Source organism: Cryobacterium tagatosivorans (assembly GCF_004402215.1).
Classification (GTDB): Bacteria; Actinomycetota; Actinomycetes; order Actinomycetales; family Microbacteriaceae; genus Cryobacterium; species Cryobacterium tagatosivorans.
Window position 1 is genome coordinate 1 of the sequence record NZ_SOEZ01000041.1, and the last position, 41,489, is coordinate 41,489.

The following is a 41,489-nucleotide window of genomic DNA, read 5'->3' on the forward strand; positions in this document are numbered from 1 at the left end:
AGCGCGGGGCGGGGCAGCGGGCTCGCGCCGGGTCAGCGGGGTCGGGCGGCCAGGGCGAGGCGGATGCCGCGGCCGGCCAGCCCGACGGCGAGCCAGGCGGCCGCGGCGAGCACGCCCTGCCACGGGAGCGTGACCGCCAGCAGCAGGCATCCGGCCACCCCCGCGTACTGGATCACCCGCGGCAGCCAGCGGTCGGCGGGCCCCTGACGGAGCGCGCTCAGGTGCGCGATCGCGTAGTAGACCAGCACCGCGCAGGCCGAGAAACCGACCAGCCGCGCCGGGTCAAGCAGCAGGATGCCGGCGATCGCGGCGATCCCGACCGTCGCCTCGGCCACGACCGGGGCGTGCGTGCGGGTGGAGATCCGGCTGAGCGGGCCGGGCAGGTCGCGCTCCCTGGCCATCGCCAGCCCGGTGCGGCTGAGCCCGGCGAGGATCCCGACCAGCGAGCCGAGGCAGGCGACCGCGGCCACCATCCGGGCCAGGCCGGTCCAGGGTTCGTCGCCGCCGAGAACATCCGCCAGCGGCGAGGTCGAGGTCGCGAGGACGGCCGGGCCGAGGATGGTCACGCAGAGCACCCCGATCACCGCGTAGATCACCAGCGTGATGCCGAGCGCGGTGATGATCGCGCGCGGCAGGGTGTGCCGGGGGTCCCGCACCTCTTCGCCGAGGGTCGCCATCCGGGCGTATCCGGCGAAGCAGAAGAAGAGCAGGCCGGCCGATTGCAGGATGCCGTACCAGCCGGCATCCGTGATCGTGCCGAGGTCGAGGCGGGCCTCGGCGAGGCTGCCGCCGAGGCCGATCACCGCGAAGACGACGAGCAGGCCGCCGAGCACGGTGAACACGATCGCGGCGCTCACTCCGGCCGTGGTCCGGATGCCCGCCATGTTCACGGCGCCGAGCACGACCACGGCGGCCACCGCGACGGCGCGGGACTGTTCGGGCCAGAGGTAGCCGCCCGCGATCAGCGCGATCGCGCCGGCCGAGGCGGTCTTGCCGGCCAGGAAGAGCCAGCCGGCGGCGAAGCCCCACCACGGGCCGAGGGTGGCGCGGCCGAAGGCGTACGCGCCGCCGGAGACCGGGTATGCCATCGCGAGCTGCGCGGAGCTGAGGGCGTTGAGCGAAGCGATGACCCCGGCGATGACCAGGCCGATCAGCAGGCCCGTTCCGGCGGCCGCCGCGGCCGGCGCCCAGACGTAGAAGACACCCGCGCCGATCATCGCGGCCAGGCCTACGATGATCGCGCGCCCGAGCCCGAGGTGGCGCTCCAGCGTGGTCATGTCACCACCCTAACGAGGGCGGGTGAACGTCACGTGTCGCGCGCGGCGCGGCGGCGTCCGGGATCCGGTCATGCGGCATCGGGCATCCGGGATCAGGCGTCCGACATCGGGCATCCGGCATCGGGCATCCGGCCTCGGGCGTCTGGGATACTGGGACCGGAGCCTATGACCATGAGCAATGAGATCCCCGAACTCGCCGGCTACGAGCCGCACGACGCGTCGCGCCCGCTGCGCAGCCGGCACACCCTGACGATGATGCGGATCGCGGTGCTGCTCGGCCTCGTGGCGCTCGTCGTTCCCGGAATCCTCACCACGCTGCAGGTCGCTGGCTCGACGGCCACAAACGCCTGCCTGGCGTCGGTCGCCCGGTACCACCCGTTCGCCGAATCGTCGGTGGCTCGCTTCGAGTTCTCCGGCGCCGGCGGTTTCGGCTGGCAATGCTACGCCGTCGACGCCAACGAACGCGAGATGTTCGTGGAGCCGCTCGGGATCATCCCGGCAGCCCCTCGCCCGACGCCCTAAAATCACACGCCGAACCCACATCGAACTGTGAGTTTGGCACCTTCCCGGGCCTCGGGAAGGTGCCGAACTCACAGTTCGGCGGAGGAATGTTGCGGGGGAAGGACGGAGCGGTTAGGCGGCGCCCTCGAAGAGGGAGGTCACCGAGCCTTCGTCGAAGACCTCGTGGATGGCGCGGGCCAGCAGCGGCGCGATCGGCAGCACGGTCAACGTCGGGAAGCGCTTCTCCTCCGGGACCGGCAGGGTGTCGGTGACGACGACGGCGGAGATCGCCGAGTTCTGCAGCATCTCGATGGCCGGGTGGCTGAACACCGCGTGGGTGGCGGCGACGACGACGCCGATGGCGCCGGCATCCCGCAGCGCCTCGGCGGCCTGGGCGATGGTGCGGCCGGTGTCGATCATGTCGTCGACGATGAGGCAGACGCGGCCTTCGACCTGGCCGACGATCTCGTGCACGGACACGCGGTTGGGCACGAGCGGGTCGCGGCGCTTGTGGATGATGGCCAGCGGCGCACCGAGCTTGTCGCTCCAGATGTCGGCCACGCGCACGCGGCCCATGTCGGGCGAGACGACGGTGAGTGTGGACGGGTCGAGCTTCTCGCGGAAGTGCTCGAGCAACACCGGCATCGCGAAGAGGTGGTCGACGGGACCGTCGAAGAAGCCCTGGATCTGCGCGGCGTGCAGGTCGACGGACATGATCCGGTCGGCGCCGGCGACCTTGAACAGGTCGGCGACGAGGCGGGCCGAGATCGGCTCGCGACCGCGGCCCTTCTTGTCCTGGCGGGAGTACGGGTAGAACGGCGCGACCACGGTGATCCGCTTGGCCGAGGCCCGCTTGAGCGCGTCGACCATGATCAGCTGTTCCATCAGCCATTCGTTGATCGGCGCGGTGTGCGACTGGATGACGAACGCGTCGCTGCCGCGGACGCTCTCGTCGAACCGCGCGTAGATCTCACCGTTGGCGAAGGTGCGCGCATCAGTGTGGACGAGTTCCGAACCAAGCTCAGTGGCGATGTCGAGCGCGAGTTGAGGGTGCGCGCGCCCCGAAACCAGGACCAGTTTCTTCTCGCCTTTGGCTGTGATTCCGGGCACTTAGTCTCCGCTCGTTTCCGCGGCCTTCGCCGCGTCGGTTCCCGGACGGTTGGCCTGAACCCAGCCGTCCATGTTGCGCTGCGGAGCCACGTTGATGGCCAAGGACCCGGCCGGCACGTCCTTGCGGACGACAGTCCCGGCCCCCGTGTACGCTCCGTCCCCAATCCTAATCGGCGCGACGAACACGTTGTGCGACCCGGTGCGCACGTGCGACCCGATTTCGGAGCGGTGCTTGTTCACTCCGTCGTAGTTGGCGAAGATCGTGCCGGCGCCGATGTTCGAGCCGACGCCGACCGTGGCGTCGCCGACGTAGCTGAGGTGGGGCACCTTGCTGCCGGCCCCGATGGTCGCGTTCTTCGTCTCGACGTACGCGCCGATCTTGCCCTCGGAACCGAGCACGGTCCCCGGTCGCAGGTAGGCGAACGGGCCGACGGATGCCCCGGCGCCGATGACCGCCAGGGTCGCGTCGGTGCGCTTCACGACCGCGTTCTCGCCGACCTCACAGTCGCGCAGGGTGGTGTCCGGGCCGACCACGGCGCCGGTCGCGATGCTCGTCGCGCCCTCGATCTGGGTGCCGGGCAGGAGCGTGACATCCGGCGCGAGCGTGGCCTTCATGTCGATCCAGGTGGTCGCGGGGTCCTGCACGGTCACCCCGGCGAGCTGCCAGCCGCGCACGATCAGGGCGTTGAGCTTCAGGGCAGTCTCGCTGAGCTGGGCGCGGTCGTTGATGCCGGCGACGATCCAGGCCTCGGAGAGGGCGACGGCGCTCACTTCCGAGCCGGCGCCGCGGAGCAGGCCGATGACGTCGGTGAGGTACTTCTCGCCCTGCACGTTCTCCGTGGTGAGGCGCGCGAGCTGGTCGCGCAGGGCGGCGAGCCCGAACAGGTAGACGCCCGCGTTGATCTCGTCGACCGCGAGCTCCTCCGCGCTGGCGTCCTTCTGCTCGACGATGCGGTCGAACCCGCCCTGGGCGGAACGGATGATCCGGCCGTAGCCGGTGGCGTCATCCGGGATCGCCGACAGCACGGTGGCCGCGGCCGCGCTCGCGCGGTGCGCGGCGATGAAGGCGGCGAGGGTGTCGGCGTCGAGCAGCGGCACATCGCCGTTGATGACGAGCACGTCGCCCTCGAAGTCGGCCGGAAGCGCGTCGACGGCCTGTTCGACGGCGCGGCCGGTGCCGGGGACGTCGTCCTGGTCGACGATGATGCTTTCGGGCAGGTCTGCCGCGATGACCTCGGCGAGGCGGTCGCGTTCGTGGCGCACCACGGTGACGAGGTGCGCGGCGTCGAGCGCCCGAGCGGTGGCCAGCACGTGGCTGATCACGGGCATCCCGGCGAGCGGGTGCAGCAGCTTCGGCAGGCTGGATTTCATGCGCGTGCCCTGGCCTGCAGCCAGGACGATGACGGCGAGTCGATTATCGGTCATGTGTTGCCCCTTGGTCGTCTCGAGGATGGGTCTTCGATCGGTGAATCGAACCGCTCCGCCGCCAGGACTCGAACCTGGACCTAACAGCTCCAAAGGCTGTCGTGCTGCCATTACACCACGGCGGAATGCACCGGCCGCGGCCGGGCATCGCAGTCAAGTCTGCCAGATGTGCGCCGCACCCCGCGCCGCGGCCGGATAATGGAGGGATGCCTGCGAATGACGAAGTCGACCGGATCGTGGACGCCTGGCTGCGCGAAAGGCCTGACCTCGATTTCGCCCCCCTCCAGGTGCTCTCCCGGGTCGCCCGGCTCTCCAAGCACCTCGACCGGGCCCGCCGGACGGCGTTCTCCCGCTCCGAGCTGGAGTCGTGGGAATTCGACGTGCTGTCTGCCCTCCGCCGCGCCGGTGCGCCCTACGTCCTGAGCCCGAAATCGCTGCTGCAGCAGACCCTCGTCTCCAGCGGAACGATGACGAACCGGATCGACCGGCTGGTCGACCGCGGCCTGGTCACCCGGCGCACCGACCCGAACGACGGCCGCGGCGTGCTCGTCGGGATGACGCCGGCCGGGCTCATCCGGGTGGATGCCGCGATCACCCGGCTCGTCGACGCCGAGGCGGAGCTGCTCGCCACGCTCTCCGCCGGCGACCAGGATCGCCTCGCCGGCCTGCTCCGCAAGCTCAGCCTCGACTTCGACTGAGCGCCGAGCCTGCCACCCCGCCGAGCCCTTCGAGACTTCGAGACCTTCGAGACTTCGAGACCTTCGCCGAGACCCTCGCCGAACCGTGAGTTTGGCACCTTCGCGGGCCCCGCGAAGGTGCCAAACTCACGGTTCGGCGAAGGAAGTCGGCGGATGGGGGCGGCGGCGTCAGCGGCGGAGGGCCTTGCGGGCGAGGGAGTTGCCGAGGAACTGCACCAGCTGCACGAGCACGATGATCAGCAGCACGGCGGCCCAGGTGACTACGGGGTTGAACTGCCGGTAGCCGTAGAGCAGCGCGAAGTTTCCGAGGCCGCCGCCGCCGACGTAGCCGGCGACCGCGGACATGTCGACGAGGGCCACGAAGATGAAGGTGAAGCCGAGGATCAGCGGGCCGAGCGCCTCGGGCAGCAGCACGGTGAAGATGATCCGGATCGGCCCGGCCCCCACCGAGCGCGCCGCGTCGATCACGCCGGGCGAGACCGTGAGCAGGTTCTGCTCGACAATGCGTCCCATGGCGAAGGATGCCGCGAGCGAGATCGTGAAGATGATCGCGGGGTTGCCGATGCCGGTTCCGACCACCATTCGGGCCAGCGGCTGGGCCGCGGCCAGGAAGATGATGAACGGAATCGGCCGGATGAAGTTCACCAGCACGTTCAGCACCGTGAACACCGTGCGGTTCTCGAGGATGTTGCCGGCGCGGCTCAGGTAGAGCCCGAGCCCGACCAGGAGTCCGCCGAGTCCGCCGAAAAAGAGGGTGAGACCGACGATGTAGAGGGTCTCGCCGGCCGCCGTCCACAGCTCGGGCGTCAGGTCGATCAGGGCATCCATCAGCGCACCTCCGTGACGGTCGTCAGTTCTCGGATGCGGGCGAGCACGTCGTCGATCACCGCGTCGGCCTCCGTCAGGTGATCCGCCGCCAGGCTCAGCGTCAGGTGCCCGAACGGCCGGCCCTGGATCTCGTTGATGCCGCCGTAGATGACCTCGAAGGCCACCCCCGCCCGCGCCAGCTCGCCGAACACGGCCTGCTGGTCGACACCGGCGTCGCGGAAGGACAGGGTGACGATGCGGCCCCGGTGGCGCCCGCGCAGCACGGCCAGCTCGGCGGCGGACGGCACGCCCTTGACGACGGTGCCGACGAAACGGGCGGATGCCGCGTGCTGCGGGTTCGAGAAGACGTCGAACACGTCACCGCGCTCGATGACGCGTCCCTGGTCCATCACGGCGACCTTGGTGGCGATGGTCTGGATGACGTCCATCTCGTGGGTGATCACGATGATGGTGACGCCGAACTCCCGGTTGACGCGCTTGAGGAGCGTGAGCACCTCGTGGGTGGTCTCCGGGTCGAGGGCGCTGGTGGCCTCGTCGGCGAGGAGGATGCTCGGCTGGGTGGCGAGGGCGCGGGCGATCCCGACGCGCTGCTTCTGGCCGCCGGAGAGCTGGTCGGGGTAGGCACGTGCCTTGTCGGCCAGGCCGACGAAGTCGAGCAGCTCGGCGACGCGAGCCTGCCGCTCGGCCTTGGGCCGCCCGGCCACCTCGAGCGGGTAGGCGACGTTGCCGGCCACGGTTCGGGAGTCGAGCAGGTTGAACTGCTGGAAGATCATGCCGATCCCGAGGCGCACCTCGCGCAGCTTCCGCTCAGGGAGCCCGGCGATGTCCTGCCCGTTGATCAGGATTTCGCCGCCGGTGGAACGCTCGAGCGCGTTCACCAGGCGAACGAGCGTGCTCTTGCCGGCCCCGGAGTAGCCGATGATCCCGTACACGTCGCCGGCCTCGACGTCGAGGCTCACGCTGTCGATCGCGACGACGGGGTCGCCGGTCTTCGTGGTGGCCGGGTAGACCTTGGACACGTCACGCAAACTGACGACAGGCATAGCGGGGGTCCTTACTGAAATCATCCGCGAGTGAGCGGTTTCGGCGGCCGACCCTTGTGGGGACGTCCGAACGCTCACTCGCGGACAGGGGTGGTGCTACCCGGGGGTAGCGCTACTTCTGGGCGGCGGTGTCCTTCTCGACCTTGGCGAGCGACTTCTCGAGGTCGCTGACCGGGGTCTTCACCAGCTGGGCGCTGCCCCCGGAGACGGCGAGGACGCCATCCTGGACCTTCTTGCTCTCCTGGAAGATCTCGACGAGCTTCTGGTAGGTCGCGTTGTCCTTGTCCTCGGCGCGGGCCGCGAAGACGTTCACGTACGGCAGCGCGTTGGGGTCGGCGGGGTCGTCCTGGGCAATCGCGTCCGAGAACTTCAGCCCGGCCTTCTCCACGAAGTCGTTGTTGATGATCGCGGCGGCCACGTCCGGCAGCGAGGTCGCCGTCAGGGACGCCTCGAGGGCCTTCACCGAGACCTTCGACTTCTTCGTGTCGATGTCGTCGAGGGTGGAGAAGATGGTCCCGCCGTCCTTGAGCACGATCAGCTTCGCCGACTGCAGCACGAGGAGGGAGCGGGAGAGGTTGCTGGGGTCGTTCGGAACGGCGACGGTGTCGCCCTTCTTGATCCCGTCGACGCTCTTCACCTTCGTGGAGTAGAGGCCGAGCGGGTAGATCGCGGTCGCGCCGATCGGCGCGAGGTCCTGCTTGGTCGACACGTTGTAGTCGGCGAGGTAGACGATGTGCTGGAACTGGTTGAGGTCGATCTCGCCCTCGGTCAGCGCCGGGTTGGGCTGGGGGTAGTCGGCGAAGTCGACGATGTCGACCTCGATGCCCGCGTCGGCCGCGGCCTGCTTGTAGTCGGCCCAGTACGGGTCGCTCGCCCCCACGACGCCGATGGTGACGACGTCGTCGGCGGAGCCCGCGGTGCCGGCCCCTCCGGCGCATCCGGCCAGCAGTGCGGTGAGCGGCAGGACCGCCAGGGCGGCCAGCAATGTCTTCTTCACGTTATGTATCCCCTTCGCTGTGTGTGTGGGAGCCCGGCATGCGGGCACAGCGAAACCACGAGGAAAAAATGGGGGGCTGTGCCGCGACGTCGCCAGGCACACTTCAACGGTAACGAGAGATCCTGCGCGGCGTGGCCGTCTTCGACACACGCCGTCACAGGACCTGCGAACTCAGCTCCCGACGAGCTCGGAAAGTTCGAGCCAGCGCGTTTCCAGGCCGACCACGGTGTCTTCGAGCTGCGAGAGCTCGGCCGACAGCACGCCGAGGCCGGTGTAGTCCGCCTGGTCGTGTGCGGCCAGCGACTCGTGCAGCGAGGTGATCCGGTCCTGCGCCTTGACGACCTTCCGGCCGGTCGAGGCGAGCTCCTTCTGCGCGTTGCGGAGCTCGGCGCCGCCGACGGCGAGCCGGCCCTTCTGCCCGGCGGCGGCTCCGGATGCCTCGGTCGGCGAACCGCTGGAGCCGGAGGTTCCGCCGGAGATCTGCTTCTTGCGCAGCTGGAGGTACTGGTCGACGCCGCCGGGCAGGTGCCGGAACGCGCCATCCGTCACGGCGTACTGGTTGTCGGTGACGCGCTCGATCAGGTACCGGTCGTGCGAGACGACGAGGAGGGTGCCGGGGAAGGAGTCGAGCAGGTCTTCCATGGCGGCGAGCATGTCGGTGTCGAGGTCGTTGGTGGGCTCGTCGAGGATGAGCACATTCGGTTCGTCGAGCACGATCAGCAGCAGCTGCAGGCGGCGCTTCTGGCCACCGGAGAGGTCCTTGACCTTCGTGGTCAGCTGGGCGCTCATGAAGCCCATCCGCTCGAGCATCTGCCCGGGGGTGATCTCCTTGCCGCCGGCGATGTACGACGTCTTCTGGCGGCCGATGACCTCGCTCACCCGGTCGTTCTGGATGTCTTCGAGCTCGAACAGCTGCTGGGTGAGCACGGCGACCTTGATGGTCTTGCCGCGCTTGACCGTGCCGCTGGTGGGCAGCAGGGTGCCGGCGACGAGGTTGAGCAGCGTGGACTTGCCGGCGCCGTTGACGCCCATGATGCCGGTGCGCTCGCCCGGCGCGATGCGCCAGGTGATGTCGTTGAGCACGGTCTTGTCCTCGAACTTGACGGTGACGTCGAGCAGGTCGACGACATCCTTGCCGAGGCGCTGCATGGCCATCGACTGCATCGAGACCGTGTCGCGGGGCGGCGGCTCGTTCTCGATCAGGACGTTGGCCGCGTCGATGCGGAACTTGGGCTTGGCGGTGCGGGCGGGGGCGCCGCGGCGCAGCCAGGCGAGTTCCTTCTTCATCAGGTTCTGGCGCTTCGATTCGGAGGCGGCGGACATCCGGTCGCGTTCGACGCGCTGCAGGATGTAGGCCGCATAGCCGCCCTCGAAGGGCTCGATGATGCGGTCGTGCACCTCCCAGGTCTGGTTGCAGACCTCGTCGAGGAACCACCGGTCGTGAGTGACGACGACGAGGCCGCCGGAGTTCACCGCCCAGCGGTTCTTCAGGTGCCCGGCGAGCCAGGAGATGCCCTCGACGTCGAGGTGGTTGGTGGGCTCGTCGAGGAAGATGACGTCGTGGTCGCCGATGAGCACGGCCGCGAGGGCCACCCGGCGGCGCTGGCCACCGGAGAGGTCGTCGACGAGCGCGTCCCAGGGGATGTCGCGGACGAGGCCGCCGATGACGTCGCGCACCTTGGAGTCGCCGGCCCAGACGTGCTCCTCGATGCCGCCGACGATGGTGTGGCCGACGGTTTGGCCGGAGGCGAGCTCGTCGGCCTGGTCGAGGATGCCGATGGTCACGCCGCGCCGACGCGTCACGCGTCCGGAGTCGGGTTCCATCCGCCCGGCGAGCAGGTTGAGCAGCGTTGACTTGCCGTCGCCGTTGCGGCCGACGACGCCGATCCGGTCGCCTTCGTTGAGGCCGGCGGTGACGCTGTCAAAGATGACGCGGGTGGGGAATTCGAGGTGCAGGGCTTCAGCCCCGAGCAAATGTGCCATAAGTGGTCCAAGCTTACCGGCCGCGCCTGAGAGCCCGCCCTCTCTCCCGCGAAACCGCAGTTGTGCGCGCTAAAACCCCCGAATGACGCGCACAACTGCGGTTTCGCGGGGAGTTGGGCGGGGGTTAGTCGTGGACGAGGCGGGCGCCGTGCACCGGGCCGGTGGCTCGCACGACGTTCAGCCGGGAGGCGCTCAGCGCCACCTGGAGCTCGAGCGCGCTGTCGGAATCCGCGACGAGGAAGGCCACCGTGGGTCCGGAGCCGGAGATGATCCCGGCGAGGGCGCCGTTCGCCTCGCCGAGCTCGAGGACCTTGCCGAGGCCCGGCGCGAGGTGCAGCGCGGGAGCCTGCAGGTCGTTGTGCAGCGACTCGGCGAGCATCCGCGGGTCGCCGGCCCGCAGCGCCTGCAGCACGTTCGGGTCGACGGTGGGCTGGTGCTCGGCGGGAAAGATGTCCTGCGCGTGGCGGTCGCGGTGGCGGTCCAGTTCGCTGTAGACGCCGGGCGTCGACATCCCGAATTCGGCGAGGGCGAGCACCCACTGGAAGTGCCCCTTGGCCAGGGCGGGGCTGAGCTGGTCGCCACGGCCGGTGCCGATGGCGGTGCCGCCGGTGAACGCGAACGGGACGTCGGCGCCGAGCCTGGCGGCGAGGGCGAGCAGCTCTTCCTTCGTCGCCTCCGTGCCCCACAGGGCGTCGCAGGCGAGGAGGGTCGCCGCGGCATCCGCCGAACCGCCGCCCATGCCGCCGGCGATCGGGACGTGCTTCTCGATCTCGAGGTGCACTCCGCCGCGGAAGCCGGTCTTGCGGGCGAGCAGCCGTGCGGCCTTGATCGCGAGGTTGGAGCCGTCGGTGGCCAGGCCGGAGGTGTCGATCGGGCCGGTGAACTCGACCGAGAAGTCGTCGGCCGGATAGGCACGCACGTCCTCGTAGAGCGAGACCGACTGGTAGGCGGTGGCGACGTCGTGGTAGCCGTCTTCCATGACCTTGCCGACCTTGAGGAAGACATTGATCTTGCCCGGCGCTCTCGCGTGCACGACCTGGGATGCCCCCGCGATGCTCATGCTCCTAACCTAGTCCAGCCCGCGCGCGGCTCCGGACGAGGCGGCGGCCAGCCCCCGCTGCATCGCCGCCTTCGCCGGGGCGACGGCCGCGGCATCCGCGAGTCGCTGGTGGGCCAGGGACACGGATGTCCGGCCCGCGTTGGCGGGGTTGGCCGTGGCCAGCAGGGAACCGTTGGCAGGGAGCTTGCACCGGGCGGTCAGGTAGCGCGCGGTGCGGCTCTCGCTCGCCGGTCGGCCGAGGCTCGCGCTCACCGCCCCGATGACGACGTCGAGGGCGGCCTCCTGCTCGAGCGGGAACGTCTTCGACGCGCTCACCTCGAAGGTGCCGTCGGCGCGCTGCCCCGGAAGCCTCCGGCCGCGCGCCTGTTCGAAGCCGACGGTGACCGCCTGGCGCCACCAGCCGGGAACGCCCTGCTCGTCGTGCAGCCAGCGGGCGATCTGCGGATGCGTCCACTCGGCTGCCCCGGCCGCGTCGAGCAGTTCGAACCAGTGCGCCCCGGGCTTGCCGGTCGCTGCCGTCATCGCCGCGTCGCTCCTCCCGGCGGCCGCGATGCGGTCGGGACTGTCGCTGTTGGGGCTGTCGGACATGGCCCCAGACTAGGACGTCGCGCGGGCGATCGCGAGGAAGTCGTGCACGGTGAGCTGCTCGCCGCGCTCGGTGGGGTCGATGCCGGCCTCGGTGATCAGTCTGGAGGCGGTCGTCGAGTCGCCGAGCACGACGGAGAGGGACTGGCGCAGCATCTTCCGGCGCTGCTGGAACGCCGCGTCGACGAGGGCGAAGGTGGCCAGGCGCAGTTCCTCGGACTCCAGCGGTTCGGCCCGGCGGTCGAAGGCGACGAGGATCGAGTCGACGTTCGGGACGGGCCAGAACACCTGCCGGCTCACCTTGCCGGCGGTTCGGAACGCGCCGTACCAGGCCGCCTTCACGCTCGGGCTGCCGTACACCTTGGAGCCGGGCGGCGCGGCGAGGCGCTCGCCGACCTCGGCCTGCACCATGACCAGGCCCGCGCGCAGCGACGGGAAGTGCTCGAGCAGGTGCAGCAGCACCGGCACCGACACGTTGTAGGGCAGGTTCGCGACGAGCCGGGTGGGGTCGCCGGGAATGTCCATGATGCGCATGGCGTCGCCCAGGATGACCGTGAGCGGCGCGCCCGGCTGCATGAGTTCGACCGTGATCGGAAGCTGCTCGGCCAGGCGGGCGTCGATCTCGACGGCGACCACGCGGGCGCCGGTTTCGAGGAGGCCCAGGGTGAGCGAACCGAGCCCCGGGCCGACCTCGACGACCGTGTCCTCGGCCGTGATGCCGGCGACCTTCACGATCCGGCGAACGGTGTTGCCGTCAATGACGAAGTTCTGGCCGAGCTTCTTGGTCGGGTTCACGCCGAGCATCTCGGCGAGGTCGCGGATCTCGGACGGGCCGAGCAGGGTCCGGGCCGGCGTGCCCGCGGGCACTGACGTCGTTGGCTCCGTCGGTTCAGCCGACCGGGGCGACTCCGGCGACTCCGCCGACTCGGGCGACTCGGCCGACTCGTGCGGCTCCTCGGGCGATTCCTCGGGCTCGGGGGCGACGTGACGTCCGCGGCCGCCCTCTCGCCCCGGTTCCGGAGGGGTCTCCGGCTCGGCGCCGGCCGGCAGGCCGTGCCGCGTGCCGTGCGCCGGCTCGTGTGCGAGCTCGGCCTCGGGCCCGGTCATGCCAGTCCGCCCTGCGGGGCGGCGTCGCTGTGCGGGAGGTCGTGCGGCGCGGTCACCGGTTCGGCATCCCAGCGCCCGTAGACCAGTTCCGTGTTGGAGGAGATTTGCGCGGCGAGCAGGGAGAGATCCGTTTCGAGGTGTGCGGCCATCGCGCGCAGCGTGTACGGCAGCAGGTAGGGGGCGTTCGGGCGGCCGCGGTTGGGTTCGGGGGTAAGGAAGGGGGCATCCGTCTCGGCCAGGAGGAGCCGCCGGGGAGCGACCGTGAGCGCCTCGCGCAGGTCGACCGCGCTTTTGAAGGTGACCGTCCCGGAGAAGGACATGTACCAGCCGTTCTCGGTGCAGATGCGTGCCAGTTCGGCGTCGCCGGAGAAGCAGTGGAACACGGTGCGTTCGGGCGCGCCGACCCGTAGCAGGGTAGCGATGACCTCCGCGTGGGCGTCCCGGTCGTGGATCTGCAGCGCCAGGGTGTTCTGCTTCGCGATCTCGATGTGGGCTTCGAACGAGCGGTACTGGGCCGCGCGGCCCTCGGGGCCGGTGCGGAAGAAGTCCAGCCCGGTCTCGCCGACCGCGACCACGCGCGGGCGGGAGGCCAGGTCGGCGATCTCCGCGAACGCGTCGTCGAGCGTGCCGGCCGCATCGTAGGCCGGCGTCTCGTTGGGGTGGATGGCGACGGCCGCGAGCATGCGCGGCTCGTGCAGCGCCGTCTCGGCCGACCAGCGCGAGGTTTCCAGGTCCCCGCCGACCTGCACGACCCCGCGCACGCCCACGCTCGACGCGCGGTCGAGGTGTTCCCGGAAGTCCAGCGCGTTGTCGCCGTCGGCGATTTCGAGGTGCGTGTGGTTGTCGTAGACGCCCACGACGAGCGGCTCCGGCAGGGGCGGGTAGCTCAGGTCGCGCCCCCCGGTCTGCTCACGCCGGCGAACATGCGCGGCGGGGGAACCGTCGCTAGCCAACCGTGGCCTCGATGCGCGGGAACAGGGCCTCGAGCGGGGACACATGGGTGCCGCCGGTCCATTCCCAGGCCTGGTCGATGCGCTGGTCGGCGACGTCGCCGACACCACCGAGGGCGGTCCAGAGCCGGGCGGTGGCCCGCGGCACGACCGGCGAGAGCAGCACGGCCAGCGTGCCGAGGCCGCGGACGGCGGTGAAGAGCACGGCGTCGAGCCGGTCCCGTTGGGCGGGGTCCTTGGCCAGGGCCCAGGGTTCCTGGCTGGTGATGTAGCCGTTGAGCTCGTCGACGAGCTCCCAGACCGCGGCGATGGCCTCATGGATGGCGAGCCGGTCGACGGCGCCCATCGCGGCGGCCGTCGCCCGGCGCTCGGTGCCGCGGATCAGTTCGTCGGCCTGGCTGAACTCGCCGGCGGTGGGGATCTCCCCGTCGCAGTAGCGAACGACCATGGCGATCACCCGGGACGCGAGGTTGCCGAATCCGTTGGCCAGCTCCGACTGGTACCGGGCGGAGAGGTCCTCCCAGGAGAAGGAGCCGTCCTGCCCGAAGCTGATGGCGCGCATGAAGTAGTAGCGGAATGCGTCCGAACCGAAGGTTTCGGTGATCTGGCTCGGCGCGATGCCGGTCAGCTTCGACTTGCTCATCTTCTCGCCGCCGACGAGCAGCCAGCCGTGACCGAAGACCTGCGTGGGCACCGGGAGCCCGGCGGCCAGCAGCATGGCCGGCCAGATCACGGCGTGGAAGCGGAGGATGTCCTTGCCCACGACGTGCGTGGCGGGCCAGCGGCGGGCGAATTCCTCGTCGTCCTGGCCGTAGCCGACGGCGGTGATGTAGTTGAGGAGCGCGTCGAACCAGACGTAGACGACGTGGCTCTCGTCCCACGGCACCTTGATGCCCCAGTCGAAGCTGGAGCGGGAGATCGACAGGTCGGAGAGGCCCTGCTTGACGAAGGAGATGACCTCGTTGCGCGCGGACTCGGGCTGCACGAAGTTCGGGTTGCTCTCGTACAGGTCGAGCAGCTGCTGGGTGAAGGTGCTCATCCGGAAGAAGTAGTTCTTCTCGTGCAGCAGTTCGACCGGCTTCGAGTGGATGGCGCAGACCGGCTGCCCCTCGAATTCGCCGGTGCCGTCGACCAGGTCGCTCGGCTGCTTGTACTCCTCGCAGCCGACGCAGTAGTAGCCCTCGTACTCGCCGGTGTAGATGTGGCCGGCGTCGAAGAGGTGCTGCAGGAACTTCTGCGCATTCACCTCGTGGCGCACGTCCGTGGTGCGGATGAAGTCGTCGTTCTGGATATCGACGGTCTTCAGCAGCGGCTTCCAGGCGGTCTCGACGAGACGGTCGGCCCAGGCCTTGGGGGTGACGCCGTTCGCGGTGGCCGTGCGCAGGATCTTCTGCCCGTGCTCGTCGGTGCCGGTGAGCAGCCATGCGTCATCGCCGGACTGGCGGTGCCAGCGGGCGAGCACATCGGCGGCCACTTCCGTGTACGCGTGTCCGATGTGTGGGACATCATTCACGTAGAAAATGGGCGTGGTGATGTAAAAGGAAGAGCCGTCGGACATGCTGACATCTTATGTCGAGCGGAGCCCGCCCCTTCGCGTGTTACCCGGCGAGGTCCCGATCACCGTCCCGATCCGCGTCCCGATCCCGGTCCGTGGCAGCGGCCGGACCGGGGTGGTGGTGCGGATGCCCGAACACCGGGGGGAGCACCTCGTGGGCCGGCGGCGCCGGTTCCCGGTCGGGCCGGTCCCTGGTGGCCTCGCTCTCCCGCACGTCGATGCCGTGCACCTTCTGGTGCGGGTAGTCCACCGGGTCCAGGCTCAGCACGATCTTGCCGTGGGCGTGCCCGGCCTCGAGTTCCCGGTACGCGTCCTCGACCTCATCGAAGGGGTAGATCGCGGCCACCGGGACGACGATCTGCCGGTCCGCGACCATGTTGGCGATTTTCGCCAGCACGACCATGTCGCTCTCGTCGGCCGAGGGGGCGTTGGCGATCGCGTCGTCGCCGAGGTGGTCGAGTTCCGCGTCGACGCCGTCCGGTGCGATCCGGGCCACGGCCTCGGCCAGGCCCGGGCCGTACTGCACCGGGATGACGCCCAGCTGGCGCAGGTGGTCGAAGCTCTCCGGGCTGGCCGTGCCGATCACCCTCGCGCCGCGGAGCTTTGCCAGTTGGGCGGCGATCCCGCCCACTCCCCCGGCCGCGGCGTGCACGAGCACGGTCCGGCCGGGCTGCGGGTTCGCCTCCTGCACGGCGTTCCAGGCGGTGACCGCCGCGGTATAGAGGCTGCCGGCAACCTCCCAGGAGAGCCGCTCCGGTTTGCGGATGATGTCCGTGACGGGAACCCGGACGAACGTGGCCTGGGCCCCGCGAACCGTGTGCCCGAGCACGGCGTCGCCGACCTGCCAGTCGTGGCCGTGCTTCGGTCGGTCGTGGCCGGTGTCGGGGCGAGGGACGCGCGCGATCAGGCCGGCGAAGTCGCTGCCCTGCCCCGCAGGGAAGCGAGCTGGCCACTTCGTCTGCAAGCGGCCTTCCCGAATGCTGGTCTCCACGGGATTCAGCCCCGCAGCTACAACCCCGACCACCACTTCGCCGGCACCCGGCACGGGGACATCGGTCGTGACAACGTCCAGGACCTCCGGTCCGCCGTACCGGGAAAACCTCACGGATCGAACCCCGCCATCACCTTGTGGAACCCCGCCATCACCTTGTGCGTGCGCCATGGCCCTCACCCCATTAGCTCTTTCTTACGTTAACCGTTCGGGAGGGTCGGGTATTCCGCGTTGCGGGAGCGTGCCGGGCCCTTTCGGGTGAGCGCCGCCTCGTACAGGTCGCGCTTGCCCAGGCCGGATGCCGCGGACACGTCGGCGGCGGCATCCTTGAGCCGGGCGCCCGCCGCGACCAGGGCGTGGACCTCGGCCACGCCGGTCTCCAGGTCGAGGACCCGGGCCTCGGCGCCCGCGACCACGACGCAGATTTCGCCCTTGACGCCCACGGCCGCCCACTCGGCGAGCTCGGCGGCGGTGCCCCGCTTGACCTCTTCGAAGAACTTGGTGAGCTCGCGGCAGACGACGACGCGGCGGTCGGCGCCGAGCGTGGCCGCGAGGTCGGTCAGCGACGCCGCCAGCCGCTTCGCCGACTCAAAGAACACCATGGTGCGCCGCTCGGCGGCGAGGTCGCGCAGTGCCCCCACGCGTTCGCCGTGCTTGCGCGGCAGGAACCCCTCGAAGGTGAACCGGTCCGTCGGCAGACCGGAGACGGCCAGGGCGGTGAGCACCGCGGAGGGACCGGGCAGGGCCGTGACGGTGACGCCGGCGGCCACCGCGGCATCCACCAGGTGGAAGCCGGGGTCGGACACGGTGGGCATCCCCGCGTCGCTAAGCACCAGGATGTCGGTCTCGCGGGCGAGTTCGACGAGCTCGGCCGCCTTGCCGCGCTCGTTGTGGTCGTGCAGGCTGATCAGCTTCGGCCGGTTCTCGATGCCGAGCGCCTTGAGCAGGTGCACGGTGACCCTGGTGTCTTCCGACGCGATGACGGTTGCCGCGCCCAGGGCCTCGACCAGGCGCGTCGTCACATCCCCCAGGTTTCCGATGGGTGTGGCAGCGAGGATGATCATGCTCCCAGTCTCGCAGCCGCCGCGGCTTCGTGCGGCCCAATCACTACGATGGTCAGGTGCTCGCTACTAGCCGCTGGTTCCGCTGGGCCGGGCCTCTCGCCGTCATCGTCCTGGCCGCGATCCTGCGACTCTGGAACCTGGGGCACCCGCACGAGCTCGTCTTCGACGAGACCTTCTACGTGAAGGATGCCTGGTCACTGTTCAACAACGGCTACGAGTCGAGCTGGCCGGACAAGGCCGACGCTCTCTTCGCCGCCGGGCAGACGAACGTGTTCCTCTCGGATCCGTCGTTCGTCGTGCATCCGCCGCTCGGCAAGTGGCTGATCGCCCTCGGCATGGCCTTGTGGGGCGCCGACAGCAGCTGGGGTTGGCGCATCGTGACCGCCCTGATCGGCGTACTCGCGGTCGCGCTGCTGATGCTCATCGCCCGCCGGCTGTTCGGCTCCACCCTGCTCGCGGTGATCGCCGGGTTCCTCCTGGCCATCGACGGGAACGCGATCGTGATGTCGCGGGTCGCCCTTCTCGACAACTCGGTGATGCTCTTCGCGCTGCTCGGCTTCGGCGCGGTGTTGCTCGACCGGGACTGGCACTCGGCCCGGCTGGCCGCCCGGCTGGCCCGGCGCCGGGAGGCCGGCCGGGAGCCGGCCTGGGGACCGACGCTCTGGTGGCGGCCCTGGCTGCTCGCGGCCGGCCTCGCGTTCGGGCTGGCCAGCTCGGTCAAGTGGTCGGGCTTCTACTTCCTCGCCGCATTCGGCGTCTACGTCGTGGTCGTCGACGCCCTCGCCCGACGCCGGGCCGGCGTGCCGTTCTGGCTGAGCGCGGCCCTGCTCAAGCAGGCCCCGGCGAACTTCCTGCTGATGGTCCCGGTCGCGGCCGCCACGTTCCTGGCGTCCTGGACCGGCTGGTTCGTCACCCGGGGCGGGTACTACCGGGACTGGGCCGAAACCGCCGGGAATGCGTGGACGGGAGCGTTCTCCTGGGTGCCGCTCCCGCTGCAGAGCTTCTGGCATTACCAGGTGGCCGCCTACAGCTACCACGTGAACGTCGAAACACCCCATCCTTACCAGGCGAATCCGCTCACCTGGCTGTTCATGATCCGGCCGACGAGCATGTACTTCCGCTCCTCTGCCCTCGGCGAGAACGGATGCGGGTTCGCCAGTTGCGCCGAGGCGATCACCGGGATCGCCAATCCGATCATCTGGTGGGCGGCCACCCTTGCCGCCGTCTACCTCGTGTACCGGCTGGCCCGGTACCGCGAGTGGCGGGTCGGCCTCATCCTGACCGGCCTGGCCGCCGGCTACCTTCCCTGGCTGATGTACCTGAACCGCACGGTCTTCCAGTTCTACACGATCGCGTTCGAACCGTACCTGCTGCTCGGGCTGACCTTCGTCATCGGGTTGCTGCTCGGCGAACCGGGGGCTCCCGTGGCGGACGCCGAGCGGGTCGGTCCGGTGGCGGACGAGGAGCGGGCGGCACGGCTTCGGTTGGCGGGCATCCGGATCGTGCTCATTTTCCTCGCCGTGGCCGCCCTCGTGAGCGTCTTTTTCTATCCCCTGTGGACCGGATCCCAGACGCCGTTCCTGTTCTGGCAGCTGCATATTTGGCTGCCCAGCTGGCGTTGATTCGGACCCCCGCGCCGAGCGGACATATGCCTCCACGGGCATATAGCGACTGGGAATCCAGTGTGAGTTCACCCCGTTTCCGGCGTCGGCTCCCGTAGAATGATCGGTATCTGTTCTGCGAGTAATTGCTCAATCCGCGGCTGGGAAGTCAAGATACAAACAAAGGCCCTATGTCGGAAGCAATTGCCGCACCTACGGTGCGCATCCTCAAGACCCGCCGGGGTGGCGACACCAAGAACCCCACGACCGAGTATTCGTCGCTCCTGCACACCGTGCGCAACCTGGGGCTGCTGAAGCGGGCCACCGGTTTCTACTGGCTGGTCTTCTCGATCCTCATGGTTGCCCTCGGCGGAGCCATCACCGGTTTCGTCCTGCTCGGCCACAGCTGGTTCCAGCTGATCATCGCCGGCGTGCTCGGCATCATCCTCACCCAGTTCGCGTTCCTGGCCCATGAGGCCTCGCACCGCCAGGTGTTCGAGTCCGGCCCCGCGAACGACCGCGCCGGCCGCATCCTCGCGAACCTCTTCGTCGGCATCAGCTACGCCTGGTGGATGAACAAGCACAGCCGCCACCACGCGCAGCCCAACGTCATCGGCAAGGACCCGGACATCGAACCGGACGTGATCGTCTTTCGCGAGGAAGACGCCGCGAAGGTCAACTGGATCACCTCGTTCCTCACCCGCAAGCAGGGTTACGCGTTCTTCCCGCTGCTCATGCTCGAAGGCATCAACCTGCACATCCACGGCTTCAAGACGGTCTTCGGCCGCAAGAAGGTCGACAAGCGCTGGCTCGAGATCTCGATGCTCACCACCCGCATCGTGGCCTACCTCGCCGTGATCTTCTACTTCCTGCCGCTGGGCATGGCGTTCGCCTTCGTCGGCGTGCAGCTCGCCGTGTTCGGCGTGTACATGGGCGCCTCCTTCGCGCCCAACCACAAGGGCATGCCGATGCTGCCGCACGACAGCAAGGTCGACTTCCTGCGTCGCCAGGTGCTCACCTCGCGCAACATCCGCGGCGGCACGGTCATGGACACGTTCATGGGTGGCCTCAACTACCAGGTCGAGCACCACCTGTTCCCGAACATGGCCAGGCCGCACCTCCGCAAGGCGCAGGAAATCACCAAGGAATACTGCGAATCGCACAACATCCTCTACACGGAGACGTCGATCCTCGAGTCGTACGGCATCGTCATCGCCTACCTGAACAAGGTCGGCCTGGCGGCCCGTGACCCGTTCGACTGCCCCATGGTCGCCCGGTTCCACCACCGTTAGACGAGCGTGACGGCGCCGCCGCGGCGCCGCACCAGAGCCAGGCCGCTTCCCTCCGGGGAGGCGGCCTTTCTCGTTGGGCGGGGGCGCTGGCCGGACTCGGTGGGCGGCTCGGCGGGCAGGGCCATGTGGGCGGGCGCGGTGGGCGGGGCACAGTGGCCGGGCGCGCTGGCCGGGCCCGCTGGCCAGGGGCGGGCATGCGGCCTTATAGGCTGGGGCCATGTGGCTGCCGGGCGTGCTCGCCGCGGCCGCCGCCGCGCTGGCGGCCTGGGGCATCCACTCGCTCGTCCCGACGGTTCCGCTGCTCACCGCGGCCGTCGCCCTCGGCATCATCGCCGCCCAGCTCCCGTTCGCCCGGCCGGCGCTGACCGGCGTGCTGGCCCCCGGGCTCGCCGTGGCGTCAACCCGCCTGATGCGCATCGGCATCGTCCTGCTCGGCCTGAAGCTCAGCCTCGTCGACATCGCCGGGCTGGGCTGGGTGGCCATCATCAGCACCGTCGGCATCGTGCTGTTCACCTTCGTCGGCACGCTCTGGCTCGGACGCCGGCTCGGGCTGCCCGGGCACCAGCCGCTGCTCATCGCCACCGGCTTCTCGGTCTGCGGCGCCTCCGCGATCGGCGCGATGAGCGGCGTGGTCAGGGCGAAGGACGAAGAGAGTGCCGTGCCGATCGCCCTGGTGACCCTGTGCGGGACCCTGGCGATCGCGGTGCTGCCGGCGCTGTGGCATCCGCTCGGACTGAGCGACCTGCAATTCGGGCACTGGGTCGGCGCCGGCGTGCACGACGTGGGCCAGGTCGTCGCGACCGCCCAGGTGGCCGGGTCGGCCGCCCTCGCCGTCGCCGTCGTGATCAAGCTCACCCGCGTGCTCATGCTCGCGCCGCTCGTGGCCGTCGTCGCGATCAGGGAGCGTGGCCGGTTCCCGGTCGCCTCCGGCGAGCCCGTGAGGGGTCGCATATCGACCTTCGTTGGCCCCGGGAAGGTCGATTTGCGACCCCTCAGCGGGTCCGGCGACGCCGCCAACGCCGCCGCGAGCAGGCGCCCGCCGCTCGTTCCGCTGTTCGTGGCCGGCTTTATCGCCGCCGTGCTCGTGCGCACCTTCCTGCCGCTGCCCGCCGCGGTCGTCGGCGGCGCGGACACGCTGCAGACCGCGCTCCTGGCGATGGCGCTGTTCGCGCTCGGCTCGGCCGTGCGACTCGGCGAACTCGTCCGGACCGGCGGGCGGTCGCTGCTCGTCGGCCTGCTGTCCTGGGCCCTGATCGCCCTGCTCGCGTTCGGCGCCGTGCACCTCGCCTAGCGCCGCACCGCCGCCTCACCGTCGCGCCCATCAAGCGAACCGTCCGGCTGAGTCGCGGAGAAAGTACCTTCATCGCGGAATTGAAGGTGCTTTGTCCGCAACTGAAAGCGGACGACGGGGCAACCAGCGCGCGCAGGCCGGTCAGCGGTGGGCGAGCCAGCCGCCGAGGCCGGGGTTCGGCAGCCGGGACAGCGCGAACCGGGCCGGCGCGGGGCCGGCGCCCGTGGCGAGGTCGGCGAGGATCCGCCCGACCGACGGGGTGAACTTGAAGCCGTGGCCGCTGAAGCCGGCGCCGACGACGACCGGGCCGACGCGGTCGAGCACGAAGTCCTCGTCGGCGGTGGTCGTGTACGTGCAGCTGATCGGCTCGAGCGCGTCGGGGTCGGCGCCGGGCAGCCAGTCGCGCACATACCTCTGCAGCGCGGCCAGTTGCACCGGTTCCGGGGTGAAGGTCCGGGCATCCGGATCGGTGACCGGGCCGACGCCGTGCCAGCCGGCCTTGACCCCCTGCCCGGGCGTGTACATGCCGTAGACCGGCGAATACCAGTGGTCGTAGCGCGGGTCGGCGGGGTCGAAGGCGTGGTTGAAGCCCGGCCAGTCCACGGCGGCGCGGGCGGCCGCGTCCGGCGACCCGTCGCGCAGAGCGAAGTGCGCGGGTTGCTCCTGGCTGACGACCAGGCGCGGCACCGGCAGCACGCCGGCGAGCAGTCCGGTGGTCCAGGCGCCGACCGTCACGACCGCCCGGCGGGCGTCGAGCACACCGGTCTCGGTGGTGACGCGCACGTGGTCGTCGCCGAGCACCTCGAGCCTTAGCACGCGCGTGCCGTGCCGGACCTCGGCGCCCGCGGCGACGGCGGCGGCCTGCAGGGCGGCCACCGAGGCATCCGCGTTCAGCCGGCCGGCGTCGGGCGTGTGCAGCACCCGGCCGTCGAAACGGATGCCCGGCCAGCGCTCCCCCGCCGCCTCCGGCATCAGGAACTCGGCCCCGAGCCCCGCCCCGTGGAGCGCGTCGGCGACCCCGTCGAAGCTCGGGTTGGGGCCATGGTTGACGATCCCGACCTGATCGAGCAGCCGGGATCCGGTCTCCGCCTCGAGCTCCCGCCAGAGCGGCAGCGCCTCGGCGAGCATCGCGACGTAGCTGGGCTCGGCGTAGGCCGTGTTGAAATTGCGGGACGCGCCATGGGAGGCGCCGTTGGCGTGCCCGGGCTCGAAGCGCTCCAGCAGCAGCACCGAGCGCCCCCGCCGGGCGAGCTGCCAGGCCGTCGCCGAGCCCATCGCCCCGCCGCCGATCACCACCGTGTCGAGTTTGTCTGCCATGGGAACATCCTGCCGCACGCGGCGGCCGCGGCCGGGGTCGAAGCCGGGCTGAAGCTGTGGCCGCGCGCGAGCCGCGCCCGAACTGCGCCGCTTTGCGGGTGGCGGAGCTCGCGCGCAGCGGCGCACGGCCCGCGTCGCCAGCGCAGCCCGCGCCGGGCATCCGTTTCGCCCTGTTACACGCCGCCGCGCCCGCGCTCGACCGTTTCGGTAGCGTGAGGCCATGGCAGATCGCGAGTACGGCTTCAAGACCCGGGCAATCCACGCCGGGAACATCCCCGATGCGGTGACCGGCGCCCGCGCGCTGCCGATCTACCAGACGAGCGCCTTCGTCTTCGACGACACCGCGGATGCCGCGGCCCGCTTCGCCCTGCAGAAGTACGGCAACGTTTACTCCCGCCTGGCCAACCCCACGGTCGCTGCGTTCGAGGAACGGATCGCCAGCCTGGAGGGCGGCCTCGGCGCCGTCGCCACGGCGAGCGGCCTGTCCGCGCAGTACATCACCTTCGCCAGCCTGGCCGGCTCCGGCGACCACATCGTCTCGAGCGCCAACCTGTACGGCGGCTCGATCACCCAGCTCGACGTGACCCTGCGCCGCTTCGGCATCGACACGACGTTCGTGCGGAGCTCGGACCCCGCCGACTACGCCGCGGCGATCACCGACAAGACCAAGCTGATCTTCGCCGAAACCGTCGCGAACCCGTCCGGCGAGATCGCCGACATCGAGGGGCTCGCCGAGGTGGCGCACGCCGCCGGCATCCCGCTGATCATCGACTCGACCGTCGCCACGCCCTACCTGACCCGCCCGTTCGAGTGGGGCGCCGACGTCGTCATCCACTCGGCGACGAAGTTCCTCGGCGGGCACGGCACCACCCTCGGCGGCGTGGTCGTCGAGAGCGGCCGTTTCCACTGGCACAGCGACAAGTTCCCGCTGTTCGGCGAGCCGGTGCCGAGCTACGGCGGCCTGCAGTGGTCGGGCAACTTCGGCGAGTACGCGTTCCTCACCCGCCTCCGCGCCGAGCAGCTGCGCGACATCGGGCCGACCCTCGCCCCGCACTCCGCGTTCCTGCTCGCGCAGGGCGTCGAGACGCTGCCGTTCCGCATGCAGGCGCACGTCGACAACGCCCGCGCGGTCGCCGAATGGCTCGAGGCCGACCCGCGCGTCGCCTCCGTCAACTGGGCCGGGCTGCCGAGCCACCCGCACTACGAGCGCGGACTCAAGTACCTGCCCAAGGGCCCCGGCTCGGTCTTCACCTTCGACGTCGTCGGCGGCCGCGACGCCGGGCGGACCTTCATCGACTCGGTCAACCTGGCCAGCCACCTCGCCAACATCGGCGACGCGAAGACGCTGGTGATTCATCCGGCCTCGACCACCCACGCGCAGCTCACCGCGCAGCAACTGGTCGACGCTGGCGTGCAGCCCGGCGGCGTGCGGATTAGCGTGGGCATCGAAGACGTTGACGACATCATCTACGATCTCGACCAGGCCCTCGCCCAGGCCGTGGGAGGAAGCAAATGAGCACCGCGACCACCATCACCGACCCGGACGCCATCACCCCGGCTGCCACCCAGGCGGATGCCGCGCCCGGCGTCACCGAGACCGTGCAGCTGGCCAACGGCCTGAGCTGCGACGTCCCGGCCGACTCCCCGCTGGCGAAGCTGCTGCACTCGCAGCGCACCTGGATCGGACCCGACGCCAAGGCGCGGCTGAAGATCCTGCGCGCGGCAAAGTCCGTCGCCATCGTCGGCGCGTCGCCGAACCCCGCCCGCTCGAGCTATTTCGTCGGCACCTACCTGCAGCAGTCGAGCGACTACACCGTCTACTTCGTGAACCCGAACGCCGACACGATCCTCGGCGAGAAGGCCTACCCCGACCTGGCCTCGCTGCCCGAAGTGCCCGACATCGTGGTGGTCTTCCGGCGCGGCAGCGACATCCCGGCGGTCATCGACGACGTCGTCGCGTCCGGCGCCCCGACGATCTGGGTGCAGCTGGGCATCTGGAACCAGGATGCCGCAGAGTACGGCGAGTCGAAGGGGCTCACCGTAGTGATGGACCGCTGCATCAAGATCGAGCACGCCCGCTTCAACGGGGGCCTGCACCTGCTCGGCTTCGACACCGGCCAGATCACCGCCCGCAAAACCATCCGTTAGCCCACCCCCCACCCCCCGCGAAAACGCAGTTGTGCGCGTTCTGACGGCCGAATAACGCGCATAACTGCGGTTTCGCGGGGAGGAATGGGGCGAGAACGAGCGATCCGCGCACGATTTATGCGCGACGGGCCCCGTAACATGGGGGGCGTGACAGCGTACGTCTCGGCTCTCGACCTTTTCTCCATCGGCATCGGTCCATCCAGTTCCCATACGGTTGGCCCGATGAAGGCCGCCCGCACCTTCGCCGACAACCTCGAGGAGAGCGGGTACCTCCCGGAGGTGCGCCGGATCACCTGTTCACTCTACGGTTCGCTCGGAGCCACCGGCCTCGGCCACGGCACGCCCGACGCCGTCCTGGCCGGGCTCGCCGGCTTCCGGCCCGAAAGCTGCGACCCGGACGACGTGCGGTTCGCCTGGTCGAAACTGCCGGACGGGGCGACCCTGCGCCTGCTCGGCACGCACGAGATCCCGATCGGCAAGACCGACGTGACCTTCGAGCCGCGCACCCGTCTGCCCGGCCACCCGAACGCGCTCACCCTCCGGGCGTGGGGCGAATCGGATGCCCTGCCCCTGTTCGAGGAGACGTATTACTCGATCGGCGGCGGCTTCATCCGCCGCGACGGCGACCCGATCCGTCCGGCCGCCACCGTCGCCCAGCCGCTGCCCTACGCCTCGAGCGACGAGCTGCTCAGCCTCTGCGACGCGTTCGACATCGGCATCTGCGACGTCGCCCGCGCCAACGAGGAAGCCATCCACGGCGCCGAGGGACTCGACGCCGGACTCGACGCCATCTGGGACGCCATGCACACCTGCGTGGAGGCCGGGCTGGCCGGCGACGGCACGCTTCCCGGCGGTCTCGGCGTCAAACGGCGCGCCGCCAAGGTTCGCATGCGCCTCGAGGAATATGACGGTCTCCCGCAGCGCGATCGCGACACCTCGACCGAGTGGCTGCACGCCTTCGCGCTGGCCGTCAACGAGGAGAACGCCGCCGGCGGCCGGGTCGTCACGGCGCCTACCAACGGCGCGGCCGGCATCATCCCGGCCGTCGGCCACTACTACCTGAAGTTCGTCCCTGGTGCCAACGCCGAGGGCATCCGCCGCTACCTGCTGACCGCGGTCGCAATCGGCTCGCTGGTCAAGGCGAATGCCTCGATCTCCGGGGCCGAGGGCGGATGCCAGGCCGAGGTCGGCTCCGCCTGCGCCATGGCCTCCGGCGCTCTCTGCGCCGTGCTCGGCGGTACTCCGCGGCAGGTCGAGAACGCCGCCGAAATCGCGATGGAGCACCACCTCGGGCTCACCTGCGACCCGGTCGGCGGACTCGTCCAGGTGCCCTGCATCGAACGCAATGCGATCGCCTCGTCGACGGCGGTGTCGGCCGCCCGGCTCGCGCTGCACGGCGACGGCACCCACCTCGTTTCGCTCGACACGGTGATCGAAACCATGCGCCAGACCGGCCTCGACATGATGACGAAGTACAAGGAGACCAGCGAGGGCGGCCTCGCGGTCAACGTCATCGAGTGCTGACCCTGACAAGCGCTGACCCCGACAAGTATTGACCCCTGACGAGCGCTGACCCCGACAAGTATTGACCCCTGACGAGCGCTGACCCCTGACGAGCGCTGACCCCTGACGAGCGCTGACCCCTGACGAGCGCTGACCCCTGACGAGCGCTGACCCCTAACGGGGGCAGACGCGTGACTCGCCCGGGGTCCTAGACTGGTTCAGTCTCCGCGCCAGTGCGCGCGCGGGCGCTCTCAGTAGAGAGGTTAACCGGGGGGTCGACATCATCAGCCATACATTCCTGGGCCGCGCCTGCGGTGCAACCGCCGCCGCGGTCCTGCTCATCGGCCTGACCGGATGCGCCGCCGCACCGACGCCGGCCGTCACCGTCACCGCCACGGTCACCCCGACGCCCAGGCCAACGCCGACGCCCACCGCGACACCCACGCCGACGCCGATCGCCGAGGCTCCCCTCGTGCCGAATCCCCAGGTGCCCACCCTGACCCCGAACGCCGAACCTGAGCCCCTGCCCCAGGGGCCGGCCGAGGACCACGGGTCCACGCCCGGTGCCCGCGGGTCGACGACGGCGTCCGGAAGCGGCGCCCTCCTCACCTACACCGTCGTCGAGGGCGATTCCTTCTTCGACATCGCTCAGCGCTTCAACGTCCCGGTGCAGCTGATGCTCAAGATGAACCCGTCCGTGCCGGGGCTGGGCGAGAACATCTACATCAAGCAGATCATCAACCTCGACTGGAAGGCCCAGCGGTAACGAACGCTCCGCGTTACCTCCTGTTGCGCGCGTCCGGGTGCTGGCCGGGGCGCCCGGCTAGCGTTGCCGCATGTCTTCCCCAGCCCTCCCCTCCCCGGCAACGTCCTCGCTCCTCGTCTCCACCCAGTGGCTCACCGACCACCACGGCGCCGATGACCTCGTGCTGCTCGATGCGACCGTCCTCCAGGTCTCGGCGCCCGGCGGCGGACTGCGCTGGCTGAGCGGTTACGACCAGTACCTCGTCGGCGGCCACCTGCCCGGCGCGATCTTCGCCAACCTGCTCGACGTGTTCTCCGACCCCGACGGGGACTTCGACTTCGCCCGGCCGAGCGCCGACCAGTTCGAGCGAGCCGCGACATCCGTCGGCATCGACAACCAGACCCGGGTCGTCGTCTACGACGGGTCGGTCGGCCAGTGGGCGTCCCGCATCTGGTGGCTGTTCCGCTCCTTCGGCTACGACAACGTCTCCGTGCTCGACGGCGGCCTGACCAAGTGGAAGGCCGAGCAGCGTCCCCTCCGGACCGGCCACGTGGCGGCGCGTCCCGGGCGCCGGTTCGAGGCCACGCCGCGCCCCGAGCTGTGGGTCGACAAGGCGTTCGTCGAATCGGTCCTGGCCGGCGACACGGATGCCTCCCTCGTCTGCTCGCTGCCCGCCGCGGAGTTCTCGGGCGAGGCCGGGGCGCGCCCGCGCCTGGGCCACATCCCGGGCAGCGTGAGCCTGCCCGCCGGTCGCCTCGTCGACCGCGCCACGAACGCGTTCCTCCGCGGCGACGAGCTGCGGGCGCGCGTCGCCCCCGCCGCGGCATCCGGCGGCCGTGTGGTCACCTACTGCGGCGCCGGGATCGCGGCCTCGGCGAGCGCCCTCGCGCTGACCCTGGCCGGGCACGGCGACGTCGCCATCTTCGACGGGTCGCTCCAGGAGTGGACCGCGGACGAGAACGCGCCCCTCGCGGTGACGGTGGCCTGACCCGCTGGCCCCTGCCGGCCGGCGGTTGCCGGGCTCACCGATACCCAGCTGATTTTCAGGTTCGCCATACGTCGTCGATAGCTCGTCCCCGCACTGTGGAGTCACGAGAGAAGGCGCGTCCCGAATCCCCGGGGCGGCCGACGAAGGAGACAGCACATGAACAAGAGACAGAAGACGGCGGTCGGCGCCTCGATCGTGGGCTCCATGCTCCTGGGCGGCGCGATCGGTGCGTCGTTCATCACGTCGGCGTCGGCGGCCACGGACACCCCGAGCGACACCTCGACGTCGGCGCCGGGCGAGCGTTCCGGGCCCGGCGACCACGATGGCACCCGGCCCGACCGGGACGAGAGCAAGGGCGGCCACGTGGGCGCCAACGGCAAGACCGAAGCTCTCCTCACCGGGGACACGGCCGCCAGGGTGACCGCGGCGGTCACGGCGAAGTACCCGGATGCCGAGATCCAGCGGGTGGAGAACGACGCGGAGGGCGCCGCCTACGAGGCCCACATCATCCAGTCCGACGGAACCCGGGCCACGGTGAAGCTCGACAAGTCGTTCGCCATCACGGGCACCGAAACCGGGCGGGGTCCCGGGCACGGTCCCGGGCAGGACGACGACGACGCGGACGACACCGGCGACACCGGTTCCGGAAGCTGAGGCCGACCGCCTGGCCGGCTCGCCCGGCCGAATCAGCCGGCCAGGCGGTGCACCCGTTCGATCACGTCGATGACATGCAGGGCGTCGCGCGGCTTGACCGGCACGGGCCCGCCGCGCAGCAGGGCATCCGCCAGGCCCGCGTAGAACGCGTCGTAGCTTCCGCGCTCGGTCGGCACGCGCCTCAGGGCGCCGGCCTGCCCGGCTCCCTCCACCCCGAGGGCGCCCCAGGTCTCTTCCGGCTCGAGGCCGTAGCCGTCGTCGGTCGGCAGCATCCCCGCGCGGAGCGCGCTCTCCTGACCGTCCAGGCCCCACTTCGTGTAGCCGGCCGTGGAGCCGAGCACGTGGAACCGCGGCCCCACCTGCGCGGCCATCGCGTTCATCGACAGGTGGGAGTGCACGCCGGAGCCGTGGTGCAGGGCGACGAACGTGTCGTCGTCGGCGGCGCCTCCCTCGCGTCGGGTGAGGACCTCGGCATAGACGTCGTCGACCGGGCCGAACAGCAGCATGGCCTGGTCGATGAGGTGCGCGCCCAGGTCGTAGAGCACGCCGCCGCCCTCGGCCGCAGTCGCCGTGGCCTTCCACGACTTGGCCTGCTCGGGCTTCCACCATTCGAACCGTGACTCGAACCGTCGCACCGTGCCCAGGGCACCGGCCGCCAGGAGCGCTCGGAGGGTGAGGAAGTCGCCGTCCCAGCGCCGGTTCTGGAAGACGGTCAGCAGCAGTCCCAGCCTTTCGGCCTTCTCGATCACCCCGCGTCCCTGCTCCGGGGTCACCGAGAACGGCTTGTCGACGACCACGGCCAGGCCGGCATCGAGGGCGGCGTGGGCCAGGTCGACGTGCGTCCCGGAGGGCGAACCGATCACGACGAGGTCGAGGTCGTCGACCCGGTCGAACAGGTCGCCGGGGGCGGCCAAAACCTCCGCGCGCGGGTAGCCGTGGATCGCCTGCATGCGCCGCTCCGGGTTGCCGGTCACGATCAGGTCGAGCGAGAACTCCGGGTTCGAGGAGATGAACGGGGCGTGGAAGACCCGCCCCGAGGTTCCGAAGCCGATGATGCCGGTGCGGATCGGGGCCGCCGTGGATGTGTGCTGAGGCATGGCACCAACGTACCCTCAAGGTTCCCCGGATCGAGGATCCCGGGTGGGAGTATGGCCGGATGACGCCGCCCAACGTGCACCGCGACCGCAGGTTCCTCTGGCTCTGGGGAGCGGAGGGCATCAGCGTGCTCGGGGTGCAGTTCACCTCGCTGGCTCTCCCCTTCCTGGCGGTCACCCTGCTCGGCGCGGTCGAGTGGGAGATGGGCGTGCTGAACGCGGCCGGCACGGCCGCGTTCCTCGTCGTCGGGCTGCCCGCCGGCGCCTGGGTCGACCGCTGGCTCAAACGCCGGGTGATGATCGCCGCCGACCTCGTGCGGGCCGTGACGCTGGCCGCCATCCCCCTGCTCTGGTTCGCGGGCGCCCTGGAGATCTGGCACCTCTACCTCGTCGCCGCCGTGATGGGCGCCGCGACGGTCTTCTTCGACGTGTCCTACCAGAGCTACATCCCCATCCTGGTCAGCTCGGAGCAGGTGGGGCAGGCGAACTCCACGCTGGAGGCGACCTCGCAGGTCTCCCGGATCGCCGGCCCGGGTCTCGCCGGGCTGCTCCTCACGGTCGTCAGCGCCCCCGTGCTGCTGCTCATCGACGCGCTCTCCTACCTGGTCTCGGCCGTCATGCTGGGGCGGATCCGGGACGGCGAGGTCCCCGCCGACCGCGCTCAGCGCCAATCCCTGCCGCGGGAGATCAAGGAGGGCGTGCGCTTCGTCTGGAGCCAGCCGCTGATCCGCAGCATCGCGGCGACGACGGCCAGCTCCAACTTCTTCGCCACGCTGGGCCTCACGCTGCTCCCGCTCTATGTGCTGCGTGACCTCGACCTCGGCGCCGCCGGCCTCGGCATCCTGTTCTCGGTCGGCGCGGTCGGCGGCCTGCTCGGCGCCCTGGCGACACCGCGGCTGGCCGCCTGGATCGGCGAGGGAACGATCATCACCCTGTCCGCGCTGCTCGGCGCCGTCGCCTTCGCCCTCTTCCCGATTGCCTCGTTCCTGGCCGCGCCGGCCTCCCTGGTCGTCCTGGTCGCCGCCGAATTCGTGATCGCGTTCACGGTGCTGGTCTACAACATCACCCAGGTGACCCTCCGCCAGCGCCTCTGCCCGCCGCGCCTGCTCGGCCGGATGAACGCGTCCATCCGATTCTTCGTCTGGGGCGTCATGCCGATCGCCTCCCTGCTGAGCGGAGCGATCGGCGGGACGATCGGCATCGTGCCCACCCTGTGGATCGCGCTGGCCGGCTCGCTGCTGAGCTGCACGTTCGTGGCCTTCTCCCCGCTCACCGGGATGCGGCGCCTGCCGAGCGGTCCGGCGGCGGCCGTCCCCGCCGAGGAGCCCGCCGCCCGCTGACTGTTCCCGTAACGGACGACTGTTGCCCGCACACCGGCAACAGTTGTCCGATTCGGCCACAGATGACCCCGCCGCCCGCTAGAGCCGGTTGACCCCGGTCACCCGGATGACCGCGAAGCCCTGTTCGTCGGAGTCGGCCAGGTCGACGGTCGCGCTGATCCCCCAGTCGTGGTCCCCGGCCGGGTCGTCGAGGATCTGCCTCGCGGTCCAGACGGATGCGCCCTCCTCGAGGATGAGCAGCCCGGAGCCGCGCGCGTTTGCGCCGGTGAGCACCTCGTCGTGGTCGGCGAAGTAGCCGTCCATGGCATCCGCCCACGTGTCGGCGGTGAAGCCGTGCGCGCCGTCGAGGTCGCCGAGCTCGTCGTAGTGCTCGAGCGCGGCCAGCTGCACCCGGCGGAACAGTTCGTTGCGCACGAGGATCCGGAAGGCCCGAACGTTGGTGGTGAGCCGGTGCGGCGCCGGCGGCACGACGGCGTGCGCGTTCGCCTCGTGCGCGGCGAGATTGGGGTGGATGAGCTCCTCCCACTCGTCGAGCAGGCTCGAGTCGACCTGGCGCACGAGCTCGCCGAGCCATTCGATCAGGTCGAGGAGGTCCTCGGTTTTGGCCTCATCCGGGATCGTCTGCCGTGCGGCGCGGTACGCGTCGGAGAGGTAGCGCAGCACGACCCCCTCGCTGCGGGCGAGCTTGTAAAAGGCGATGAACTCGCCGAACGACATGGCCCGCTCGTACATGTCCCGCACGACGGTCTTCGGGCTGAGCGCGAAGTCGGCGATCCACGGCTGCGACTGCTTGTACGTCTCGAAGGCGTAGCCGAGCAGCTCCTCGAGCGGCTTGGGATAGGTGATCTCCTCGAGCAGCTCCATCCGCTGGTCGTACTCGATGCCCTCCCGCTTCATCTCGGCGACGGCCTCGCCGCGCGCCGCGAACTGCTGGCCGCTGAGCACCGGGCGCGGGTCGTCGAGGGTCGCCTCGACGATCGAGATCATGTCAAGCGAGTAGGTCGGCGCCTCCTGGTCGAGCAGGTCGAACGCGGCGAGCGCGAACGGCGACAGGGGCTGGTTGAGCGCGAAGTTCGCCTGCAGGTCGACGGTCAGGCGGATGTCACCGCTCGCGCTCTGCTCGACGATCCCGGCCTGCCGGAGCGTCTTGTAGATGCCCAGCGCCCGCCTGGCGAGGGCGAGCTGGCGCTTCCACGGCTCGTGGTTGTCGAACACGAGCGCGTGCACGTTCGCGAACGCGTCGCCGCCGCGCGCGATCACGTTGATCAGCATGGCCGCGGTCATCTGCATGCTCGAGGTGAGCGTCTCCGGCTCGGCGTCGACGAGCCGGCGGAACGACGGTTCGCCCCAGGACACGAAGCCCTCCGGCGCCTTCTTGCGGATGATCTTGCGCTTCTTCTTGGGGTCGTCGCCGGCCTTCTCCACGGCCTTGAGGTTCTCGGTCTCGTGGTCGGGCGCCTGCACGACGACGGTCCCGGCCGTGTCGTAGCCGGCTCGCCCGGCCCTGCCGGCGATCTGGTGGAACTCGCGGGCGTTGAGCTGGCGCATCCGGGTGCCGTCGTACTTGGTCAGCGCCGTGAACAGCACGGTGCGAATGGGCACGTTGATGCCGACGCCGAGGGTGTCGGTGCCGCAGATGACCCGCAGCAGCCCGCGCTGGGCGAGCTGCTCGACCAGCCGCCGGTACTTGGGCAGCATGCCGGCGTGGTGCACGCCGATGCCCATCCGGATGAACCGGGAGAGAGTCTTGCCGAAGCTCGTCGTGAACCGGAACTCGCCGATCAGCTCGGCGATCGCATCCTTCTGCTCCTTGGTGGCCACCTTGACGCTGCTCAGCGCCTGCGCACGTTCGAGGGCGGCGGCCTGGGAGAAGTGCACGACGTAGACGGGCGCCTGGCCGGTCTTGAGCAGGTCCTCGACCGTCTCGTGCACGGGAGTGGTCTCGTAGTAGAAGTGGAGCGGGACCGGGCGTTCGACGCCGGTGACGACGGAGGTGTCCCGGCCGGTGCGGCGGCTGAGGTCGTCGGCGATGTCGGTGACGTCGCCGAGCGTTGCCGACATGAGCACGAACTGCACCCGCGGCAACAGCAGCAGCGGCACCTGCCAGGCCCAGCCGCGGTCGGGGTCGCCGTAGAAGTGGAACTCGTCCATCACGACCTGGTCGACCTGGGTGTCCTCGCCGCCGCGCAGGGCCAGGTTGGCGAGGATCTCGGCGGTGCAGCAGATGATCGGCGCATCGGAGTTGACCGAGGAGTCGCCCGTCATCATCCCGACGTTTTCGGCGCCGAAGATGTCGACCAGGGCGAAGAACTTCTCGCTCACCAGGGCCTTGATCGGCGCGGTGTAGAAGCTGCGCTTGCCGGCGGAGAGGGCCGCGAAGTGCGCTCCGACGGCCACGAGCGACTTGCCGGTTCCGGTGGGGGTGCTCAGGATGAGGTTCACCCCGGAGACGATCTCGATCAGCGCCTCCTCCTGCGCCGGGTACAGCGTGAGGTCCTGCTGCCCCGCCCACAACTCGAACGCCTCGAACAGGACGTCGGGATCGGTGACGTGCGGGAGGGCGGTGAGGGTTGCCATGATCCTTCGATCCTGCCCTATCCCGGCACTCCCCCGCTTCGCCGCTGCACCCGGCGCGCTATACCGCCCGCCCCGACCGGTCTGGATTCGCGAGGAGCACGTCATCGCGGTGGAGGGACAAGTCATGCGATGGTTCCGACGCAGGACCCCCGTCGAACCGGGGCCGGATGTTCCGCCCGAGCCGGTGCCGCCGGCCGAGCCCGGCCAGGCCGTGGGCGAGACCGAGACCGAGACCGAGAGCGAGAGCGAGAGCGAGAGCGAGAGCGAGAGCGAGAGCGAGAGCGAGAGCGATGATGCTTCCGCACGGGTCTTTCCTCGCGGCACGGCCATCCTGCTCGGCCTGGCCGGCGCAACGGTCGTCGCAATCGGGCTGTCGTCCATCCGTTCCATCGCCGCCCCGGTGCTGCTCTCCCTCATCCTGACCATCTGCGTTCACCCTCTCCGCAGCGCCCTGGAGCGCCAGGGGGCGACCCGCGGCCTGGCCACGGGATCCGTCGCCACGGCGGTTCTCCTGGTGCTGGCCGCCTTCATGTTCGCCCTCCTCCTCGCCCTCGCGGAGTTCGCCTCGCTGCTGCAGGAGTACTCCGACGACCTGGCCGGGATCGGCCAGTCGGTCAAGTCCGCGCTCAGCGACTTCGGCGTCGGGGCCGACGAAGTCGACGCCATCGCCTCCGGTTTCGATCCGACCCACATCGTCGAGTTCGTCTCCGAGGTCCTCGGGAGCGTCGCCGGGCTCACCGGGACGCTGGTCATCATCTTCACCACGCTGCTGCTGATGGCCATGGACGCCAGCTACATGCCCACCCTGCTGCGGCAGCTGGAGCCGTCCCGTCCGAGCATGGTGGCGTCGATCAAGATCTACGCACGCAGTGTCCGCCGTTACATGGTCGCGACCACGGCGCTCGGGCTCGTCCAGGGCGTCCTCAACGGAGCCGCCCTGGTGATCCTCGGTGTTCCAGGCGCCTTCCTCTGGGGGCTGCTCTCGTTCGTCTGCAGCTTCATCCCGAACGTCGGATATCTGCTCGCCATCATCCCGCCCGTCTTCTTCGGATTCCTCGCCGGCGGCTGGGAGACCGCGCTGTCGGTGATCGTCGTGTACACCCTGGTGAACTCCATCGTGCAGGGGGCCATCCAGACGCGTGTCGTGAGCAACGTGGTGGCCATCAGCCAGACCCTGACCTTCGTGTCCGTGCTGCTCTGGGCGGCGATCATCGGGCCGATCGGCGCTCTCCTGGCAACACCGCTCACGCTGCTCGTGCGCATGATTCTCGTCGACTCCGATACGCACGCGCTCTGGTGGCGGCCGATGATGGGCGACGTCGCGGAGGCGCGCGCCCTGATGAAAATCGAGGCCGCACAGAACAAGGTGACCCGGCGAGACCAGAGACTCTCGCGAAGGCCCGTGAGGCCAGGGAAGCCCGCATAGCCCGCAAAGCCCGGACAAGCCCGAGCCCGGACAAGGCAAAGCCCGGACAAGCCCGAGCCGGTCAGATCCCGAGCAGTTTCGCCTTCGCCGCGGAGAACTCCGCCTCGCTGATGACGCCCGCCGTCTTCAGGCTGGACAATTGCTGAAGCTGCGCGGTCAGGTCGTTCGCGGCCGGTGCGGCCTCCGGCGCGGCCGGTGCGGCCTCCGGCGCGGGCGCCTGCTGCTGCTGCTGCTCGTACTGCTGTTGCTGCCAGGCGGCCCGCTGGGCCTCTTCTTCCTTGGACTGCGCCCGGGCCTGCTGCCGCCTGTTGACACCCCCCGCTACGGCGGTCGCCGTTCCGGCAACGACGGCCGTGTGGGCCATCGTTCCAATCAGGCCGGGTCGGCCCATTCGTCGTGGCATTTCCTCGTCCCTTCGTTCGGCCGGGCACCTAGTCGGTGTCTGCGCCGGCCTTGGTGGTGGTCCCCGCTGTGAGCTCGGCCCCGGCGTCGGCTTCGGCTTCGAGGTCGATTTCGGCATCGACGAGCGCTGCGAGTACTTCTTCGACGACGACCCCGGGAATGCGCACGCTCTCCAGGAGCGCACCGCCGGCACCGACGATGGCGTCGCGGAGGGGTTTGACCCAGGTGTGCTCGAAGGCCAGGACCGCGGCGGAACTGTCGTTCTCCAGGCCCTCCGCCAGCTCGTCGACATCCTCGTCGGAGATGAGTCCCTCTATGTGGTCGATGACCTCGGTCAGGAAGGCAGCGTCCGCATTTTCGCCGAGTTCTTCGAATTCGGTGTATTCGACTGCGCCGTCCGCGTCCTTCCGAACAAACAGTGCGTCAACAATGCTGATCGTGTCCGAATCGACAAGGTCGCTGATTGCCGGCAGGATCTCGCCCTTGAACTGGTTCCCGGGGAACGCAATGACGACTATTTCTATTGGACCGAGCATGGTGTAACCCCTTCGTCAATCGACTGGACACAGGGCACGATAGCCCCGAACGGGGGGGTGCATCAAGGCGACCCGGGACGTTCGGCCGGGCCGGTCCGCCGCGGCCATTGCGGGGGAACGGCCCGGGCGTATCCTCGACAGCGACGTCGCCCGGACGTCGCCGCCGTGGACCCGAGGGCCGCCGCCGAAGGAGGAGCCTTGATGGGTTTCGACCAGTACCACGAGCCGGCCGGGGAGCTGTCCGCCGAGACGCGGACCTTCGCCCGGATGTGCGCGAACCTCACCGAGGAGGCCGAGGCAATCGGCTGGTACGAGCAGCGCATTTCGCTCGAGCCGGATGCCGCCGCTCGCGCGATCATGAACGACTCGCTGGGCGAGGAGTTCAAACACTTCTGCATGGACCTGGAGTTCCTCCTGCGCCGGACGCCGCTCTGGCGCGAAATCGCCCGCGGCATCCTGTTCCGGGACGGGGACATCGTGGAGAACGGCGAGAGCGCGGAGGCCGCGGCTACCGCCGGACGGGACACCTCGGGCCGGTCGGAGGACCCGGACCCCTCGCTCGGAATCGGAAGCCTGAAGGGACTGGAATCATGAGCATGGACCACCTGCTGCGCCGCCTCGCACCGATCTCCGACCGAGGCTGGGCGCTGATCGACTCCGAGGCGAGGGAGCGGTTGGGCGTGCCGCTCGGCGCCCGCCGAGTCGTCGATTTCGACGGCCCACACGGCTGGACGTATTCGGCGACGAGCCTTGGCTCCACCGAGGGGGCCGCGGATTCCCCGGTCGGCGGGGTCACCGGCCTCCGGCGCGCGGTGCTGCCGCTGACCGAGGTGCGCACCGAGTTCGCGGTGCCCAGGGAGGCGCTGCTGGACTACGACCGGGGCGCCGTCGACACCGACCTGACTGGCCTCGACAACGCCGTCGCCCGGATGGCCCGGCTCGAGAACACGGCCGTGTTCCACGGCTGGGCGGCGATGGGCATCGTCGGCATCACCGAGGCCACGCCGCATCCGGAGGTGCCACGGGTGGAGGACTTCGAGGACTACCCGAGCCGGATCGCCGACGCGGTCGAGATCCTGCTCCGGAGCGGCGTGAAGGGGCCCTACGCCCTGGCCGTCGGGCCGGCGGACCACACGGCCATCGCCCGGGCCGCCGACGACGGCAACCCCCTCGTCGAGCATGTGCGGATGATCCTGGACGGCCCGGTGATCTGGGCGCCCGGCGTGCACGGCGGAATTGTCCTGAGCCTTCGGGGCGGGGACTTCCTGTTCGAATCCGGGCAGGACATCGCCGTCGGCTACGACCACCACGACGACGACCACGTGCACCTGTATCTCGAGGAGACCTTCAGCTTCCGGGTGGCCACACCGGAAGCCGCGATCGCCCTGGCCCGCCGGGAGCACTAGCGCCGGCCCCGTCGCCGAGTCGCCGTTCCTGCCGAGAGTCGCCGTTCCTGCCGAGAGTCGCCGTTGCAATGGCGAGTCTCGGCAGAAAAGGCGATTCTCGGCGCGGGGCGCGGGGCGGGCGGCGGGCCGCGGGACACTCGGACGGCGCTCGCCCGGGAAACTCTGCGGCGGTGATCCTATGCTGGGCGCATGGTCTCCCGCGACGCGCGCTCTGCCCGGTCCCGCACCTGGCGCTCTGCGCTCGCCGGCGTGGCAGCCGCGCTCGGCGGCCTTGGCCTCGCCGAGCTGGCCGCCGGCCTGTTCGCCCCCGACGCCGGCCCGCTGCTGGTGATCGGCGCGCTGATCATCGACCTCTCCCCGGCGTGGCTCAAGGACCTGGTGATCAGCCTGTTCGGCACGGCCGACAAGGCCGTGCTGATCGCCTGCGTCGGGCTCGCCGCCGCCGTTCTCGCCGCCCTTGCCGGCGTGCTGGAGCACCGGCGGCCGCCCACGGGCCGGGTCATCGTCATCGCGTTCGGCAGCCTGGCGGTCTTCGCGGCCGTCACCCGGGCTCAGGCCGGGCCCATCGACGCCCTGCCCGCGGTGGTCGCCATGGTGGCCACCGCCGTTCTCCTCACGGCCCTCGTCGGCCTGCTCCGCGTCCGCACCCCGCGGCCTCGGCTGGGCCCCGACCCGCGGCCCGACTCGCGGCCCGACCCTGGCGCGACGGCAGGAGCGCTCGACCGCCGGCGCTTCCTCACCTGGACCGGCGCCACCGCCGGTATCGGCATCCTCGCGGCCGCCGGCGGGCAACTCCGCCAGGCAGGGAGCCGGGCAGCGGATGCCGCCAGGGCCCGGCTCACCCTCCCCGCGCCCGCGGTGCCGGCCGCTGCCATCCCGGCCGGCGCATCCCTCGACGTCCCCGGCGTGGCGTCCCTGATCACCCCCAACGAATCCTTCTACCGGATCGACACGGCCCTGCAGGTGCCGCGGATCGATGCGTCCCAGTGGAGGCTGAAGATCACCGGGCTGGTCGAGAACGAGGTGGAGATCGACTTCGCCGAGCTGCTGGCGCTGCCGCTCGAAGAGAGCACCACGACCCTCGCCTGCGTGTCGAACGAGGTCGGTGGCGACCTGATCGGCAACGCGACCTGGCTCGGCTACCCGATCCGGAAGCTGCTCGCCAGGGCCAAACCCACCGGTGACGCCGACATGGTGCTCTCCCGCAGCCAGGACGGCTGGACCGCGAGCACACCGCTCGAGGCGCTCACGGACGACCGCAACGCCATCCTCGCCGTGGGCATGAACGGGGTCGCGCTGCCGCTGGAGCACGGCTACCCGGTGCGGATGGTCGTGCCCGGCCTCTACGGCTACGTCTCGGCCACGAAGTGGGTGGTTGAGCTCAAGGTCACCCGGTTCGACCGGGAGGTGGCCTACTGGTCCACGCGCGGCTGGTCCGAGCGCGGGCCGATCAAGCTGTCCTCGCGCATCGACGTGCCCAGGGCGGGCGCCCCGCTGTCACCCGGACGGATCACCGTCGCCGGGGTCGCCTGGGCGCAGCACACCGGCATCCGTGCGGTCGAGGTGCAGGTGGATGAGGGCGACTGGGCCGAGGCGGTCCTCGCCGACGCGATCTCGGCCGACACCTGGCGGCAGTGGAAATGGGATTGGGACGCCCCGGCGGGCGAGCACACGCTGCGGGTGCGCGCGACGGATGCCGACGGCCTCGTGCAGACGTCGGCCCGCCGCCCCGTGGCCCCCGACGGCGCGACCGGACGTGACGAGGTCACGGTGCGGGTCGAATAGCCGCTCGACCGTCGCCCGGCAACTGTTCCCCAAGCGGACGACTGTGGCCGGTGTGCCGGCAACAGTTGTCCGCTGCGGCCACGGTTGGCGGAGATCAGGCCGTGGCGGTCAGGTGCACCTCGACGGCCTTGACGCTGAGCCAGACCTCGTCGCCCGGCCGCAGCCGCAACTCGCCCATCGCCGCGGGGGTGATGTCCGCGAGCACCGTGTGGCCGCCGAGTTCGGTCAGGCAACGGATGCGCACGATTGCCGCGTGCTGCTCGATCCCGGCGACCCGGGCTGGCCAGACGTTCCGGGGCGACCCCGCCCCGGGCCTGGCACTGTGCACGAAGACCGCCGAGGGCGAGAACACGGCCGCGGGGGTCGTCTGGCCCTCGGCAGCCTGGTCCGGGAGCGGCGCGAGCACCCCGGCCGCTGACGGATCGTCGGCGCTCGACACCTCGAGCCCGCCGGCCAGGGTCACCGCCGACCCGCCGCCGGCCAGCCCGCGCACACTGGTTGCCCGGAGCAGGTTCTGGCCGACCAGGCGGGCGACGTAGTCGGTGCGCGGGGCCCGGGAGACCTCCTGCGGGGTGCCGCGCTGGGTCACCACGCCGGCCTCCAGGACGATGATCTCGTCCGCGAGGATGAGCGCGTCGAGCGGGTCGTGGGTGACGAGCACCGTCGCGCCGCCGAACTCGCGAAGGTAGCCGGCGAGGTCCGCGCGAACGTCCATCCGGGTGGCCGCATCGAGCGCGGCGAGCGGCTCGTCGAGCAGCAGCACGGCGGGTTCGAGTACGAGCGCGCGGGCGAGGGCGGCGCGCTGGGACTGCCCGCCGGACAACGCCGCCGGCAGGGCCCCGGCCCGGTCGGCGATCCCGACACGCGCCAGCCAGGCCAGGCCGAGCTCCCTGGCCGTCCGCGCCGGCACGCCGTGTGCGCGCGGGCCGAACGCCACGTTTTCCAGGGCGCTCAGGTGGGGGAACAGCAGGTAGTCCTGGAACACGACGCCGATTCCGCGGTGCTCCGGGTCGACGTGGATGCCGGCGGCCGTGTCATCGAGGATCCGGTCGCCGACCCGCACCCGTCCCGTGCCGGGCACGATCAGCCCGGCGAGCGCCCGCAGGAGCGTGGTCTTCCCGGCGCCGTTGGGACCGAGGACGGCGAGCACTCCGCCGGATGGCACCGCGAGCGAGACGTCCAGCCGGAAGCCGTTCCGCTCGACCACGACCTCGGCCTGCAGCGAAGCATCCGCGGCCGCCGCAGCCGCCGCCGGATCGCGCGGGAGACCTGCCTGCGCCGGGAGGCTCATGTGCCGACCCCGACCCACCGGTCACGCAGGCTGACGAGCACGACCAGGGAGACGGCCAGCAACGCGAGCGAGAGCACGATCGCGCCGTCCGGATTGGACTGGAGCGCGAGGTAGGCGGAGATCGGCATGGTCTGGGTGACGCCGGGGAAGCTGCCGGCGAAGGTGATGGTCGCGCCGAACTCGCCGAGGGCGCGGGCGAAACAGAGCACGGCGCCGGCGCTCACTCCGGGGGCCACGAGCGGGAGCGTCACCCGTCGGAAGATCAGCCAGCGGGACGCACCCAGGGTGGCGGCGGCATCCTCGTAGCGTCGGTCGGCGCCGCGGAGCGCTCCCTCGACGGCGAGCACGAGGAAGGGCATCGCGACGAAGGTCTGCGCCAGCACGACCGCGGTCGTCGTGAACGGGATGGAGACGCCGAACCAGTCGTACAGGTACTGGCCGGCCAGGCCACGCCGGCCGAGCAGCAGCAGCAGGGCGACTCCGCCGACGACGGGCGGCAGCACGAGCGGCACGAGCACGAGGGCGCGCAACACCCGGCGGAAGACCGGGCTGGCCCAGTCGGAGGAGCGCACGAGCACCCACGCGAGCGGAACCCCGAACAGCACGCACAGGACGGTCGCGGCGAGCGCGCTGAGCAGCGAGAGCCGCAGGGCGTCACCGACCACGGGCGTGAACAGCTGCTCCGGGATGCTGCCCCATGGCGCCCTCGCGAGGAGGGCGACCAGCGGCAGAACGAGGAATGCGATGGCGATGACCGCAGGCACCCAGAGCACGCCCGGCACTCCGCCGCCCGGCCGGTCGCCGGCGCGGCCCGCGGCACGCGCCGCCGCCCTGCCGCCCGCCCGACCCTCGTACCCGACCACGTCGCCCGCCCCGCCTGTCTGCCGCCAAAGCCCTGCCGGAAGGCCGGCACACGCTC

General features: G+C 70.5%; 37 protein-coding genes and 1 tRNA gene. 16 read left to right on the forward strand and 22 right to left on the reverse strand.

From position 1 onward, the window contains the following. Positions 1–32 precede the first annotated feature (32 nt). Positions 33–1,277 (reverse strand): APC family permease, encoded by a 1,245-nt coding sequence (locus E3O23_RS08140; protein WP_134489933.1) that lies wholly within the window; start codon positions 1,275–1,277, stop codon positions 33–35. Between the two features lie 171 nt (positions 1,278–1,448). Between E3O23_RS08140 and E3O23_RS08145 the strand changes: the two genes are divergently transcribed. Continuing rightward, positions 1,449–1,799 (forward strand): hypothetical protein, encoded by a 351-nt coding sequence (locus E3O23_RS08145; protein WP_134489935.1) that lies wholly within the window; start codon positions 1,449–1,451, stop codon positions 1,797–1,799. A gap of 111 nt (positions 1,800–1,910) precedes the next feature. Here the strand turns inward: E3O23_RS08145 and E3O23_RS08150 are convergent, their stop codons facing one another. The 3 genes from E3O23_RS08150 to E3O23_RS08160 all read right to left on the reverse strand — a co-directional run bounded on the left by E3O23_RS08150 (position 1,911) and on the right by E3O23_RS08160 (position 4,438). Continuing rightward, positions 1,911–2,888 (reverse strand): ribose-phosphate diphosphokinase, encoded by a 978-nt coding sequence (locus E3O23_RS08150; RefSeq protein WP_134489937.1) that lies wholly within the window; start codon positions 2,886–2,888, stop codon positions 1,911–1,913. Further along, positions 2,889–4,313, reverse strand: a complete 1,425-nt coding sequence (gene glmU, locus E3O23_RS08155) for a bifunctional UDP-N-acetylglucosamine diphosphorylase/glucosamine-1-phosphate N-acetyltransferase GlmU (protein ID WP_134489939.1) — start codon at positions 4,311–4,313, stop codon at positions 2,889–2,891. It abuts the gene before it with no gap. A gap of 53 nt (positions 4,314–4,366) precedes the next feature. Further along, positions 4,367–4,438 (reverse strand) — tRNA-Gln (locus E3O23_RS08160). Between the two features lie 81 nt (positions 4,439–4,519). On the opposite strand from E3O23_RS08160, the gene E3O23_RS08165 reads away from it, so the two are divergent. Continuing rightward, complete coding sequence (locus E3O23_RS08165) at positions 4,520–5,011, forward strand: MarR family winged helix-turn-helix transcriptional regulator (protein ID WP_134489941.1); 492 nt, start codon at positions 4,520–4,522, stop codon at positions 5,009–5,011. 168 nt (positions 5,012–5,179) lie between these two features. On the opposite strand, the gene E3O23_RS08170 is transcribed toward E3O23_RS08165, so the two are convergent. From E3O23_RS08170 to rsmI, 11 genes are all read right to left on the reverse strand, one after another. Further along, complete coding sequence (locus E3O23_RS08170; RefSeq protein WP_134489943.1) at positions 5,180–5,839, reverse strand: methionine ABC transporter permease; 660 nt, start codon at positions 5,837–5,839, stop codon at positions 5,180–5,182. Beyond that, a complete protein-coding gene (locus E3O23_RS08175) occupies positions 5,839–6,882 on the reverse strand; it encodes a methionine ABC transporter ATP-binding protein (protein ID WP_134489947.1) in 1,044 nt (347 codons plus the stop codon). The genes E3O23_RS08170 and E3O23_RS08175 overlap by 1 nt, the downstream gene beginning before the upstream one ends. Before the next feature lie 112 nt (positions 6,883–6,994). Continuing rightward, on the reverse strand, positions 6,995–7,879 hold the full coding sequence (locus tag E3O23_RS08180) for a MetQ/NlpA family ABC transporter substrate-binding protein (RefSeq protein WP_134489949.1): 885 nt from the start codon (positions 7,877–7,879) through the stop codon (positions 6,995–6,997). Positions 7,880–8,050: 171 nt separating this feature from the next. Further along, positions 8,051–9,862 carry an ABC-F family ATP-binding cassette domain-containing protein gene (locus E3O23_RS08185; protein ID WP_134489951.1) on the reverse strand — a complete coding sequence of 604 codons (1,812 nt, stop codon included), beginning with the start codon at positions 9,860–9,862 and terminating at the stop codon, positions 8,051–8,053. Between the two features lie 124 nt (positions 9,863–9,986). Continuing rightward, a complete protein-coding gene (locus E3O23_RS08190) occupies positions 9,987–10,922 on the reverse strand; it encodes a 4-(cytidine 5'-diphospho)-2-C-methyl-D-erythritol kinase (RefSeq protein ID WP_134489953.1) in 936 nt (311 codons plus the stop codon). 9 nt (positions 10,923–10,931) lie between these two features. Beyond that, on the reverse strand, positions 10,932–11,510 hold the full coding sequence (locus E3O23_RS08195; protein WP_134489955.1) for a hypothetical protein: 579 nt from the start codon (positions 11,508–11,510) through the stop codon (positions 10,932–10,934). Between the two features lie 9 nt (positions 11,511–11,519). After that, positions 11,520–12,311: a 16S rRNA (adenine(1518)-N(6)/adenine(1519)-N(6))-dimethyltransferase RsmA gene (gene rsmA, locus E3O23_RS08200; RefSeq protein ID WP_134490003.1), complete on the reverse strand. Its 792-nt coding sequence runs from the start codon at positions 12,309–12,311 to the stop codon at positions 11,520–11,522. Between the two features lie 299 nt (positions 12,312–12,610). Continuing rightward, positions 12,611–13,567, reverse strand: coding sequence for a TatD family hydrolase (locus E3O23_RS08205; protein WP_241983385.1), 957 nt, complete (start codon positions 13,565–13,567; stop codon positions 12,611–12,613). Further along, positions 13,560–15,122: a methionine--tRNA ligase gene (metG, locus tag E3O23_RS08210; protein WP_134489959.1), complete on the reverse strand. Its 1,563-nt coding sequence runs from the start codon at positions 15,120–15,122 to the stop codon at positions 13,560–13,562. The genes E3O23_RS08205 and metG overlap by 8 nt, the downstream gene beginning before the upstream one ends. 40 nt (positions 15,123–15,162) lie before the next feature. Further along, a complete protein-coding gene (locus tag E3O23_RS08215) occupies positions 15,163–16,224 on the reverse strand; it encodes an NADP-dependent oxidoreductase (protein ID WP_198415163.1) in 1,062 nt (353 codons plus the stop codon). Positions 16,225–16,310: 86 nt separating this feature from the next. Then, the gene (rsmI, locus tag E3O23_RS08220) at positions 16,311–17,174 is read right to left on the reverse strand and encodes a 16S rRNA (cytidine(1402)-2'-O)-methyltransferase (protein WP_134489963.1); all 864 of its coding nucleotides are present in this window, start codon (positions 17,172–17,174) and stop codon (positions 16,311–16,313) included. Positions 17,175–17,230: 56 nt separating this feature from the next. Between rsmI and E3O23_RS08225 the strand changes: the two genes are divergently transcribed. From E3O23_RS08225 to E3O23_RS08235, 3 genes are all read left to right on the forward strand, one after another. Next, positions 17,231–18,796 carry a dolichyl-phosphate-mannose--protein mannosyltransferase gene (locus E3O23_RS08225; RefSeq protein ID WP_241983386.1) on the forward strand — a complete coding sequence of 522 codons (1,566 nt, stop codon included), beginning with the start codon at positions 17,231–17,233 and terminating at the stop codon, positions 18,794–18,796. A 170-nt stretch (positions 18,797–18,966) separates the two neighbouring features. Beyond that, a complete protein-coding gene (locus E3O23_RS08230) occupies positions 18,967–20,067 on the forward strand; it encodes a fatty acid desaturase family protein (protein WP_134489967.1) in 1,101 nt (366 codons plus the stop codon). A 217-nt stretch (positions 20,068–20,284) separates the two neighbouring features. After that, on the forward strand, positions 20,285–21,358 hold the full coding sequence (locus tag E3O23_RS08235; RefSeq protein ID WP_134489969.1) for a YeiH family protein: 1,074 nt from the start codon (positions 20,285–20,287) through the stop codon (positions 21,356–21,358). Positions 21,359–21,499: 141 nt separating this feature from the next. On the opposite strand, the gene E3O23_RS08240 is transcribed toward E3O23_RS08235, so the two are convergent. Continuing rightward, the gene (locus E3O23_RS08240; protein ID WP_134489971.1) at positions 21,500–22,675 is read right to left on the reverse strand and encodes an FAD-dependent oxidoreductase; all 1,176 of its coding nucleotides are present in this window, start codon (positions 22,673–22,675) and stop codon (positions 21,500–21,502) included. A 220-nt stretch (positions 22,676–22,895) separates the two neighbouring features. Between E3O23_RS08240 and E3O23_RS08245 the strand changes: the two genes are divergently transcribed. The 6 genes from E3O23_RS08245 to E3O23_RS08270 all read left to right on the forward strand — a co-directional run bounded on the left by E3O23_RS08245 (position 22,896) and on the right by E3O23_RS08270 (position 28,713). Next, entirely contained in the window at positions 22,896–24,191 is a 1,296-nt protein-coding gene (locus E3O23_RS08245; RefSeq protein ID WP_134489973.1) for an O-acetylhomoserine aminocarboxypropyltransferase/cysteine synthase family protein, read from the forward strand. A 131-nt stretch (positions 24,192–24,322) separates the two neighbouring features. Beyond that, positions 24,323–24,823 (forward strand): CoA-binding protein, encoded by a 501-nt coding sequence (locus tag E3O23_RS08250; protein WP_241983387.1) that lies wholly within the window; start codon positions 24,323–24,325, stop codon positions 24,821–24,823. Between the two features lie 147 nt (positions 24,824–24,970). Further along, positions 24,971–26,347, forward strand: coding sequence for an L-serine ammonia-lyase (locus E3O23_RS08255; protein WP_134489977.1), 1,377 nt, complete (start codon positions 24,971–24,973; stop codon positions 26,345–26,347). Between the two features lie 451 nt (positions 26,348–26,798). Continuing rightward, positions 26,799–27,092, forward strand: coding sequence for a LysM peptidoglycan-binding domain-containing protein (locus E3O23_RS08260; protein WP_166790455.1), 294 nt, complete (start codon positions 26,799–26,801; stop codon positions 27,090–27,092). A 70-nt stretch (positions 27,093–27,162) separates the two neighbouring features. Then, positions 27,163–28,059 carry a sulfurtransferase gene (locus E3O23_RS08265; protein ID WP_134489981.1) on the forward strand — a complete coding sequence of 299 codons (897 nt, stop codon included), beginning with the start codon at positions 27,163–27,165 and terminating at the stop codon, positions 28,057–28,059. 156 nt (positions 28,060–28,215) lie between these two features. Continuing rightward, positions 28,216–28,713, forward strand: coding sequence for a hypothetical protein (locus tag E3O23_RS08270; RefSeq protein ID WP_134489983.1), 498 nt, complete (start codon positions 28,216–28,218; stop codon positions 28,711–28,713). A 32-nt stretch (positions 28,714–28,745) separates the two neighbouring features. Here E3O23_RS08270 and E3O23_RS08275 read toward each other — a convergent pair whose 3' ends face one another. Further along, positions 28,746–29,810 (reverse strand): Gfo/Idh/MocA family protein, encoded by a 1,065-nt coding sequence (locus E3O23_RS08275; RefSeq protein WP_134489985.1) that lies wholly within the window; start codon positions 29,808–29,810, stop codon positions 28,746–28,748. A 59-nt stretch (positions 29,811–29,869) separates the two neighbouring features. On the opposite strand from E3O23_RS08275, the gene E3O23_RS08280 reads away from it, so the two are divergent. Next, complete coding sequence (locus E3O23_RS08280; RefSeq protein ID WP_134489987.1) at positions 29,870–31,147, forward strand: MFS transporter; 1,278 nt, start codon at positions 29,870–29,872, stop codon at positions 31,145–31,147. Between the two features lie 78 nt (positions 31,148–31,225). Here the strand turns inward: E3O23_RS08280 and E3O23_RS08285 are convergent, their stop codons facing one another. Then, positions 31,226–33,724: a DEAD/DEAH box helicase gene (locus E3O23_RS08285; protein WP_134489989.1), complete on the reverse strand. Its 2,499-nt coding sequence runs from the start codon at positions 33,722–33,724 to the stop codon at positions 31,226–31,228. A 124-nt stretch (positions 33,725–33,848) separates the two neighbouring features. On the opposite strand from E3O23_RS08285, the gene E3O23_RS08290 reads away from it, so the two are divergent. Next, positions 33,849–35,150 carry an AI-2E family transporter gene (locus E3O23_RS08290; RefSeq protein ID WP_134489991.1) on the forward strand — a complete coding sequence of 434 codons (1,302 nt, stop codon included), beginning with the start codon at positions 33,849–33,851 and terminating at the stop codon, positions 35,148–35,150. 61 nt (positions 35,151–35,211) lie between these two features. On the opposite strand, the gene E3O23_RS08295 is transcribed toward E3O23_RS08290, so the two are convergent. Together E3O23_RS08295 and E3O23_RS08300 are read right to left on the reverse strand one after the other, a co-directional pair. Further along, positions 35,212–35,553 (reverse strand): SHOCT domain-containing protein, encoded by a 342-nt coding sequence (locus E3O23_RS08295; protein WP_134489993.1) that lies wholly within the window; start codon positions 35,551–35,553, stop codon positions 35,212–35,214. Positions 35,554–35,581: 28 nt separating this feature from the next. After that, positions 35,582–36,088: a DUF6325 family protein gene (locus E3O23_RS08300; RefSeq protein ID WP_134489995.1), complete on the reverse strand. Its 507-nt coding sequence runs from the start codon at positions 36,086–36,088 to the stop codon at positions 35,582–35,584. Between the two features lie 201 nt (positions 36,089–36,289). Here E3O23_RS08300 and E3O23_RS08305 point away from each other — a divergent pair, with 201 nt between their 5' ends. The 3 genes from E3O23_RS08305 (at position 36,290) to E3O23_RS08315 (ending at position 39,279) form a co-directional block, all read left to right on the forward strand. After that, positions 36,290–36,682 carry a ferritin family protein gene (locus tag E3O23_RS08305; RefSeq protein WP_241983388.1) on the forward strand — a complete coding sequence of 131 codons (393 nt, stop codon included), beginning with the start codon at positions 36,290–36,292 and terminating at the stop codon, positions 36,680–36,682. Continuing rightward, positions 36,679–37,494, forward strand: a complete 816-nt coding sequence (locus E3O23_RS08310) for a family 1 encapsulin nanocompartment shell protein (RefSeq protein ID WP_198415164.1) — start codon at positions 36,679–36,681, stop codon at positions 37,492–37,494. Before E3O23_RS08305 ends, E3O23_RS08310 begins: the two co-directional genes overlap by 4 nt. A 189-nt stretch (positions 37,495–37,683) precedes the next feature. Continuing rightward, positions 37,684–39,279 (forward strand): molybdopterin-dependent oxidoreductase, encoded by a 1,596-nt coding sequence (locus tag E3O23_RS08315; protein WP_134489997.1) that lies wholly within the window; start codon positions 37,684–37,686, stop codon positions 39,277–39,279. A 94-nt stretch (positions 39,280–39,373) separates the two neighbouring features. On the opposite strand, the gene E3O23_RS08320 is transcribed toward E3O23_RS08315, so the two are convergent. After that, entirely contained in the window at positions 39,374–40,570 is a 1,197-nt protein-coding gene (locus E3O23_RS08320; protein WP_134489999.1) for an ABC transporter ATP-binding protein, read from the reverse strand. Next, on the reverse strand, positions 40,567–41,352 hold the full coding sequence (locus E3O23_RS08325; protein WP_198415166.1) for an ABC transporter permease: 786 nt from the start codon (positions 41,350–41,352) through the stop codon (positions 40,567–40,569). The genes E3O23_RS08320 and E3O23_RS08325 overlap by 4 nt, the downstream gene beginning before the upstream one ends. Positions 41,353–41,489 lie beyond the last annotated feature (137 nt).

Coding starts and splice junctions, on each gene's coding strand:
- E3O23_RS08140 (WP_134489933.1), bottom strand. CDS start 1,277: ATGACCACGCTGGAGCGCCACCTCGGGCTCGGGCGCGCGATCATCGTA.
- E3O23_RS08145 (WP_134489935.1), top strand. CDS start 1,449: ATGAGCAATGAGATCCCCGAACTCGCCGGCTACGAGCCGCACGACGCG.
- glmU (WP_134489939.1), bottom strand. CDS start 4,313: ATGACCGATAATCGACTCGCCGTCATCGTCCTGGCTGCAGGCCAGGGC.
- E3O23_RS08165 (WP_134489941.1), top strand. CDS start 4,520: ATGCCTGCGAATGACGAAGTCGACCGGATCGTGGACGCCTGGCTGCGC.
- E3O23_RS08170 (WP_134489943.1), bottom strand. CDS start 5,839: ATGGATGCCCTGATCGACCTGACGCCCGAGCTGTGGACGGCGGCCGGC.
- E3O23_RS08175 (WP_134489947.1), bottom strand. CDS start 6,882: ATGCCTGTCGTCAGTTTGCGTGACGTGTCCAAGGTCTACCCGGCCACC.
- E3O23_RS08185 (WP_134489951.1), bottom strand. CDS start 9,862: ATGGCACATTTGCTCGGGGCTGAAGCCCTGCACCTCGAATTCCCCACC.
- E3O23_RS08190 (WP_134489953.1), bottom strand. CDS start 10,922: ATGAGCATCGCGGGGGCATCCCAGGTCGTGCACGCGAGAGCGCCGGGC.
- E3O23_RS08195 (WP_134489955.1), bottom strand. CDS start 11,510: ATGTCCGACAGCCCCAACAGCGACAGTCCCGACCGCATCGCGGCCGCC.
- rsmA (WP_134490003.1), bottom strand. CDS start 12,311: ATGCTCGGCGTGAACCCGACCAAGAAGCTCGGCCAGAACTTCGTCATT.
- metG (WP_134489959.1), bottom strand. CDS start 15,122: ATGTCCGACGGCTCTTCCTTTTACATCACCACGCCCATTTTCTACGTG.
- rsmI (WP_134489963.1), bottom strand. CDS start 17,174: ATGATCATCCTCGCTGCCACACCCATCGGAAACCTGGGGGATGTGACG.
- E3O23_RS08230 (WP_134489967.1), top strand. CDS start 18,967: ATGTCGGAAGCAATTGCCGCACCTACGGTGCGCATCCTCAAGACCCGC.
- E3O23_RS08235 (WP_134489969.1), top strand. CDS start 20,285: ATGTGGCTGCCGGGCGTGCTCGCCGCGGCCGCCGCCGCGCTGGCGGCC.
- E3O23_RS08240 (WP_134489971.1), bottom strand. CDS start 22,675: ATGGCAGACAAACTCGACACGGTGGTGATCGGCGGCGGGGCGATGGGC.
- E3O23_RS08245 (WP_134489973.1), top strand. CDS start 22,896: ATGGCAGATCGCGAGTACGGCTTCAAGACCCGGGCAATCCACGCCGGG.
- E3O23_RS08265 (WP_134489981.1), top strand. CDS start 27,163: ATGTCTTCCCCAGCCCTCCCCTCCCCGGCAACGTCCTCGCTCCTCGTC.
- E3O23_RS08270 (WP_134489983.1), top strand. CDS start 28,216: ATGAACAAGAGACAGAAGACGGCGGTCGGCGCCTCGATCGTGGGCTCC.
- E3O23_RS08275 (WP_134489985.1), bottom strand. CDS start 29,810: ATGCCTCAGCACACATCCACGGCGGCCCCGATCCGCACCGGCATCATC.
- E3O23_RS08280 (WP_134489987.1), top strand. CDS start 29,870: ATGACGCCGCCCAACGTGCACCGCGACCGCAGGTTCCTCTGGCTCTGG.
- E3O23_RS08285 (WP_134489989.1), bottom strand. CDS start 33,724: ATGGCAACCCTCACCGCCCTCCCGCACGTCACCGATCCCGACGTCCTG.
- E3O23_RS08290 (WP_134489991.1), top strand. CDS start 33,849: ATGCGATGGTTCCGACGCAGGACCCCCGTCGAACCGGGGCCGGATGTT.
- E3O23_RS08295 (WP_134489993.1), bottom strand. CDS start 35,553: ATGCCACGACGAATGGGCCGACCCGGCCTGATTGGAACGATGGCCCAC.
- E3O23_RS08300 (WP_134489995.1), bottom strand. CDS start 36,088: ATGCTCGGTCCAATAGAAATAGTCGTCATTGCGTTCCCCGGGAACCAG.
- E3O23_RS08305 (WP_241983388.1), top strand. CDS start 36,290: ATGGGTTTCGACCAGTACCACGAGCCGGCCGGGGAGCTGTCCGCCGAG.
- E3O23_RS08310 (WP_198415164.1), top strand. CDS start 36,679: ATGAGCATGGACCACCTGCTGCGCCGCCTCGCACCGATCTCCGACCGA.
- E3O23_RS08315 (WP_134489997.1), top strand. CDS start 37,684: ATGGTCTCCCGCGACGCGCGCTCTGCCCGGTCCCGCACCTGGCGCTCT.
- E3O23_RS08320 (WP_134489999.1), bottom strand. CDS start 40,570: ATGAGCCTCCCGGCGCAGGCAGGTCTCCCGCGCGATCCGGCGGCGGCT.